At 54.2% G+C, this 57671-nt stretch carries 48 protein-coding genes, 1 tRNA gene and 1 pseudogene (2 of these 50 only partly in view); 33 read left to right on the top strand and 17 right to left on the bottom strand.

Annotated features, from left to right (window positions below):
* Positions 1-329 carry the start of a hypothetical protein gene (locus A3709_RS09895; protein WP_156507652.1) on the bottom strand. Its footprint begins 757 nt before the window's first position, so only the first 329 of its 1086 coding nucleotides appear in the window; its start codon is at positions 327-329; the stop codon falls past the left edge of the window.
* Positions 330-1212: 883 nt separating this feature from the next.
* Here A3709_RS09895 and A3709_RS09890 point away from each other — a divergent pair.
* The 3 genes from A3709_RS09890 to A3709_RS09880 are packed head-to-tail and all read left to right on the top strand — an operon-like array spanning position 1213 to position 4757.
* Positions 1213-2607, top strand: a complete 1395-nt coding sequence (locus A3709_RS09890) for an undecaprenyl-phosphate glucose phosphotransferase (protein ID WP_066053748.1) — start codon at positions 1213-1215, stop codon at positions 2605-2607.
* 19 nt (positions 2608-2626) lie between these two features.
* Positions 2627-3775, top strand: coding sequence for a UDP-galactopyranose mutase (glf, locus tag A3709_RS09885; RefSeq protein WP_066053745.1), 1149 nt, complete (start codon positions 2627-2629; stop codon positions 3773-3775).
* Position 3776: 1 nt separating this feature from the next.
* Positions 3777-4757 (top strand): glycosyltransferase, encoded by a 981-nt coding sequence (locus tag A3709_RS09880; RefSeq protein WP_066053741.1) that lies wholly within the window; start codon positions 3777-3779, stop codon positions 4755-4757.
* 5 nt (positions 4758-4762) lie between these two features.
* On the opposite strand, the gene A3709_RS09875 is transcribed toward A3709_RS09880, so the two are convergent.
* Complete coding sequence (locus A3709_RS09875; protein ID WP_066053738.1) at positions 4763-5473, bottom strand: ABC transporter ATP-binding protein; 711 nt, start codon at positions 5471-5473, stop codon at positions 4763-4765.
* Positions 5473-6252: an ABC transporter permease gene (locus A3709_RS09870; RefSeq protein WP_066053735.1), complete on the bottom strand. Its 780-nt coding sequence runs from the start codon at positions 6250-6252 to the stop codon at positions 5473-5475. Before A3709_RS09870 ends, A3709_RS09875 begins: the two co-directional genes overlap by 1 nt.
* A 115-nt stretch (positions 6253-6367) precedes the next feature.
* Here A3709_RS09870 and rsmA point away from each other — a divergent pair, with 115 nt between their 5' ends.
* From rsmA to A3709_RS09850, 4 genes are read left to right on the top strand one after another with little or no spacing between them, the layout of a single operon-like run.
* A complete protein-coding gene (gene rsmA, locus A3709_RS09865) occupies positions 6368-7162 on the top strand; it encodes a 16S rRNA (adenine(1518)-N(6)/adenine(1519)-N(6))-dimethyltransferase RsmA (RefSeq protein WP_066053733.1) in 795 nt (264 codons plus the stop codon).
* Positions 7155-7568 (top strand): Co2+/Mg2+ efflux protein ApaG, encoded by a 414-nt coding sequence (gene apaG, locus A3709_RS09860; protein ID WP_066053731.1) that lies wholly within the window; start codon positions 7155-7157, stop codon positions 7566-7568. Before rsmA ends, apaG begins: the two co-directional genes overlap by 8 nt.
* A 1-nt stretch (position 7569) precedes the next feature.
* Positions 7570-8394 carry a symmetrical bis(5'-nucleosyl)-tetraphosphatase gene (locus A3709_RS09855; RefSeq protein ID WP_066053728.1) on the top strand — a complete coding sequence of 275 codons (825 nt, stop codon included), beginning with the start codon at positions 7570-7572 and terminating at the stop codon, positions 8392-8394.
* Between the two features lies 1 nt (position 8395).
* The gene (locus A3709_RS09850) at positions 8396-9622 is read left to right on the top strand and encodes a multifunctional CCA addition/repair protein (protein WP_066053724.1); all 1227 of its coding nucleotides are present in this window, start codon (positions 8396-8398) and stop codon (positions 9620-9622) included.
* Positions 9623-9633: 11 nt separating this feature from the next.
* Here the strand turns inward: A3709_RS09850 and folK are convergent, their stop codons facing one another.
* The 3 genes from folK to tsaD are packed head-to-tail and all read right to left on the bottom strand — an operon-like array spanning position 9634 to position 11527.
* Entirely contained in the window at positions 9634-10137 is a 504-nt protein-coding gene (folK, locus tag A3709_RS09845) for a 2-amino-4-hydroxy-6-hydroxymethyldihydropteridine diphosphokinase (RefSeq protein WP_066053720.1), read from the bottom strand.
* Positions 10137-10493 carry a dihydroneopterin aldolase gene (folB, locus tag A3709_RS09840; protein ID WP_066053717.1) on the bottom strand — a complete coding sequence of 119 codons (357 nt, stop codon included), beginning with the start codon at positions 10491-10493 and terminating at the stop codon, positions 10137-10139. The genes folK and folB overlap by 1 nt, the downstream gene beginning before the upstream one ends.
* Positions 10493-11527 carry a tRNA (adenosine(37)-N6)-threonylcarbamoyltransferase complex transferase subunit TsaD gene (gene tsaD, locus A3709_RS09835; RefSeq protein ID WP_066053715.1) on the bottom strand — a complete coding sequence of 345 codons (1035 nt, stop codon included), beginning with the start codon at positions 11525-11527 and terminating at the stop codon, positions 10493-10495. The genes folB and tsaD overlap by 1 nt, the downstream gene beginning before the upstream one ends.
* Positions 11528-11665: 138 nt before the next feature.
* On the opposite strand from tsaD, the gene rpsU reads away from it, so the two are divergent.
* The 6 genes from rpsU (at position 11666) to A3709_RS09805 (ending at position 18422) form a co-directional block, all read left to right on the top strand.
* Positions 11666-11881 (top strand): 30S ribosomal protein S21, encoded by a 216-nt coding sequence (gene rpsU, locus A3709_RS09830; RefSeq protein ID WP_066053713.1) that lies wholly within the window; start codon positions 11666-11668, stop codon positions 11879-11881.
* A gap of 22 nt (positions 11882-11903) precedes the next feature.
* Entirely contained in the window at positions 11904-12359 is a 456-nt protein-coding gene (locus A3709_RS09825) for a GatB/YqeY domain-containing protein (protein ID WP_066053711.1), read from the top strand.
* A 62-nt stretch (positions 12360-12421) separates the two neighbouring features.
* Positions 12422-14383, top strand: a complete 1962-nt coding sequence (gene dnaG / locus A3709_RS09820) for a DNA primase (protein ID WP_066053708.1) — start codon at positions 12422-12424, stop codon at positions 14381-14383.
* A 277-nt stretch (positions 14384-14660) separates the two neighbouring features.
* Positions 14661-16469, top strand: a complete 1809-nt coding sequence (gene rpoD, locus A3709_RS09815; RefSeq protein WP_066053702.1) for an RNA polymerase sigma factor RpoD — start codon at positions 14661-14663, stop codon at positions 16467-16469.
* A gap of 238 nt (positions 16470-16707) precedes the next feature.
* Positions 16708-17232 (top strand): fasciclin domain-containing protein, encoded by a 525-nt coding sequence (locus A3709_RS09810; RefSeq protein ID WP_082850037.1) that lies wholly within the window; start codon positions 16708-16710, stop codon positions 17230-17232.
* Between the two features lie 155 nt (positions 17233-17387).
* Positions 17388-18422, top strand: a complete 1035-nt coding sequence (locus A3709_RS09805; RefSeq protein ID WP_066053696.1) for a CNNM domain-containing protein — start codon at positions 17388-17390, stop codon at positions 18420-18422.
* Here the strand turns inward: A3709_RS09805 and A3709_RS09800 are convergent.
* A complete protein-coding gene (locus tag A3709_RS09800; RefSeq protein WP_066053693.1) occupies positions 18419-19585 on the bottom strand; it encodes an MFS transporter in 1167 nt (388 codons plus the stop codon). The two genes, A3709_RS09805 and A3709_RS09800, sit on opposite strands and share 4 nt — an antisense overlap.
* A 167-nt stretch (positions 19586-19752) precedes the next feature.
* On the opposite strand from A3709_RS09800, the gene A3709_RS09795 reads away from it, so the two are divergent.
* The 4 genes from A3709_RS09795 to A3709_RS09780 all read left to right on the top strand — a co-directional run bounded on the left by A3709_RS09795 (position 19753) and on the right by A3709_RS09780 (position 23304).
* On the top strand, positions 19753-20190 hold the full coding sequence (locus A3709_RS09795; RefSeq protein ID WP_066053690.1) for a nuclear transport factor 2 family protein: 438 nt from the start codon (positions 19753-19755) through the stop codon (positions 20188-20190).
* Between the two features lie 240 nt (positions 20191-20430).
* A complete protein-coding gene (locus tag A3709_RS09790; RefSeq protein ID WP_066053687.1) occupies positions 20431-20691 on the top strand; it encodes an alpha/beta hydrolase domain-containing protein in 261 nt (86 codons plus the stop codon).
* Positions 20692-21116: 425 nt separating this feature from the next.
* A complete protein-coding gene (locus A3709_RS09785) occupies positions 21117-22178 on the top strand; it encodes a hypothetical protein (RefSeq protein ID WP_066053683.1) in 1062 nt (353 codons plus the stop codon).
* Positions 22179-22224: 46 nt separating this feature from the next.
* Positions 22225-23304 (top strand): dihydrodipicolinate reductase, encoded by a 1080-nt coding sequence (locus tag A3709_RS09780; RefSeq protein WP_066053680.1) that lies wholly within the window; start codon positions 22225-22227, stop codon positions 23302-23304.
* On the opposite strand, the gene A3709_RS09775 is transcribed toward A3709_RS09780, so the two are convergent.
* On the bottom strand, positions 23305-24588 hold the full coding sequence (locus A3709_RS09775) for a serine hydrolase (protein WP_082850036.1): 1284 nt from the start codon (positions 24586-24588) through the stop codon (positions 23305-23307).
* A 143-nt stretch (positions 24589-24731) separates the two neighbouring features.
* On the opposite strand from A3709_RS09775, the gene A3709_RS09770 reads away from it, so the two are divergent.
* From A3709_RS09770 to dbpA, 4 genes are all read left to right on the top strand, one after another.
* Positions 24732-24808 (top strand) — tRNA-Ile (locus A3709_RS09770).
* 126 nt (positions 24809-24934) lie between these two features.
* On the top strand, positions 24935-25477 hold the full coding sequence (locus tag A3709_RS09765) for a hypothetical protein (protein WP_066053674.1): 543 nt from the start codon (positions 24935-24937) through the stop codon (positions 25475-25477).
* Positions 25478-25562: 85 nt separating this feature from the next.
* Entirely contained in the window at positions 25563-26033 is a 471-nt protein-coding gene (locus A3709_RS09760) for a thioesterase family protein (protein ID WP_066053672.1), read from the top strand.
* 55 nt (positions 26034-26088) lie between these two features.
* A complete protein-coding gene (dbpA, locus tag A3709_RS09755) occupies positions 26089-27498 on the top strand; it encodes an ATP-dependent RNA helicase DbpA (protein WP_066053669.1) in 1410 nt (469 codons plus the stop codon).
* A gap of 671 nt (positions 27499-28169) precedes the next feature.
* On the opposite strand, the gene A3709_RS09750 is transcribed toward dbpA, so the two are convergent.
* Both A3709_RS09750 and A3709_RS09745 read right to left on the bottom strand, forming a co-directional pair.
* The gene (locus A3709_RS09750; protein WP_066053666.1) at positions 28170-29354 is read right to left on the bottom strand and encodes a pentapeptide repeat-containing protein; all 1185 of its coding nucleotides are present in this window, start codon (positions 29352-29354) and stop codon (positions 28170-28172) included.
* Positions 29355-29998: 644 nt separating this feature from the next.
* Positions 29999-30988, bottom strand: coding sequence for a phospholipase A (locus tag A3709_RS09745; protein ID WP_082850034.1), 990 nt, complete (start codon positions 30986-30988; stop codon positions 29999-30001).
* A gap of 512 nt (positions 30989-31500) precedes the next feature.
* Between A3709_RS09745 and A3709_RS25005 the strand changes: the two are divergent.
* Positions 31501-31875, top strand: a pseudogene (locus A3709_RS25005) (transposase); the annotation flags it as partial.
* A gap of 534 nt (positions 31876-32409) precedes the next feature.
* Positions 32410-34863 carry a TonB-dependent receptor gene (locus A3709_RS09735; RefSeq protein ID WP_066053658.1) on the top strand — a complete coding sequence of 818 codons (2454 nt, stop codon included), beginning with the start codon at positions 32410-32412 and terminating at the stop codon, positions 34861-34863.
* 145 nt (positions 34864-35008) lie between these two features.
* Here A3709_RS09735 and A3709_RS09730 read toward each other — a convergent pair whose 3' ends face one another.
* Entirely contained in the window at positions 35009-36607 is a 1599-nt protein-coding gene (locus tag A3709_RS09730; protein WP_156507651.1) for a sulfotransferase, read from the bottom strand.
* A gap of 670 nt (positions 36608-37277) precedes the next feature.
* Between A3709_RS09730 and A3709_RS09725 the strand changes: the two genes are divergently transcribed.
* The gene (locus A3709_RS09725; RefSeq protein ID WP_066053653.1) at positions 37278-38264 is read left to right on the top strand and encodes a DMT family transporter; all 987 of its coding nucleotides are present in this window, start codon (positions 37278-37280) and stop codon (positions 38262-38264) included.
* A gap of 361 nt (positions 38265-38625) precedes the next feature.
* A complete protein-coding gene (locus tag A3709_RS09720; protein ID WP_082850032.1) occupies positions 38626-39744 on the top strand; it encodes an aromatic ring-hydroxylating dioxygenase subunit alpha in 1119 nt (372 codons plus the stop codon).
* 72 nt (positions 39745-39816) lie between these two features.
* On the opposite strand, the gene A3709_RS09715 is transcribed toward A3709_RS09720, so the two are convergent.
* Positions 39817-40029, bottom strand: a complete 213-nt coding sequence (locus A3709_RS09715) for a hypothetical protein (protein WP_066053647.1) — start codon at positions 40027-40029, stop codon at positions 39817-39819.
* A 392-nt stretch (positions 40030-40421) separates the two neighbouring features.
* On the bottom strand, positions 40422-40997 hold the full coding sequence (locus A3709_RS09710) for a hypothetical protein (RefSeq protein WP_066053644.1): 576 nt from the start codon (positions 40995-40997) through the stop codon (positions 40422-40424).
* Positions 40998-41730: 733 nt separating this feature from the next.
* Between A3709_RS09710 and A3709_RS09705 the strand changes: the two genes are divergently transcribed.
* The 3 genes from A3709_RS09705 to A3709_RS09690 all read left to right on the top strand — a co-directional run bounded on the left by A3709_RS09705 (position 41731) and on the right by A3709_RS09690 (position 46758).
* The gene (locus A3709_RS09705) at positions 41731-43350 is read left to right on the top strand and encodes a VCBS repeat-containing protein (RefSeq protein WP_066053641.1); all 1620 of its coding nucleotides are present in this window, start codon (positions 41731-41733) and stop codon (positions 43348-43350) included.
* Positions 43351-44441: 1091 nt separating this feature from the next.
* Positions 44442-44912 (top strand): nitroreductase family deazaflavin-dependent oxidoreductase, encoded by a 471-nt coding sequence (locus tag A3709_RS09695; protein ID WP_066053636.1) that lies wholly within the window; start codon positions 44442-44444, stop codon positions 44910-44912.
* 736 nt (positions 44913-45648) lie between these two features.
* The gene (locus A3709_RS09690) at positions 45649-46758 is read left to right on the top strand and encodes a linear amide C-N hydrolase (protein WP_066053635.1); all 1110 of its coding nucleotides are present in this window, start codon (positions 45649-45651) and stop codon (positions 46756-46758) included.
* 249 nt (positions 46759-47007) lie between these two features.
* Here the strand turns inward: A3709_RS09690 and A3709_RS25000 are convergent, their stop codons facing one another.
* The 4 genes from A3709_RS25000 to ubiG all read right to left on the bottom strand — a co-directional run bounded on the left by A3709_RS25000 (position 47008) and on the right by ubiG (position 52213).
* Positions 47008-47544, bottom strand: a complete 537-nt coding sequence (locus A3709_RS25000; protein WP_369795145.1) for an isoprenylcysteine carboxylmethyltransferase family protein — start codon at positions 47542-47544, stop codon at positions 47008-47010.
* Positions 47545-48129: 585 nt separating this feature from the next.
* On the bottom strand, positions 48130-49152 hold the full coding sequence (gene hemH, locus A3709_RS09685) for a ferrochelatase (protein WP_066053631.1): 1023 nt from the start codon (positions 49150-49152) through the stop codon (positions 48130-48132).
* 448 nt (positions 49153-49600) lie between these two features.
* Positions 49601-51451 carry an acyl-CoA dehydrogenase C-terminal domain-containing protein gene (locus tag A3709_RS09680; RefSeq protein WP_197484144.1) on the bottom strand — a complete coding sequence of 617 codons (1851 nt, stop codon included), beginning with the start codon at positions 51449-51451 and terminating at the stop codon, positions 49601-49603.
* A gap of 30 nt (positions 51452-51481) precedes the next feature.
* Entirely contained in the window at positions 51482-52213 is a 732-nt protein-coding gene (gene ubiG, locus A3709_RS09675; RefSeq protein ID WP_197484143.1) for a bifunctional 2-polyprenyl-6-hydroxyphenol methylase/3-demethylubiquinol 3-O-methyltransferase UbiG, read from the bottom strand.
* 1367 nt (positions 52214-53580) lie between these two features.
* Between ubiG and A3709_RS09670 the strand changes: the two genes are divergently transcribed.
* The 5 genes in view from A3709_RS09670 to A3709_RS09650 are tightly spaced (at most 9 nt apart) and all read left to right on the top strand, a layout consistent with a single transcriptional unit that may run on beyond the window.
* Entirely contained in the window at positions 53581-54300 is a 720-nt protein-coding gene (locus tag A3709_RS09670; RefSeq protein ID WP_369795140.1) for a bacteriorhodopsin-like, read from the top strand.
* Positions 54301-54309: 9 nt separating this feature from the next.
* A complete protein-coding gene (locus A3709_RS09665; RefSeq protein WP_066053621.1) occupies positions 54310-55164 on the top strand; it encodes a polyprenyl synthetase family protein in 855 nt (284 codons plus the stop codon).
* The gene (crtI, locus tag A3709_RS09660; protein WP_197484142.1) at positions 55161-56675 is read left to right on the top strand and encodes a phytoene desaturase family protein; all 1515 of its coding nucleotides are present in this window, start codon (positions 55161-55163) and stop codon (positions 56673-56675) included. The genes A3709_RS09665 and crtI overlap by 4 nt, the downstream gene beginning before the upstream one ends.
* The gene (locus tag A3709_RS09655; protein ID WP_066053615.1) at positions 56672-57616 is read left to right on the top strand and encodes a phytoene/squalene synthase family protein; all 945 of its coding nucleotides are present in this window, start codon (positions 56672-56674) and stop codon (positions 57614-57616) included. The genes crtI and A3709_RS09655 overlap by 4 nt, the downstream gene beginning before the upstream one ends.
* Position 57617: 1 nt before the next feature.
* Positions 57618-57671, top strand: the 5' end (the start) of a protein-coding gene (locus tag A3709_RS09650) for a lycopene cyclase family protein (RefSeq protein WP_066053612.1). The gene runs 1113 nt beyond the window's last position; 54 of the gene's 1167 nt are visible here — the first part of the coding sequence; its start codon is at positions 57618-57620; the stop codon falls past the right edge of the window.

Below are 57671 nucleotides of genomic sequence, written 5' to 3'. Positions count from 1 at the left end.
CTGTGTTTGGCCGCTTGTTGGTAGTGGGACACCGCTTGCTCATCCTGCCTCCGAACGTAACTCACAAGCCGGACACTATCAAAATGTTGATATAAGTTTTCTGCCAGTTGATGAATTTCCTTCGGGTCGAAAATCCAAGAGAGAGTCTCTGCAGATGCAATCACATTACCCTCGCTTGCAGCCAATGCCTCTGCAAAACCGGGCCTAACAAGGCCGTGAACCCGCCTGTGCGGACAAAACCTAAAACGCACCCAGGTCAACGCATCGCCTGAGACTCGTTCAGTGCCATCAGGATTTTTGCAAAACAACGTAAAGCCCTGATCGCTCAAGAGAGCTCGCGACTTATACAACGCACCCTGAATAGCCGAGGTGCCAGTTTTGTGGCAGCCGAGGTGCAGTATGAGTTTTCGCTGATTTGACATCGCCTAAAGAATTAACGTGACCCTGAACATTTGACGCTGCTTAAGTTGTGCTACTCAGAGGTTGTACACTATCACCAACAGCGACTTTTATATATTGAAGCCCAGATGCTACCACCCGTAACGGTTTAACTACAGGCTGGCGACTTGAACGGCACCACCTACTTCCGATAAGCCACAACATATATAAAACTGCGGTCCCAGCGATCAATGATGACGCCCGTATAAAATAATAGAAAATACGGAGATAACAGTGCCCTGCAGATAATCACTTGCCGCTGTTTGAATTGATGACTGTCCGCAAGCGGCCTAACTATTCGGGTGTTGACATTGAACCGAATTAGTAACAAGAAAGACATAAACCCGATCACCGCGGTGCTAGAAGGAACAACCAACGCTCTACTCTAATAGTGGCTTCTTATAATGATACCGTGGTGATACTGAGCCAACTCGGGATTGACGACCAGCTCCGCTCGCTATATCAAGCTCGAAGGTAGCTTGGTGAGCTAAATAAACCGCCAGGAACTCTTTGCAGGGATACGGGCAGAATTCCTATCGAATAGCAATCGGATCCCATAAAGCCCCTTCGGTGGAATTGTCCACTTACACACGGGTTGCGCCTTTCAACTGATTCTCTAGTGATCGAAGCTATCTCAACGAGGAGCTATAAGAATTGTTCAATGATTCACAATTCAATGTTACCTTCGCAATGCGATTTTCAATTATATTGCCACTGAATACGCCTCACAGTAACCTAGGCAACACTTGACGACAATACAGGCTAATCCTGCATATGCAGCACAAAGGCTATCTACGCGAACATTCAGACCTGCTTCTGTGGCTAATGCGTACGTCAGACCTATTGCTGTCACTCTTTTGCTGTGCACTTGCCTATAGGATTGTTTTCGCGGATTCGACCCCCCCTAGCTTTCTCCTTTATCAGATCTCCGTCATTCTTGCACTGCTACTGCAGCTGGTGACTTTTAACGCAACCGAACTCTATCGTGCCTGGCGCGGCGAAGACCAGGTGCAAGAATTCACTCGGTTACTATTGGCTTGGACCATCGTGTTTGGCGTCCTGATTTTCATTGCGGTAATCACAAAGACAACTGCGAGCTTCTCACGGGCCTGGCTAATGATGTGGTACGTGGTTGGATACTCCACGCTAATGGCACAGCGTGTCCTGCTGCGCGCGGTCTTACGTCGAATGCGTGCAAAAGGTTTAAATTTGCGACATATCATCTTATTGGCTGAGGGTGAAACGGGCGAAAAAGTACTCCAAAAACTTCGCGAAAATCCCGAGACGGGGTTCAATATCGTCGGATACTACTCTTCCAAGATGCCCAGCGAAGCCATCGAAACAGCCCAAACCGGCAGCATAGAAGAAGGCATAAAGTATGTGACAACTCACCAAATTGACCAAGTCTGGTTGGCAATGCCATTGCGGGAAGAGGACCTGATTGAGGAAATTATGGGCAAATTACGCGATGTCACTGCAGACATCCGCCTAGTGCCAGACCTTTTCGGCTACCGACTTATCAATCACTCCATTAACTCCATAGCCGGTATGTCCGTAATAAATCTCTCTGTGACACCGATGGACGGCGTCAACCGCTGGATTAAGGAACTGGAAGACAAGGTTATTTCATTGGTGACTCTGCTGCTAATTAGTCCGTTGATGTTACTAATTGCACTCGCTGTCAAGATGAGTAGCCCCGGCCCGGTATTCTACAAACAGACTCGCCTAAGCTGGAACGGTCGCGAGTTCGAAATGTACAAATTTCGGACCATGCCGGTTGATGCAGAAAACCAGAGTGGTCCAGTCTGGGCAAAGGCCGGCGAGAAACGGGCTACCGCGGTAGGCGGATTGCTGCGTAGGACCTCCCTGGACGAGCTGCCCCAGTTCTGGAATGTCATCAAAGGTGACATGTCCGTCGTTGGCCCCCGGCCGGAACGAAAGGTCTTTGTTGAACGCTTCAAGGACGAAATACCCAGTTACATGCAAAAACACATGGTCAAAGCCGGCATCACCGGCTGGGCCCAAGTCAATGGCTGGCGCGGCGATACCGATTTGCAAAAAAGGGTTGAGCACGACCTTTACTACATAGACAATTGGTCGTTCTGGCTGGACATGAAAATCATCTTCCTCACCCTGTTCAGGGGCTTTATCCACAAAAACGCATATTGACTCGAGTACTACCACACCTATGAAGCATATTGCCGCAGTAGGCGCAGGTTTTTCCGGCGCAGTCATCGCTCGAAGTCTTGTAGAGGCCGGTTATCGAGTCAAGGTTTTCGACATCCGTGACCACGTTGCCGGCAACTGCCATACAGAGCGTGACCCTGATTCGGGCGTGATGGTACATCGCTATGGGCCACATATCTTCCACACCGATAGCGAACGAGTCTGGGAATATCTGCACCAGTTCACAGAACTCATGCCATATACCAATAGGGTAAAGACCACCAGCGGCAATAAAGTCTACTCTCTACCCATCAACTTGCTGACCATCAACCAGTTTTTTTGCAAGGCAATGTCACCAACTGAAGCAATGGCATTTATCGAAGGGCAGGCTGATCTCAACATCGCGGACCCACAGACTTTCGAAGAACAGGCGCTGCGCTTTGTCGGTCGAGACCTCTACGAGGCTTTCTTCAAGGGCTACACCCAGAAGCAGTGGGGCTGCTCGCCCAACCAGCTCCCCGCCAGCATCCTCAAACGGTTGCCAATACGCTTCAATTACGATGACAACTATTTCTTCCACAAGTATCAAGGGATGCCGCGGGATGGCTATACCGCCATTGTAGAGAAAATACTCGATCACCCCGGCATTTCGGTAGAACTCGGGACCAAATTCACCCGGGAGCATGTCCAAGAGTTCCACCATGTGTTTTACAGCGGTCCAATAGATGGTTTTTTCGACTACGAATTGGGGCGCCTCGGTTACCGGACACTTGATTTCAAGGAGATTCGTGCCGAGGGCGACTATCAGGGCTGTGCGGTAATGAACTACGGTGACGAGTCCGTTCCCTACACTAGGATCGCCGAACACAAGCATTTTTCCCCCTGGGAAAAACACGAGAAAACTATCTGCTTCGAAGAATACAGCCGCGCCTGTGGACCAAAAGATATCCCCTACTACCCTATCCGACTTACTCAGGAAGAGGCCATGCTCAGGGATTACGTGCAAAAAGCTCGGGATGAGGAAGGGGTTTCTTTTGTGGGCAGGCTTGGCACCTATCGCTATCTCGACATGGACGTAACGATCGCCGAGGCCCTCGAGGCTGCCAATGAGTTTTTGACATTGGTGGAACAGGGGAGGAAAATTCCTCCCTTCTTCGTAGAGCCAATCTAACGTGTCTCATCCTGTAAATCTCGTTGCTGTCATCGTCACATTCAATCGCCTCGAAAAGCTGAAAGAGACGATAGCCCGCACCCTGGATAATGCCTTTTACAAGATCGTCGTAGTCAACAACGCCTCTACCGACAACACCCGAGACTGGTTAGCCTCCCTCTCAGACACAAGGCTGAAAATCATTCACAGCCCAACCAATCTCGGAGGCGCCGGTGGATTCAACCAAGGTTTCGCCTACGTCGTCGAGAAGTTACCGAAAGCCGACTGGCTGGTCTGCTTTGATGACGACGCCTATCCGGAAGAGGGTGTAGTTGATATTTTCAACGCACTATCGATTCCCTCAGATGTGGGCAGTATGGCCGGAGCCGTTTACCTGCCGGATGGCAAACGAATCAGTGAAATGAACAGACCCAGCAACAACCCGTTCTGGCATTTTGGTCAATTTATAGGAACCGCGCGCAAAGGCCGGATGGGCTTTCACGTCAGCGATGAATCCTACGACAGCGAAATACCTCTGGATGTTGATACCTCTTCGTTCGTGGGTTGCTTCATCCGCGTCGCGAACATTCGTGATGGAAAAATTGGGCTACCTCGCAGCGAGCTGTTTATATATGCAGACGATATCATCTACTTGCTGGATTCACGCAAGGCAGGATTACGCCACTGGTTTGTGCCGACTATGAAATTTCGCCACGACTGCGAGACTTTGGTCAACCAACAGGACGTTTACCGCCCACTGTGGAAGGTCTATTACACCTACCGAAACCGGCTAGAACTATTCCGCATTGCTTCCGGAATATGGTATCCACTGGTATTACTAGTGAAGATACCAAGCTTTTTCATGACCTTCAGGTTCTATGAAAAATTCGAGTATAAAAAGTTCCTGTCGATCACAGCCAGCGCGGTGTGGGACGGGCTAAGGCGAGACTACAGCAAAAGCCACGAGGAAGTAGTCAAGAATTGCAGCGTTGACATTGAATAGAGAAATTACTTCTTGAGCGACGCTCGATATTTAGCGATAACTACTTTCGGCTCACCCTCACCACATATCTTCCCTTCATCGATCCAGATCACCCGATCACAAAGCGCCTTTACCTGAGCATCCGAGTGGGACACAAATACAACCGTCTGCTCGCCACTGATTCGCTCTTTCATCGCCTGTTCGGCCTTCTGGCGAAACGCAGCATCACCGACACTCAGCACTTCATCTACCAAAAGGATATCAACACGAGTAAGCAGTGCGGTGGTAAAACCCAACCTGGATTTCATGCCCGCAGAATAGGTCTTCACGGGTTCCTCGAAGGAGTCACCCAGCTCGGAAAACTCCTTGATCTGCTCCAGAAAGCCGAGCGCCTCGTCTCGCGTTGCGCCCTGTAGCATGGCAGACAACATAGCGTTGTCTCGACCACTCAAATCCACCTTATGGCCAAGCCCGATGGTTAATAGCGAAGCCGTCTTGCCCGGTCGTGTGTCAACCTCNCCCGCTGTCGGCGCCAGAATTCCCGCCATAATCCGCAACATCGTGGTTTTACCCACCCCATTGCGCCCAATAATGCCGAGCGTCTCGTTCTCGTAGAGCTTGAATGACACCTGGTCGAGCACGTGATGTACGCCGTGATCGAAGGTGCCTCGACTGGTGCGGAAATTCAGGGACACGTCCTTGAGTTCCAGCATGACCTTGCGGTTGTCGTCACTCATCAGGTCAACACCTTCAGCGCCAGGTACTGGCTGTAGCGACGCATATACAACACCGTCAGGCCAATCAGAGCACAGCAGATCGCCGCCAGCGATAGCAGATGCGCCATATCCGGTGTCTCGTTATAGAGCAGCACCTGACGATGACAGTGCAGCAGGAAGGCCAGCGGATTGACCGTCAGCAACATCTCGGCCTTATCCTGGTTGGGTATGTCACGGACATCCCAGAAAATACCGGAGGTAAACAGCAGGAAGGTCATACCCAGGGGGATGAACTTCTGGAAATCACGGGCAATACAGACAAGGCACGCGCCGATTAATCCGCAGGTTACGATTAACAGATACATCACCGCCGCAATCGGCAGCAGCAGCAACCAGCCCGCATTGGGCGATACGCCGCCTATTAACAGGATTACCAGTAGCAGCAGATATACAGACGACTGCCGATACAAACTCTCCTGAATCCCCGACATGGGCCACAGTGACTTGGGCATGTTCACCTTACCGATCAGGCCCTGGCTGGCCACGATGCTGCCCGAGGCCTGGATAACCGTCTTAGAAAACCAGATAAAGGCGAATTTGCCGCAGGCAAGAAAGAAAATAAAATCACCGGATTTACGCCCGGTATCCAGAATCAGGCTGAACACGATGTAGAACACGCCCACCCACATCAGAGGCTCAAGAAACCACCACATGAAACCGAGCTTGAACTTGGAGGCATCAGCCTTGAGCAGCATACGTGCCTGCACATTGATAAGACTGAAATACTGGTAAAGCGTCATGGTGTGAATTCGAGTGCCCGATCGGTCCAACTAATGGTGCCGGAGTGTAACAGAATTCGTCACCACAATGCCGCGGGTCGGTAGTATTTAACCAATCGACGGGTACAATGCGCCTATGTCAAAACAACCCTCAAGCCATCGCCCCCGCAAACGCTTCGGCCAGAATTTCCTGACCGACGAAGGCGTCATCGGCCGCATAGCCGCCGCTATCAACCCACAGGAGGCTGACCATATTGTGGAAATCGGCCCCGGCCAGGGCGCGCTCACCGAGACCCTGGCGCCGACGGGATGCCGGCTGGATGTGGTGGAACTGGATCGCGATCTGGTGGCTGGCCTGCTAGCCGCTTTCAGCGTCTACTCGGGGTTCAAGCTACACAGCGCCGATGCCCTGAAATTTGACTTTGCCGCGCTCACCGATGAGGGCGAGAGGCTGCGGGTGGTGGGCAATCTGCCCTACAACATCTCCACGCCACTAATTTTCAAACTGCTTGAGAACGCCAGCATCATTCAGGACATGCACTTCATGCTGCAGCTGGAAGTCGTGCAGCGGTTGGCAGCTACCCCGGGCAGCAAACACTGGGGGCGCCTGGGCATCATGGCGCAATACCACTGCCAGGTAGATCACCTGTTTGACGTGCCGCCAGAGTCCTTTTTCCCGCCGCCCAAGGTACAGTCGGCAATCGTGCGACTCACGCCTCGCAGCGAGTCGCCCTGGCCGGACTGCAGCGAAAGCGAGCTGCGCAAGGTAGTACAGGCCGCCTTCGCCCAGCGGCGCAAAACCCTGCGCAACAACCTGAAGGGCCTGGTCAGCGCCGGGCAGCTGGAATCCCTGGGCATCGATCCGGGCGCCCGGGCGGAAACGCTGGAACTCGATCAGTTTGTAGACATTACCAGGGGGCTCAATGCCTAACGCACCGTTCAAGACATCCCTGATCGGGATTAACGTGGTCACCACCTATCTGCCCAGCCATTCCAGCCCGGACGAAGATCACTACACGTTCGCCTATACCATTACAATCAGCAATGCGAGTGACAGCCCGGTGCAGTTGCTGTCGCGTCACTGGGTCATCACCGATGCCAACAACGAGGTTCAGGAGGTGAGAGGCGAAGGCGTGGTGGGCGAACAGCCGGTAATTCCACCGGGCGATTCCTTCCGCTACACCAGCGGGGCCAGTCTGGAGACGCCGGTCGGCTTTATGGAGGGGAGCTACTTTATGGTCGTACGCGACCCCATGGAAGTTCCCCCGGAAGATCTGCCGACCTTCGAAGTGCCCATTCCTGCGTTTACCCTGCACACGCCCACGGCGCTGAACTGACATGGCCACCTATGTCGTGGGCGATATACAGGGCTGCCTCGAGCCTCTGAAGTGCCTGCTGCAGACGGTGAAATTCGACCCCGAGGTAGATGTGCTTTGGTCCGCCGGCGACATCGTCAATCGCGGTCCCGATTGCCTGGGTACAATGCGCTTCCTTTACGACATGCGCGACAGCCTGGTGATGGTGCTGGGCAACCACGACCTCCATCTGCTGGCGGTGGCCAGTGGCGCCCGTCGACCCTCGCGCTCCGATACCCTGGACGCCATTCTCGAAGCACCCGATCGTGAGCCACTGCTGAACTGGCTCCTCCATCAGCGATTGATTCACCACGAACACGGCTACACCCTCGTGCACGCCGGCATCCCGCCCCAGTGGTCGATCAAAAAGGCCCTGAAACGCGCTCGCGAGGTAGAGTCCGTGCTGCGCGGGCCAGACTGCATCGCGTTCTTTAAAGCGATGTATGGTGATGAACCCGCGATCTGGTCAGGCGACCTGGAAGGCATGGAGCGGCTGCGCGTCATCACCAATTATCTGACGCGCATGCGTTTTTGCACCCGCAAAGGGAAACTGGACCTGGAGAGCAAGGGCGCAGAAGCCCCCAAGGGCAGCAAGAAGGTCGACGCATGGTTTGCCCACAAGCATCGCAAAGCTGCCGACGATCCCATTCTGTTTGGCCATTGGGCAGCACTCGAGGGACGCACCAGTACGCCCAATGCCATTGGGCTGGACACCGGCTGCATATGGGGGGGCTCGCTTTCCTTGTATTGCCTGGACACCGGGGCCTGGACCCACTGCCGCTGCAAAGACGGCCAGCCAGTACACTGACATGGATACCTATCTCGTCGGCGGCGCCGTGCGCGACCAACTCCTGAACTACCCGATAATAGAGCAGGACTGGGTCGTTGTCGGCGCCACCCCCCAACAAATGCTCGACCTCGGCTACCAGCAGGTAGGCAGAGACTTCCCCGTTTTCCTCCACCCCCAGACCAAAGACGAGCACGCCCTGGCACGCACCGAGCGCAAGGCCGGCCACGGCTACCATGGCTTCGATGTGTATTGCGCACCCGAAGTCACCCTGGAAGAAGACCTGCTGCGCCGGGATCTGACGGTGAATGCCATGGCGCAGGATGACCAGGGCCACATTATCGACCCCTATGGCGGCCAGCAGGACCTGGAAGCCAGGCTGCTCCGGCACGTTTCAGATGCCTTTGTGGAAGACCCGCTGCGGGTCTTGCGCACAGCACGCTTTGCGGCCCGCTTCCATCACCTGGGTTTTACAGTGGCACCGGAAACCATGGCGCTTATGGCAGACATTGTTGCCGCAGGCGAATTGGCCCACCTGAGCAAAGAGCGCATTTGGGTGGAGCTGGACAAGGCAATGGGAGAACGCAATCCCCAGGTGTTCATCGAGGTCTTACGTGAGTGCGGGGCACTACAACACCTCATCCCTGAACTCGAGGCCTTGTTCGGCGTACCCCAGACGCCGGAGCATCATCCGGAAATCGACTCCGGTATCCATACGCTGCTGTCGCTACAGCAGGCCGTTGTCCTGGGCGGCAGCAAAGTCGTGCGCTTTGCGGTACTGATGCACGATCTGGATAAGGGCACCACGCCGGAGGCCGAATGGCCGCGCCATCTCGCCCATGAGAAACGCGGCGTCAAACTCGTGCGCAAGGCGTGCAAACGGCTCAAGGCCCCCAATCAGTACCGGGATTTGGCCCTGGCTGTGTGCGAATACCACCTGCACAGCCATCGCGCGTTGGAATTGCGGGGCAAGACGTTGCTCAAGCTGCTCAAGGAAACCGGCGGGCTGCGTCAGCCCCAGCGGTGGGAAAACTTTCTGCTCGCCTGCGAGGCCGATGCCCGCGGGAGAACGGGACTGGAAGACCGCCCCTATCCCCAGGCGAGTTACTTGCGCGAGGCCCGGGACATCGCGCTAACAGTGAACGCCTCGCAATTCCCCGATCTTGAAGGGCCCGCCATTGGCCAGGCCATGGCAGAGGAGCAGATTCGTCGACTGGATGCACTGCGCGCTAGCCAGGGCGTCGACTAAGCGCACCTACGCTAGAGTGTTCGCCCTCGCCAGCTGAAAGCCACCGCAACAATCTCCTGAGAGGATTGATCGTAATCTGCCCAGAGTTCACGGTACGTGCGTTTCGCAACAGGGTGCACACCCGCCGGCGCCAGGTCAGCCAACGGCCGCAGTACAAACGCGTTTTCGAGAATTTCTCCCCGCGGCAGCTCCACGCCTTCAATCATCCCCACCTGGTCATCATAGGTAAGAATATCGATATCCAGCTGGCGCGGTGAAAACCGCGGCGCATTGGGCGGCCGCCCATGCTCGATCTCAATGTGGCGCAAGGTGCGGGCCAGCTCACCCACTGGCAAGTCCGTGTTCAGCGCCAGAACCAGATTAAGAAAGGGCTGACCTTCAAAACCTACTGCGGCACTGTCGTACACCGGCGACACCTGCAACTCACCGAAACGCTGGGCCAGGGCATCAAGGCCCGCCGTGATATAGCGCTCGCGCTCAATATTGCTCCCCAGGCCTAGGTACACCTGCGCCATCAGCGGCGCTCCCCGCGCTCAATGATCACGCCGACACTGGCAGCGGCCTTGACGGCCCCGGGCTTGGCCAGGCGCAGGCGCACCCAGCCAATACCAAATTCCCCGCGCACCAGCGTCGCCAACCGCTCTGCCAGGGTTTCAATCAGCTCAAATTCACTGGCCTGAACATAGGCTACCACCGCCTGGGAGATGGCGTCGTAATCCACCGCGTCTGCGATGGCATCGTTAGCCGCGGCCCGGCGATTGTCTGAGGCCAGCTCCAGATCGATCACCAGGGGCTGGCGAATATCGCGCTCCCAGTCATACACGCCGATTACGGCATCAGCCTGCAGGCCTTCTATATACACAATGTCCATTACGCGGCCTCGATCGGGGGCAATTGATCCATCGGCCAGCGCGGGCGCACGGCGACATCGGCAGCATCGCTCTGTCCGGCGCGCAGGCGCTGGGCCCCCGCATAGGCAATCATGGCGCCGTTATCGGTGCAAAATTGCGGCGAAGGGTAGAACACCGCCGCCTGCTCTTTCGCCAGAGCCCTTTTCAGCTCTGCCCTTAAGTTTAAGTTAGCGCTTACTCCGCCCGCCATTACCAGGGTCTTGAGCCCTTCCTGTTGCAGCGCCCTGCGGCACTTAATGGTGAGGGTAGATACCACGGCATCCTCGAAGGCACGGGCAATATCCACCCGGTCCTGCTCCCCCAGTACGCCATCAATCTTGCAGTCTTCCACCGTATTCAAGGTGTAGGTCTTGAGCCCGGAGAAGCTGAAATCCAGCCCGGGGCGATTGACCATCGGCCGGGGAAAATCAAACCGGTTTGAGTTACCCTGGGCCGCGAGTTTGGCCACATGTGGTCCACCGGGGTAGGGCAGAGCAAGCATTTTTGCCACTTTATCGAAAGCCTCGCCGGCGGCGTCATCCAGGGACTCGCCGAGCAGCTTGTACTTGCCAATACCATCGACACGCACCAACTGAGTATGGCCACCGGACACCAGCAGGGCCACAAACGGGAATTCGGGGTGTTCCTTTTCCAGCATGGGCGCCAGCAAATGGCCCTCCATATGATGTACACCCAGGGCAGGCACCCCCCAACCCCAGGCCAGCGCTCGCGCCAGGGTGGCACCTACCATCAGGGCGCCCACCAGCCCGGGGCCCGCCGTGTAGGCCACACCATCGATATCTGCCGCGGTCACACCGGCCTCGGCCATCACCTGCTCAAGCAGGGGCAAGGTCTTGCGTACATGGTCGCGCGAGGCCAGCTCCGGCACCACGCCGCCATACTCTACATGGATGTCTATCTGGCTGAACAGGGCATGCGCCAGCAGCCCCCGTTCTGTGTGGTATAGGGCCACGCCTGTCTCGTCGCAGGACGTCTCCAATCCGAGGATTAGCATAGGGAAAATTCACTCTGTTTCACGACGCGCATCATACTTGATTACGGGGGCCGGTGAGTATAGAATGCGCGCCCTTTTAGGCAATCTCGGACCGAAAGCCCGGGAAATGCACCCAACACAGAAATAGGTATAGAGTTAATGCCCCACATCAAGGTCAAGGAAAACGAGCCTTTCGACGTAGCACTGCGTCGCTTCAAGCGTTCCTGTGAAAAAGCTGGCGTTCTGGCTGAAGTTCGTAAGCGCGAGCACTACGAGAAGCCCACTACTGTACGCAAGCGCGCTGGCGCTGCTGCTGTTAAGCGTCACCTGAAGAAGGTTTCTCGCGAGAACCGCAAGCGCGTTCGTCTGTACTAACAGACGCTAGAGCTTCCCTCCTATGAGTGATCAGTCCCTCACGGACACCATCAGGGCCGCCATGAAAGCGGCCATGAAGGCCAAGGACAAAGAGCGACTGGGCACCATCCGGCTGATTCAGGCCGAATTCAAGCGAATCGAAGTGGACGAGCGCGTCGAAGTAGACGACGCTCGGGCGCTCGCTGTGCTGGACAAAATGGTCAAGCAACGCCGCGATTCTGCCCAGCAGTACATCGATGCGGGCCGCGCCGAACTGGCGGAAAAAGAAAACGCCGAGATCGAGGTGCTGCAGGTTTTCCTGCCCCAGCAACTTTCCGAAGACGAAATTTTTGCCCTGATTGACGAGGCCATCGCCGCCTCCGGCGCCGAGGGCATGGCGGCCATGGGCCCTGTCATGGGCCAGCTCAAGCCAAAACTGGCCGGCCGCGCCGATATGGGCGCCGTCAGCGGCCTGGTGAAGCAGCGCCTCACCGCCTGAATACATTCCCGGCGCAACATCGGTGGCGCCAACGGCACCGGCAAGGATAGACTACTCTCCCTATGGCCGGACGAATTCCACAAGCTTTTCTCGATGACCTGCTGGACCGTGTCGACATCGTCGACGTGGTTGACCGGCGCGTCAAGCTAAGAAAAACCGGCAAAAACTACTCCGCCTGCTGCCCTTTCCATGAGGAGAAAACACCCTCCTTCACCGTGAACCCTGACAAGCAGTTCTACTACTGCTTTGGCTGCGGCGCCGGTGGCAATGCCCTCGGCTTCGTCATGGACTACGAGAACGTAGAGTTCCCGCAGGCCGTGGAAACCCTGGCGACCAGCGTCGGCCTGGAAGTACCCCGGGAAGAGGGGCCTGCAGCCCGGGCGCGCGCCGAAAAGGAAGACGGCAAAAAATCGCTCTACAAACTCATGGAGCAGGTAGCGGATTTCTACAAGCAGCAGTTGCGCAGCCACCCCCAGGCCGCCCAGGCCGTCAATTACCTTAAGGATCGCGGCCTCACCGGCGTGATTGCCCGGGATTTCGGCATCGGTTTTGCGCCCCCCGGCTGGCAGAACCTGCGCGAGACCCTGGGCGACAGCCAGGCTCACAACCAGCAACTCATGCAGACCGGCATGCTGGTGGAAAACGACAAGGGCAACGTCTACGACCGATTCCGCAATCGCATCATGTTCCCGATCCGCGACCAGCGCGGCCGGGTAATCGCCTTTGGCGGGCGGGTACTGGGCGACGATAAACCCAAGTACCTCAACTCCCCGGAAACCGAGATTTTCCACAAGGGCCGCGAACTCTACGGCTTTTATGAGGCACTGCAGGCCAATCGCAAGCTCGACCGCCTATTGGTCGTCGAAGGCTATATGGATGTGATAGCGCTGGCTCAGTACGGCATTAACTACGCCACCGCCACCCTCGGCACCGCCACCAGCAAAGCCCACCTGGAGCGAGTTTATCGCCGCTGCCCTGAAGTCATCTTCTGCTTCGATGGCGACGAGGCCGGCCGCAAGGCAGCCTTTCGCGCTTTAGAGGCCGCCCTGCCGTGCATGGAAGACGGGCGCCAGGCCCGATTCCTGTTCCTGCCCGAAGGCGAAGACCCGGACACCGTGGTACGCGCCAACGGCAAGGAACAGTTTGAAATACTGCTGAGCCAGGCCATGCCCCTGGAAATCTTCCTGTTCGAAGCGGTTGCCGAGGGGCTGGATACCAGCACACTCGATGGACGGGCGCGCATGAGCAAGCTAGCCCTGCCCTACTTGCGCAAGCTCCCGGAAGGGGTGTATCGCCAGCTCATGTTCCAGGCCCTCGCCGAGCGCACCGGGCTGGAACTTGAAAGCCTCATGAAACTTGAGGTGAGCGCACCTGAACCTCCGCCAGTGGCAAGCCAGGGGCCCAGCCAGGGCACCGTTGGGCAAGCAACGAGACATGCCAATCAGACGCAGGGATGGCCTGCAAATAAGGCGGGCCCCGGGCCGGATGACGATGCGCCACCGCCCGAACTGGCCGACTACCCCGACTACGACTCGGAGGCCGGTGACGAGCACCAACCCCGCCAACGGCCGGCCATGCAACTGCCCGCGGGCTACTCCAACCTCGCCCAGGGCGCCATTGCCCTGGTACTCCACAAGCCCGAGATTGCACGCGGCGTTGACCCCGGCAGCCTGGCTGAGCTCGGCGACAGTGACGGCGCGCTGTTACGCCAACTATTGGAGCTGGTACACAGGCGGCCGGAATCCAATACCGGCATGTTGCTCGGCCACTGGTATGGCACTACCGAAGGCGAACTGCTGAATCGCCTGGCGGGGCTGGAGCGCCTGATCCCCACTGAGGGCATTGAGCAGCAATTCCTCGACACGGTCGACAAGCTGGCCCACCAGCTCCCGCATCATTCAAAACTGACCGCTCAGGTCGACAAACTCAGAAGCACCAACTACGCTGATCTCAGCGAGCTGGAAAAGCAGCGCCTGAGGGAGCTACTGCAAGAGAAGCAGCAGCGGGATGCGCAGCGCAAGTAAGTGCTAACATCGCCAAACATAGGCGTGCCAAAGGCATAAATTGCCGACGCTGAGGAGGCGGAAAACCCGCCCCGATGGACCTCCGCACCCGAAGAGCGTGACCCCCTTGTAATCGAGCTGGTCGCCCATACATAAGCAAAGCTGATTCTGGGGCGATTGTGAGGGTATTTGCGCCAAATAAACGGCTAATTCGCCCTACTTAGCTGTAGTTAAGCGTGCAGTTTCCGGATATAATTGCCGGCTGATTTTTTTTCGCGAATTTCAAAGGTTCAGTTACATGAACGATGTCGTCCAACAACAGTCCCGACTCAAGTCGCTAATCGCCAAAGGCAAGGAACAGGGATACCTGACTTACGCCGAGGTTAACGACCACCTGCCGGAGGATATTTCCGATCCGGATCAGGTCGAAGACATCATCCAGATGATCAACGACATGGGCATCCAGGTATTCGAGACCGCCCCCGATGCCGATGAGCTGCTGATGACCGAAGGCGATTCCTCCGCCGACGACATCGCCGCAGCCGAAGCCGCTGCCGCCCTAGCCGCGGTAGAAACCGAAGCCGGCCGCACCACCGACCCGGTGCGCATGTATATGCGCGAAATGGGTACCGTGGAGCTGCTGACCCGCGAAGGCGAGATTGTCATCGCCAAGCGTATCGAAGAGGGTATCCGTGAGCTGATGGCCGCCCTGGCCCTGTATCCCGGTGCCGTGAAAAGCATTCTCGACGAATACGACCTGGTGGCCAAGGAAGAGCGCCGCCTGGCTGACATTATGGTGGGCTACCTCGATCCGGCGGAGCATGTGCCCTCTGCAGCAGAGATGGCCGAGGCCGCTGCGAACAAGAGCGACGATGATGACGACGAAGAGTCGGACAATGGTCCCGACCCGGTAGAAGCGAAAAAGCGCTTCTCAGCGCTCAAGCGCCAGTACAACAAAACCGAGAAGGCCATTGCCGCCAAAGGCCGCGATGACGCCACTAGCCAGAAAGAAATGGAAAAGCTGGGCGAGCTGTTCAAGTTCTTCAAGCTCACCCCGCGTGTCTTCGATCCCCTGACGGATTCGCCGCGCAACATCCTGGTTGGCGTGCGTGACCAGGAGCGCGAGATCATGCGTCTGGCCACCCGCATTTGCGGCATGCCACGCAAGGAGTTCATCAGCTCCTTCCAGGGCAGCGAATCCGACCTCAAGTGGGTCTCTCGTCACGCCCGTAAGAAAGATTACGGCACCAAGCTGAGCGCCGAGAAAGAAGCCATTCAGCGCTGCCAGCGCCGCATCCAGCAGCTGGAAGAACAGTGCGGCCTGACGGTCACGGAGATCAAGGAAATCAACCGCCGCATGAGCATGGGTGAAGCCCGTGCCCGCCGTGCCAAGAAAGAAATGGTTGAGGCCAACCTGCGCCTGGTAATCTCGATCGCTAAGAAGTACACCAACCGCGGCCTGCAGTTCCTCGACCTGATCCAGGAGGGCAATATCGGCCTGATGAAGGCCGTGGACAAGTTTGAATACCGCCGCGGTTACAAGTTCTCGACCTACGCTACCTGGTGGATTCGCCAGGCCATTACCCGCTCTATTGCGGACCAGGCCCGTACTATCCGTATTCCGGTGCACATGATCGAGACAATCAACAAGCTCAACCGTATCTCCCGCCAGATGCTGCAGGAAATGGGCCGCGAGCCCACACCTGAAGAGCTGGGCGAGCGCATGGACATGCCGGAAGACAAGGTCCGCAAGGTACTGAAGATCGCCAAAGAGCCGATCTCCATGGAAACGCCCATCGGCGACGACGAAGATTCGCACCTGGGCGACTTTATTGAGGACAACACCATTTCCTCACCGGTGGACGCCGCCACAGGCCAGGGCCTGCAGGAAGCCACCAAGGAAGTACTGGCCGGCCTCACCGCCCGCGAAGCCAAGGTACTGCGCATGCGTTTCGGTATCGACATGAACACCGACCACACCCTCGAGGAAGTGGGCAAGCAGTTCGACGTAACCCGCGAGCGGATTCGCCAGATCGAAGCCAAGGCGCTGCGCAAGCTGCGTCACCCCACGCGCTCCGACTACCTGCGCAGCTTCCTCGACGAGTAAGCTGATCAAGCCCCGGGGCGCTCGTGTAGCACGTTCGTCCCGGGCAGTTTTTATACAAAAATCAATTTTCCCGGCCCCTCTTCTGGACAAATACCGGACAAAGTCCGCTTTTTGCGCCCACCCTCTGATCTGGACAAATCATGGCCCCGTAGTTTTGTTCAAGTAAGCGCTGCAAGGACAGCAACAGCTGCCAAACACTGGGCTTACTCGTTGAACCCTGAACTTTTTGGAGCTGATTATGAAAAAACTAATGACGCTGGCCGCCTCCGCTGCCATGGCAATGTCCCTGTCCACTGGCGCGAACGCAGATAGCTTCGGCGACTGTGCCTCTGCCAACAAAGTAACCTTTGATGGCACCATTGTTGACGCCGCTATCGCAACCCCGGAACTGAGCACCCTGGTTGATCTGGTAGTAGCAGCAGGCCTGGCAGATACCCTGGCCACTACTGAAGGCATCACTGTATTTGCACCCACCAACGACGCGTTCGGCGCACTGCCTGCACCGCTGGTTGATGCTGTGGTCGCAGACACCGATCTGCTGACTGCGGTACTGACCTACCACGTCACCGAAGGTGCTCCCGACCCCCGTCGCGCTTTCAACAATATCGCGCAGCGTAAAGCCACACTCCAGGGCCAGTCAGTGTACTTTGGCCGTGCAGACGCCAAGCCCCGGGTGAACATGGCAGAAGTTAGCTGCACCGCAGTGAAGACCGACAACGGCACTGTGTGGATCATCGACAGCGTACTGCTGCCGGCCCTGTAAGATTTCTCAGCACTATCCCGCTTCGGTCGGCACACCCCTGTGCCGGCCGCTTTCTCCCCTAAATACCTCCCACACTACATTGCCAAGCACGCCTTGGGACAAACCCACTATTGACCTATAATCGTGTTTCCCAAACACGCGGTCTTGAACCCTGAATGACACTACTGCTCACCTACCTGCTGATCGCAATCGGTGTATCTTTTCTCTGTTCTATTCTTGAAGCGGTCCTGCTTTCGGTCACCCCGGGTTTTGTCGCCAGCCAACAAACTGACAAACCACGACGTGCCAAAGCACTCCAAAACGTCAAAGAGAATCTGGATGAATCCATCTCCAGCATTCTGATTCTGAACACCTTTGCCCACACTATGGGCGCAGCCGGCGTCGGCGCTCAGGCCCTGAAAGTGTTCGGCACCCAATACGAAACACTGGTGGCCTTTCTGCTCACACTGGCGATTCTGTATCTCTCAGAGATCATTCCCAAAACGCTCGGCGCTCGCTATTGGAAGCAGCTAGCCCTGCCTGCAGCGCAGGTGATCCAGGTGCTGGTAAAACTCCTGTACCCCCTAGTGTGGTTCTCGGCCAAGCTCACCGCCCTGTTTGGCCGCGGCGGCCACTCCAGCGCCATTAGCCGCGACGAATTGGCCGCCATGGCACGTCTTGGCGCCAGCCACGGTTCGCTGGGATCCCAGGAAAGTGAACTGCTGGAGAACATGCTCAAGCTGCGCCAGACCCGCACCGAGGATATTCTCACCCCCCGTACCGTGGTCAGCGCCATCGATGCCTCGCTCACCGTCGGTGAGGCCCTCGCGAAGCTGGCGCAAGTGCCGTTTACCCGGCTGCCGGTTTACGAGGAGAGCCTCGACACCATCGTCGGCATGGCCCTGCGCCCAACACTGCATGAGGTCGAACGGGAGGATGGCGAGAACCGTCCGCTGCGCGATTTCATAATTCCGATCAACCGCGTGTCCGGCGAGCTGCCCGTATTAAGGCTGCTGGATTTATTCATTAAGCGCCGCGAGCACATGTTCCTGGTGGAGGACGAATATGGCCAGACCGAAGGTATAGTCACGCTCGAGGATGCCGTAGAAACCCTGTTGGGCCGGGAGATCATGGACGAAAGCGACACGGTTGAAGACATGCAGGAACTGGCCCGCAACAAATACCGGGGCCGGCTGCGAGATTCGAACTAGGCAGCGCGTCCCCAGCGCAGCTCATGCCCGTCCTCAGGGGTATTGGGAATCAGGTTACACAGTACCAGCGAAACCACCGCAATCCCCGCCCCAATGAGAAACACCGCGGGCGGGGAACTCAGCCAGAGAATACCCAGCAGCGCGGGGATAAACACCGCCGCAATGTGGTTAATGGTAAAGCTGACACTGGCGGTAGCGGCAATATCACGACTGTCTGCGATTTTCTGGAAATAGGTGTTGATGGCAATCGACAGGGCGAAGAACAGGTGATCGACAATGTAGAGCCCCGCCGCCACGGTAGCGCTCTCCACAAACGCATAACCAGTGAACACCACGATCAGGCCCACGTATTCCACTTGTAGCGCGCGACGCTCGCCCACTCGCCCTACCCAGGCGCCTATTTTGGGCGCAAAGAAAAGGTTAAACAGGTAATTCACCAGGTACAGCAAGCTGATATCTGCGGCGGAGTAGCCGAACTTCTCCACCATCATAAATCCGGCAAACACCATAAAGATCTGACGGCGGGCCCCGCCCAGAAACGTCAGTGCGTAGTACAACCAATAGCGCTTACGTACCAGAAGCTTCTTGTGCTGCTGCGCCTGCTCGGGAAACTGCGGGAAGCGCGCCCACAGCGCCAAAGTGATGACAATGCCCAACCCGCCCGCCAACAGGTACATGCCGCTAAACCCCACGCCCGCCAGCTCCATCAGCACCCAGATGCCGCCGTAAGCCAGCAGCGCACCGGCTGCCTTAACCGCCATGGCGCGGCCCATAAAGTGAGGGGTTTCGGCTTTGGGCACCCACTGCAGCGTGAGGGACTTATTAATGGTTTCGAAATAGTGAAAGCCCAGCGACATCACCACGGTTGTGGCATACAGCCCATAGGTTGTAGGAAAGAAAGGCGTTAGCGCCACGCCCACGGACATCACCAACAATGACACCAATGCAAAGCGCTGCTCGCGTATCACCAGCAGCACGTACACCGCGGTGAACGCGAGGAAGCCTGGCACCTCACGCAGGCTTTGCAGCATGCCGATCTCAGCCCCGGTAAAGGCCGCCTGCTCGACGACAAAGTTGTTGAGCAGCGCCTGCCACACCGAAAACGTCAGCGGCATGATGAACGCCGCAGCGAGCAGGAAGTTCTGCTGGCTGCGCGCTGTCATAGTAGTTAGGCCCGGGGCATTGCCGCTCACGAGAAAATACCGTTTGGAGAAGGGCGCGCCAGTCTAGTGCATCCACTATTGCGGTTAAAGCACATTGACACATTGACGCGCTGCGGTGAACCTGCGCTAATAAGCCCCGCGACCCGCCATCCCACAGGATAGAAATAATGTCGGAAAATAATAAAGCGCTGGCACTGAAGATGTGGCGCGCCCTGGCCGAGCACGACTGGGACACTCTCAAGAGCTGCCTGCATCCAGACATTCACTACCGCGATATGCCCAGTGACGACCCAGGTGCTCACGGGCCGGACAATGTTGTTCGCCGACTCTCCATCGCCTGGGATCATATCGAGCGACAGGAACAGATCACCCATCATATTGCTGCCGATGGCGATGTAGTTTTTCTCGACCACACCGAGAAGTGGATCTTCAAGACCGGCGAAACGGCAGAGCATACCTTCGCCACGATGCACGAGATACGCAACGGCTTGATTTATCGCTGGAGCGATTACTGGGACATGAACAAATTTATCAGCCAGTTTCCGGGTTGGTTCCTGGAGGTCATGGCCAGCCACACTGCGGCCGATTTTGGTGGCGAGTCCTAGACCACGCCATAACGTATCAGTGCAGTGTGGGTATCAGGTCTACTATTCGCTCGACGCAGTCATTGAGATTCATAGGAAAAGACCATCATGGACGCACGCAGATTTCGCTCCATCGAGGCCGGCATCACCGCCAGGGCAGTCGCCTCTGCAACACTGAACAAGGCGCGGGGCTGGTTAAAGGATGACTATCTCTGACGCAAGACTCTGATACTCGGCGGCACCGGCTACATCGGCCCCCACATGGTGCGCGAGGCACTGCGTAATCTGGAACGGTGGATATGCGACGGTACACAAGCGCCGGAGGCCAAGCGAATTGCGTCGCTAAATGACAACACGGCTTTCCAGTTTGATGATGTAGTCACTTTGCTGGGCGGGGGGCGCTCGCCCTATGTCGACACGCCACCGGCGCGCATGTCGGGTAAAGCCAATATTAGCGCCCCTGGTTGTGGCCACTCCGGCACCACCACCCTGTTCGACACGGCCATCATGGCCATGCTCTAAACCGACCGACAAGGCTACATCGATGCGGTCGATGTCGCTACCGACGAAGCTGTGGCGTCCCGTTCTCTGCTCGGGGAGGATTGGGTGCGTATTCGCGCTGCAGCTGGACTAGAGTGGGATGCTCTTAGCAACTGGTTCGGTTGGCTGGCCAGCACGAGGCTTATCCCAGCCGCCCGTGCTCCACCCAGCACAGCACGCGACACAGAGATCGCGCTGTAAGCCTGTGCGATTTGCAAGGCTGCAGACGGACGCATAGTCGCGCTAGACGAATATCAGGATTCCGCCCAGATCGGCGCTGCGCTCAGCGCGGTAGTCCAGCATGTCATCCCACCGCTAAGAATCGCGCACTCCATCGCACTCTAACAGTCCAGCGATATACCAACGCCGTATAAGCTCTGTGCGTTGCATAAAAATAAGGAGCTACCATGCCGTTAAGCGTCGTTACCTGGGGAACCGGCAACGTGGGCAAATACGCCCTGCGCGCCGTTATCAATCACCCTGAACTCGAACTCGTGGGCCACATCGTCAGCAGCGATGCCAAGGCCGGCAAGGATGCCGCCGAACTCGCCGGGCTGGACACGCCAACCGGCATCCTCGCCTCAAACGATATTGACGCCATGCTCGCGCTCAAACCCGACTGCGTGTGCTACACCGCCCACTCGGAAACCCGCATGCTGGAGGCCGCCCAGGACCAGGCCCGCTGCCTGCAACAGGGCATTAACGTGGTGGCCAGCTCTCTGTTCATGCTGCAACAGCCCGACAGTCCCGATGTGGGCTTCCTGGCCGAACCCATCAAGGCCGCCTGCGAAGCAGGCCAGAGCACCTGTTTTAACAACGGCATCGACCCCGGCTTTGCCAACGACACGATGCCGCTGGTATTCACCGGCCTGTCCGAATACTGGACTCACGTGCGCATGCAGGAAATCATCAACTATTCGACCTACGAGCAGGAAGAAACGATTCGTGAGGTGATGGGCTTCGGCTACCCCGTGGATCACAAGTGCATGCTATTCGAACCCGGCGCCCTGTCCCTGGGCTGGGGCGGCGCGGTGCGTTCGGTGGCAGCCGGGCTGGGGGTCGAACTGGAACGGGTGTACGAGGTACACGAGCGCCTGCCGCTGGAATCTGACACTGAAAATGCTATGGGTATTTTCAAGGCCGGCACCACCGGGGCCATGCGCTTTGAAGTGCGCGGCGTGATCGATGGCAAAGACGCCATCGTCTTGGAACACATTACCCGCATCACCGATAACATCGCGCCTGAATGGCCCACGGGAAAGGGCTATCGCGTCATTATCGAGGGCGAACCGCGCATGGAAATCAGCATGGATATGGAAGATCAACACGGTGATCATGCCGTGGCCGGTGTTATCCAGACTGCCACCGCCATCGTCAATGCCATTCCGGCCGTGGTGAACCACGCCCCCGGCATGGTCGCGGCCTTTGATCTGCCCAAAATTTCCGGCAAGGGTTTATACCGCGGCTAAGCCGCAGCCAGTAACACCAACAATAATCACAACAGGAGTTCGGAGCATGACGTATAAAGTGGTGCAGTGGGCAACCGGCAATCTCGGCAGGCCCGCCATTGAGGGCATTGTGTCCCACCCGGAACTGGAACTGGTCGGGGTGTGGGTGCACAGCGACAGCAAGGTTGGCCAGGATGCTGGCGCGCTGGCTGATCGCCCCGACCTGGTGACCGGCGTTAAAGCCACCAACGATATCGATGCCCTGATCGGGCTTGCGCCAGACTGTATTCTCTACAGCCCGCTGGTCCCCATCGAAAGCGAGATCCTCGCCTTTCTCCAGGCGGGTATTAACGTGGTGACGCCACTGGGCTGGTTTTATCCCCGCGACCTGAAAACAACCGCCATCGACGCCGCCTGTGAGCAGGGCCAGAGCACACTACATGGCACTGGCATTCACCCCGGCGGCGTGACTGAAAAATGGCCGCTGGTGATGTCCTCGTTCTCACGCGATGTGACCTATGTCAGCTGCGAAGAGTATTCAGACTGTCGCACCTACGGCGCACCCGATGTGCTACACGACATTATGCTGTTCGGCAGAACACCCGAAGACGCCGCCAACAGCCCCATGTTGCAATTGCTGGGCTCAGGCTTCGGCCAGTCAGTGCACATGATCGCAGACGCCATGGGCTTTACTCTGGATGGCCCACTGCGCGCCAGTCACGATTTCGCCCTCGCCACCGCCCCCATCGACACTCCCATGGGTGCGATACAGCCTGGCCACGTGGCCGCCCAGCGCTTTCGCTGGGAGGGCCTGAGCAACGGCGAGCCGGTGGTGAAGGCTGAGGTGAACTGGTACATGGGCACCGACAATATCGAAACCGATTGGTTTGAGGCGGACAAAATCGCCGCCAGCGGTGAGTGCTTTGCGATGCGGGTAGAGGGTGATCCGCCAGTGTACATACAGACGCACGGCGTACACCCCACCCGGGACATGGACTGGAGCGAAGTCCACCGGCGCAACCCCGGCATGGTGGCCACGGCCATGCACTGTGTGAACAGCATCCCCTTCGTATGCCGCGCCGAACCCGGGATCAAGACCTACCTGGACCTCCCCCTCATCCACGGTAAAGCCAAAGTGGTGGACTGATCAGAGCCCGGCAAAGGCAATAGCCTGAGCCACGTACAGGGCAAAGGGAACTTCGTTGCCGGGGGAGGGCTCTGTCTGGGACAGCAATACCCCCACCAGCCCGGTTTCCGGGCTGACGAAGAAATGGGTACCGAAGTACCCCGCCCACCAGAAGTCACCCGTGCGATCGGGGGTCACGCTCGCTTCGTCATCAGCCACCACCGCAAACCCCAGGCCCCAGCCAATGCCTTCAATTCCCTCATGAGCCATCACCCCACCCGGGACATGCAGGGCCTGTATCTGTGCCAGCGTGTCGGGCTGCAGCACCTGCACGCCCTGGTAAGTGCCATCATTCCATAGCATCAGGGCGAACCGCAGATAGTCCCCTGCAGTAGACACCAGCCCGCTGCCGCCCTCGGGGAAATCAGCATCAATGGTAGAACCAAAATCGATCAGTTCTCCCGAGGCATCGTGACGATACACCGTGGCCAGGCCACTGCGATCCGCCATATTGACCAGGTAGCGCGTGTGCCCCATGCCCAGTGGTTCAAACACATTTGCCTGTAAATAGGCATCGATACGCTGCCCGGATACAACCTCCACGACCGCGGCCAGGGCATCCGCCGACCAGCCATAGCGCCAACGGGTGCCAGGCTCTTCAAACAAGGGCAGTGAGGCCATGGCCGAAATACGTTCCTGCAATGTGCCAGCGCCCTCTTCGCGGGGGCTGTTGGCCTGCCAGTGTTGCCAGAGTTCGGTTTCTTCATCCCGCCCGGGGCCGATACCCGAAGCAAACATCAACAGGTGGCGGACCAGCACCGGCTGAGCAGGCCGGGTATCAAAATCACCCTGTGCATTGCGGGCCTGACTTACCGCGACCTGACTGTCAGCAAAAGCAGGTATATATTTTGCGACAGGGTCATCCAGATCCATGCGCCCCTGCTCGACCAGCTGCATAGCGGCCACGGCGATCACGGGCTTGGTCATCGAGGCGAAGCGCATAGGGGTGGTGAGCATCATCGGCCGTTCGCTGGCGATATCGGCCCAGCCGTAGGCATTGGCGTGAATTGGCACACCGTCGCGGGCAAACATCAGCACATAGCCGGCGCGGTTGCCGCGCCAGACATCCTGGCGCAGATAGGCATCCATGGCGGCCCGGCTCCACCAGCTGAGGTTCTCGACCTCACCTGGATTCTCCTGCGCCGCTGGCACCCCGGGATCCAGGGTTTTGCCACTGCACCCCATAAGAGAAAACAGAACCACCCAACCCGCCACTAAGGACAGAACACCTGAACGTCGTTGCATTGGAACCGACCCACGTTTGTTATTATCAGTGTGGTCAATTCTGCCCGGATTGGCGGGAAGTGCAAGCTACACATCGGGACAGCGCGTGACTCGGGGGTGGGCGAGCGACCGATTCTTCCTTATAATCCCCGCTCCCTCGCAAAGGGCCTATAGCTCAGTTGGTTAGAGCATCCGACTCATAATCGGCAGGTCGAAGGTTCAAGTCCTTCTAGGCCCACCATTTCTTATCGATTATCAAAGACTTATAGAGTCTTTCACCCACCGACTGCCTGCGAGGGGAAGGGTGGCAACGAGTAGCCCATGGTCGGAGGCCTCCCCGATATCAAAGAGGCCCGCTGTACCGCTTATGCTAACCGCAAGTAAACTCGAAAAAATCATCGAACTCGAACAAAACCTTCGCGCTGAATACCAGGACAAACTGGATGCGCTCACCGCCGAGGCCGAACGCTATAAAGCGGCATTGACTGATCAGCAGGAGCAGCTGCAGACGACCATCGACCAGCAACTGGAAAGCATTAAGCAGCTTACCGCCAGCGCGGTAGCCAATGAGAAGTTGGAGCAGCAGAACCGCGAACTGAGTAACCGCAGCCAGAATTTGCAGGACGAGGTGACTACAATGAAGCAGCGAATCAAAAATCTGCAGAAAGACCTGGCTGAAGAACGCCAGCAGGTGAAGACCCTGGCCCAGTTTGATCCCGCTCGAATGAAGAAGAACCTGGACGCGAACAAGAAAAAACTGGCTGAGAAGACCAAAGCCAATGAACTGCTCGAAAAGTCGCTCAAGGAAGCTCGCGGAGCGAGCGCCGAGCAAAACCAAAAGTTGAAGGAAGTCAGGAATGAGCTGGCGCAGTTGAAGGCGAGCCTGGGGACGGAGGATGAGGCGGCGTAAAGCGGGCTCTGGCCCACCCCGCTGGTTGCGTATTGCAGGGGCGGCAACTGCGAACGCAATCAACGCACGGAATGATGAGGTTCCGATGAAGCAAAAGGACGAAAACACACAGCGGAAGCACATCGATCTTCCCGAAAGCTTTTTTTTCTCGACCGAGTACGAGGTTCTCTACTCGGATGTGAACTCCGCCAATCACCTCGGTGCAGATCGAGTGCTCCCCATCGCCATGGAGGCCCAACTGCGCTTTATCAAGCGCCTGGGCTACACAGACGCCATGGCGTTCGAAGATGCAGGGCTGATCATGGCGCACTCTGAAGTACAGTATTTGTCGGAAGCCAAGTACGGAGAGAAATTGCTGATTGAACTCACACCCAGCAACCTGGGCCGAAAGAGTTTTAATCTGGTGTATCGTATCCAGAATCTGACTCAGGACCGCGAGCTGGCCCGGGTAGTCACAACACTACTTTTCTTTGATTATCAGGCCAGCTGCGTCATCGAGGTACCCGAAACCTTCAGAGATCGGATAGCGAAGGTTCAGGCCTCGAATCGCTGTTAACGCACCACATTTCCGGCAACAGACTTGGCCATAGGCTCCAGGACACTTTAATCAGATGAACAGCTCCTTCTCACAGCTACCGCTACCACCTGCCCAGTTGGAGAATCTCGAGCAAATCGGCTATCGCGAGATGACGCCGATCCAGGCTGCTTCACTTCCGCTCACCCTGGCGGGCCAGGATTTGATCGCCCAGGCCAAAACCGGCAGCGGTAAAACCGCCTCTTTTGCCCTGCCACTGCTCTGCAAGCTGAACCCCCGGGATTTTGGCGCACAAGCCCTGGTGCTGTGCCCAACCCGTGAACTGGCTACCCAAGTTGCAACAGAGATCAGGCGACTGGCGCGCTATCAGGCCAATATTAAGGTGGTCACCCTGTGTGGCGGCCAGTCCATCGGCCCACAAATTGGCTCACTTGAACACGGTGGACACATAATCGTGGGCACTCCGGGGCGAATTAAAGATCATCTGCGTAAACAGACATTGGACCTCTCCCGCGTCAACACATTGGTACTGGATGAGGCGGACAGGATGCTCGAGATGGGCTTTGCAGAGGACATCGGCGACATCATCAGCACCACACCAACATCGCGGCAAACCCTGCTATTCTCTGCCACCTACCCGGACGATATCAAGCGATTGAGCCACCGCTACCAGTCAGACGACGTCCAGATGATAAAGGTGGCGCCTCAGGCCGAGGACCAGCAGATCGAGCAACTGTTCTACATCTGCCAGCCTGCCGCCAGGCGAGAGGCCTTACTGCAGCTTATTGCCCAACACCAGCCCGACAGGGCAGTGGTGTTCTGCAACACCAAAGCGAGCGTGCGGGAAGTAACCCAAGCTCTCAGCGACGCCCACGATGACGCCCTGGCCCTGCACGGCGACCTCGATCAACGCGAACGCGACCAGGTGCTTGTGCAATTCAAGCACAACAGCGTGCGCCTGCTGGTGGCGACGGACGTAGCTGCCCGCGGCCTGGACATCGACGACCTCCCCGCAGTGATCAACTACGACCTCCCCAGGGAAACCGAGCAATACGTGCACCGCATCGGTCGTACCGGCAGAGCGGGTAAGTCAGGCCTGGCCCTCAGCCTGTTCACAGACAAAGAGCGCTATCGCCTGGATGCGATCGGCCAATACCTTGATCGCGAAGTGGAATTCGAAGCCGTCGAGGCGCTGCGCCCCACGGCGGCCAGTCTGCCACCGCCCACCTTCGTGACCCTGGCCATTGCCGGCGGTCGTAAGAATAAGGTACGTCCGGGAGACATACTCGGTGCGTTGACCCGAGAAGGCGGTATCGAAGGGAATGCAGTGGGCAAAATAGACGTGCTGGAGTACGTGGCTTACGTCGCCATCAAGCGGTCGCAGTCCAAGCTCGCCCTGAAGCAGTTGTCCAACGGCAAGATCAAGGGCCGCAAATTCAAAGTGCGGAAACTATCGCTCAACCACAGCCGCGATCGAAGGAGCTGACCAGCTTCAGCCCGTCACTAGATCGGTTAGCGGCTCCGACCCATAATCGGCAGGCCGAAGGTTCAATTCCTTCTGGGTCCACCATCTCTCATCGATTTTCAAAGACTTATAGAGTCTTTCACCCACCGACTGCCGCAAGGGGAAGGGTGGCAACGAGTAGCAGAAAACTAAACTAAGTCGTGCTCATGCCCAACCAAGCATACAGGGCCGCCTTCCCATCCGGAGTGCACAACCAGACCAGCGGCGCACAAAGCGAGTATTCAGTATCGATATTGCAGTTTGTGGTCGCTGCAGTAGATCTGACAGAGTTATCACCTGAAGCGAAGGTCAGGACATCATCGATAGAATTCTTGCTCATCTTGAGAGAAAGGAGCAGAACGCCCCTGCCCTGCCACACGTGGCACCACCGGCCAAAAACGTCGACTTAGGCATAACTACTTTTCGCAGGAAGCAAATCCACGAACCCAAGTCAGCAAGGACGCTAATGAAAATCTCGTGGCACAAGTTGTTGCGTATTCTCGTTTGGGAATGAACGGATATGAATAGCATGCCCAAGGCAGTGAACAGGATTTTTGGATCAACAAGGGGACACTTCCCCAGATCAGTTGGCTCAGTCGACGAAATCAACGAGGGGGTCTAATCTCAAAATAACATGCCCACTCGATGGAGCCCTACCCCCCGGTCACAACGCTGCCGTCGGGTCTGATCGCTCCAATGGCGTATGCTTGATTCAAGGTGTTGTCATCGATAACAGCACCTCGGAGATCAGCCCCTGATAAATAGGTGTTGTTATCCATCAGTGCGCCGGTTAAGTTTGCGCCCTGCAAATTGGCGCCCGACAAATTGGCACCTTTCATATTGCAGAAAAGGAACGAGCCCTTTTCCAAATCAGATGAAGATAGATTAGCCTTCGCCAAAGTGGCAAATGACATGTCTACTTTCGGCGCATAGACACCCACCAATAATGCTTTATCTAATCTGGCTTTCGTAAAGTTCGCGCCAACTAGCGATGATTCCGTTAGGTCTGCCTTACTGAGATTTGAATCACTCAGGTCAGCGCCATCTAATGACATATCCATCAGGCCTGCTTCTAACAGCTCCATTCTGTTCATGGCGCATTTCTTTTGATTCAGACGCTCCATCGCAATCTGTCTCGCCCGTGATATCTTCACGCCGTGGGAACTGTCAATCGTTTTCCAGCATTCAAGCAGTCCGGCCTTTACTGCGTCGTTATTGCCGCGAAGCATCGTCAGCACTAACAGCACCAAGGAGCAGGCGCTAAGTAACCTGGTCCAATCCGGAACCCCATAAATCGCGGCAATCTGTAACACCACCGCCGAAAACGCCAACCAATATACTAATAACTTTGGCACCTCCAGAGCATATAGCCAGCCTAAAGCACTGGTTTTTAGTGGTTTCTTTGCGGAACCTCTCGTGCTTGGGTTTTGCGCGTGCGCTCTCGCCGCACCCGCCTGCATGATTCTAGCAGCGTTGCTATAAACCTCTGACCAGGCTGCAGCATAGTCATCCGTCCATAGCTCGCCTAGCTGCTCCTCAAGGGTCTGAAGCAGAGTTTGGCCCACTATAGAATAATGTGACTCCAGCACACCATAAGACAAGTGTCGCTGCTCCAGTGGCCCCAGCATATTCTGCAATTTATCGGGGTCATGCAAAGCCGCAACCATGGCGGTTAAAGCAGCAAGCAGTTTATTGGCCATTTTTGTCATCGAGGTGTTCGCAAAGAGTGGCATCAGATGCGGCGATTGCTCTGAAATTCTTTGATAGAAGAGCTCTGCAAACCTCTGTCCATCGGGCAGTTTCGCGAAGCTCTCCTCAACCAACTTAATCGTGTTCATTCTTAAGAGTAACCTTTATTAAACCGACTAAATAATGTGTCAGTATAAGTGAATAAATACCCGATTCATTCTGAGCACCATAGTCTGTCTACCAATCGGTGGAAGTAACCAGAACGGCTCGAATTTACTCAAGCGACTGACACTTCTTATATTTTCCGCCAAGGCTCACAGTCACACTGTGTTTGACTTCAACGGTTCTGTGCGACCTGGAAGATAGCAAACGAGCTAGCTTTCGCCGATATGGGCAGCGGGACAGGCGCTACCACTCAGCCCCTGGCGCAGGCCTTGAAGGCATCGATCACCGCAGAGAATGTACTGCCTTTCCAGTCCGGGAGGCCGCACCTAATCTGGCTCGAGGGCACTGTATATAATATGGTTTTCGCGAACGACACCACGGCGGAGCGCCCGTTCCTGAGCCCGGGACCGTGCCCGCTGTGTCGGGGGTACCCAGAGCCACGCCAACCCCGCAGCAGAATGGCGCACGTTCTGGGAGCAAGCGTATCCCGAGGTAGACACAGCCAGCAAGGAGCTTCGAGGCTGGAGGCGCAGGCAATTATCGAACCGGATCGCGCCGAGATCGTCTTCCGCGGCCGGAAAAATCGGGACTTAAGCCACAGGTATATATCGCCCGCAATGTATTGTGGTTACAGCAAATCCGTCATGGTCACACCGATGCCGATGCGATTGGTCGATTCGTCATAGTCGATCAGGCTTTCGCCATAACCATTAAAATACTGCACATATCCTCGAAAACGATCGCTGTTCCCGAGCGGGAACGTCCAGTCAAGCTGGATGGCGCCCTTGTTTTCGCTATTCAGGTTGTTGCGCAGGGTAAAGCCGAGCTCTTGCCGACCTAGCTGCCACACACCGTTCAGGTCACCGTAGCCCATATAGCGATAAATACGGGGGTTGTCGTCGTCTTCCTCACTCTCTGGAAGTCGATACCAGGCGCGGGCGATCAGGGCAAAGTTTTCGCGTTCAAAGGTCGCACTGCCTATCACCCGGTTCCAACTGCGTGAGAGCAGGTCGCCGCGTCCATTAGACTGGTGGGTCAGGCTGAGTCCGAGCATGGTATTGCGGAAACCCAGCACTTCAAAGTCGTTCGAGCGGGTGAGCATCACCTCGGGCTGATAATTGGTTTCCCTGAACGGCGCAGATTCATCGGAGTTGTATACCTGCCACCAGTTTTCCTGTGTATAGGCAGCCCACAGATCGGTGCCCTCGCCGAAAATATCCCGCCATAACATCGCCTTGAAGCTGATCTGAAACTTCGCCTCAATCTTATCCATCTCGGCGCCCGGGAAGATATCGGCCCAGGCCTCCTCGTTTGGTGTGCTGTTGTAGGTGACGGGCAACAGATAATTGCGCTTGTGAGGAATAATGGCCCAGATCTGGTCGACGAGTTCCTCCTCTTTTTCCAGGCGCGCGGTGAGTGGTCCTGTGTGTTCCTCGCGCTCTTCAGCGGCGACCGGCTCGACCGAGAACTGCGCCGCATTCCGGGCCAGCTTGTCGTAACAGGCGAGTCGCTGCGTGTCGGCAGTGATCGTGGCACAGTCTGACAGGCTGGCCGCTTGCGAATGGGCAGCGAAGAAAAAGGCACCTAGCGATAGTACAACGCGAATTAAACGCATCATCGGGGACGATCTCTTTCAGTCAAGGGTATGTGGGCATGATAGCGCTAGCGAACGCACGTATACAGCCGCAAAAGTTACGTTGTTTGCCCCCCACCAGTGTTCGTGTGCGGCACCAGGACTTGCCCTGTGGACTGACGAGCAACGTTAGGGGAATCGAAAACGGTCCTAGCAATAGGCTGAATAGCGCCCATAGACCGCTGCTCCCGCCTCGACCTGATGCGGTGTTCCAGGCGATACCACCGCAGACCACCCACATAGCGACACACGCATAGGCTGTCATAACTTCATGCCGGCAAGCGGCGATCTGAGTTCCAGATTTACCAAGTAGCCACCTACCATGATTGTGCAGGCAGTCAAATTGACATCACCATTTTGTAGCATGCCATTGTCGAATCGATATATGAGATCAACGTTGCCCGCGATCATACCCTCGTCACAGGTCCGCTGGGCATCGCAAAACTGTTGATTGACCTCCTCGTACGCCTGCCACTCGGCCGCTCGGATTCGCTCTCAACTTGAATATTCACTGTCACATCCAGGTCCTGGAGGGCATCTATGTGTATCGCTACAACAGGCCGTCCCGATTTCAACGCGTCAAGCCACCGGACAAAGGCGAGCTGGGAGAGTTGGCTCAACGGATCAGCCAGCGCGTTGGCCGCTGCCTCGAACGCCAAGACTTGCTAGAACAGGAACCCGTGAGCGCTTCGCTGGACCAGCCTGAGTCTGGACTGGAGCGAGTGGCCAAGGCCCAAGGCGTCTCTGTGCACGCCGAGGTCCGCTGTAAGGGATATCAGAAAGACGGGCCTGAGCGCCTGTGTCGATACATTTCCCGACTCGCCGTGGCAGCTCACCGGCTTTCATTGAGTTCCACGGGCAAAGTGATCTAGACCCTGAAGAGACCGCACCGGGATGGAGCGAGAGAGGTGGCCTTCGAACCAATGGATTTCTTTGCCCGTCTGACTACCCTGGAACACAAAGCATGCGTCAACCTCACTCGTTACCAAGGCGTCCTGGCGCCAAGAAAGCGATATTGTGTACTAGTCACAGCAGCTAGGCGCGGAAAAGGTATCAAGTACATCGCCAACGAAGAAATTTGCACGACCGGCAAGAGTCATGCACCAATATGGCGCAGCGCGAGTTCAATATCGGGTTCATCTAAAGCGCCTATCCACAGCGCAGCGCTATTTTTTGATGTCATTCTGTGGCTTTCGCATAACTTTTCGTCACTGGCGCAAACATTGCATACCTTAATCTAATTCATAAGAGGGGGTACTCTTAAGGTATTGCCTTACCGCCTCCCCATGATCTCGAGGAAAACCTCACCCAAAAGCGATGGATACCATTTATCGGCCGTCTTTGACGGCGATTAACCGCAGAGAATGCGAGATCACCCGTACTCTAACGAGAGGAGAGCCAACAAAATGCCTGCTGGAACCAGGAAACGTAGAAATCCCCTTGCACACGCTGTAGCGATGGCATCTGCACCAGCTATTGCGATGTCCACACCTCATACCTTCGCGCAAGACTCTAGCGGAGCCATGCTCGAAGAAGTAGTTGTTACCGCATCTCGCCGTAGTGAATCAGTCCAAGATATCCCGATCAATATTTCGGCGGTCACCGGCGAAAAAATCAACGAGCTGCGTTTGTTTGGGATCAACGAGATCTCTAGATATGTACCTGGTTTGCAAGTGATAGACCGTGGCCCAAGAGACGAAGTGCCAGATATTCTCGTGCGAGGATTGAACACCACAGGACTGGGACCAGGATTTTCTTCAAATACTGTGGCTACATACTTCGGAGACATACCCGTAGCCTTCGATGTAAAGCCTGTCGACCTTGAGCGCGTGGAGGTGCTCATCGGGCCGCAGGGAACCCTCTATGGTCAAGGCACCATGGGCGGCGCCATCCGATACCTACCACAGCGCGCTGATTCAGAGGAGTTCAGTCTCGACGTTCGTGGGGTCATTAGTCAAAGTGGCGAGGCCGATGATTTCCTTAATGACGCCGGTTTCACAGTCAACCTCCCGATCATCAAGGGTCAATTGGCGCTCCGAGCAAATGTTGACCGCCTGGACGACCCAGGCTTCATCGACTATTCATTCGTAGTTAGGGAGTCTGGGGCTTCCGATCCAGAACCAGACTTTGATAATCCTGATGAAGTAGAGGCGAACCTTCGAAACGCTGAAGACGTCAATTTCGAAGAAACCTTATCCATCCGGGTCAATCTTCGCTGGACTCCAAACGATTGGCTGGATGCTAGCCTGTGGTATCTCAACCAGGATACCGAAAGCGGTGGCAGACAAATCTCCCACGAGTTGGCCTTTGGGACGAGTTTCTACGAGTCAGGACTTCGCTACTTAGAGCCAAACGATTATGAAAACGAGCTCATCAGCCTTGATGTGAAGGCCGATCTTGGTTTCGCAGAGGCAGTTTTCGTGTATGGCGAAACTGACTTTGACGAACTGGGACAGCGTGATCAAACGGACCTGCTGCTCAATTTCGAGTATGGATATGAGGCTTTCCCACAGTTTTCATCTTTCACCAGAGAAGTTGTGGAACAGGAAACCGACACGCTTGAAATTCGCTTCGTTTCGCAGCATGACGGACCAATATCCTGGGTAGCTGGCTATTTCCAGAACGAACTGGAAGCGTTTAATGAGTCTCGCGAGTTCACGCCAGGCTTTGACCAGTTTGCCGTTGAAAACTTTGGCGGTGTTCAACTCCGCCCCGATAGCCTCGAATATATCTCCCGTGGTTTTAACAGCGAAAAAGAAACCGCATTCTACGGTGAGATCTCTTACAGAATGTTGGACGAACGCCTTGAATTTACGGTTGGTTATCGGGCGTACGAGTTCGAGGTGGACAACACCAGTGGTTTTGGTCTGCCACTGTTCGAAACAGTATTCCTGGGCGAACCGCAGGATTCTATAAATATCGATTTAGGTACCAACGTGGGGGACGACGATGGAGATCTGATAAAGCTCAACGCCTCGTTTGACATCGACGAAGACAACATGATCTATGCGACTTATTCTGAGGGATATCGGAATGGCGGCGTCAATGCGGTGCCTGCCTGCACCGATGAGCAGATCAATAGTGGTACACAGCAACTCTGCGCTCTCCCCGACGAAGTTTTTGTAGACCCTGATCAGATCGACAACTATGAGCTCGGTTACAAGGGCTATTTACTTGAAGGAGCCATGTCTATTCAGGCCGCCCTGTTTTATATCGACTGGACTGACCTACAGGTCGGCACGGTCACCGATTTCGGTAGCCTGCCAATCACAGGCAATGGCTCTGCCGCCGAGAGTAAGGGCTTGGAGTTCCAGGGATCCTGGGCGCTGACCTCAAAGCTGCAAGCAACGTTGACGTATGCATATACGAACGCGGAGTTAGTCGAAGACGCGCCGGGCCTGGTAGGCAATTTTACAGCACTTAGTGGGGCACGCCTGCCAGGACACGCAGAGCATCAAGGCACTTTCAATATTTTCTACAGCACGAGTCTCGGGGAAATGGATCTGGACATTAACTACGGCTTTGTATACTCCAGCGATGTATTGAATGTCACAGGCGGTGGCGACGATCCCCTAGTTGATAGCGATGGAAACCCCGGGGATTTTGGTGGCGAAGCTATACCCTCTTACGACGTGCATCACCTCTCGGCGACGCTCAGCAAAGACAGTTGGACGTTGCAGGCTTTTGTGGACAATCTTCTTGATGAGGAGTACGTAACTGGTACCCGCACAACGAGAAGGTTCTTACAGGACGAGCGGACGGGGCCGGGAAACAATATCGGTGGATTTACGCTACGATCATATGGAAACTTCGTGGGAGCTCCGCGTACTATCGGTTTGCGCGCCACCTACAGCTTTTGACGTCTCCTGCGACGTCGTCAGCAATGACGGCGTCGTTGTCTAAGCCGTGGAAAGTACTCCTATCTCAAACAGCCTCATGAGTTGAGGTATCGGACGTAGCAGAGCTACCTTAACGCCGCTAGTGCCGCTCATCTTGAATCACGTTTTAACTCGCGGTGCGAGTAATACCTAGCTCCGCTAGCTTGTGTTTAGCAGGCTCGATAATAGAGCCGTACTTCCTCCAGCGCCCGACAGCTGAAGAGTAAACAGGCGTCCGAACTTGAGGCGCGCTGGGTGTGGCTACAGCTCGTTTATTTTCGAAGAAGCGAAGGCAACCAGGCTCCCAATCTAGGCCCAGATAGTCAAACATGGCCCGTGAGTAGGATTCGGAATCTCCAACCAAAAGCTCGTAGTCGATGACAAGCATTCTTTTTCCTAACACTGTCTTCCAGTGATCTACTAATGCCTCGAATGCTGCGACGTAACACGCCGTATCCTCTAGATCGTAGCTGTAGTTGTAATACGAGTAGTCAGTTGAAAAAAGTTGGCGGTAGTTGGATAGCACCGTATCCATTGGATCTCGGCGCAAAAGTATTACTTTTGCCCTTGGCATGAATCGCATGACATATCCAAGCATAAAAACATTCAACGGTGTTTTATCAATGAAGTAGCTAGTACCGGGGGGTATATTTTTGAGCCGGGGGGCGATCGAATGTATGTAAGCGCGCTCTAAGGGAATTTCGCCGCGTGCTGTTGATTCAATGACCTCGGGGGATATGATCTTGCAACCAGTATCACCAGACAGACGTTTTACGGCGGATGGTAAGTCTTGAAGTTCACCTAAGCTGGCAACTTTACTGTGAGCCGTCAGTATCTGTTCGACTAGCGTTGTGCCGGTCCGCGGAAGCCCCACGACAAACAGAGGGGTTTGCAACGGCACCGACGAGGCATCCGCATTCTTTGTCGGCTGTACCGTCGTGAAGCTTTCGATCACGGCATTGAAAAGCGCAGCGTCTTGATCAAACTCGTATTCGAGAGACTCCCTGCGCCGAGTTTTAGCGGCACGAAGTCTTCGCAGCGCCGAAGAATATTCTCCACGAGACTCCTCTATGCGAGACAAAGCATGGGCTAAGTAAAGTTCGTCCCGATCACTAAGCCCCGGCCTTTGGGCCAGCGTTCTCATCGCGCTCTCATAACGATCGCTGACGTCCACTTTTTCCAGTTCAGAAAGCGCCCAATAACTTCTCGCATTGTCAGGCTGCAACTGAGTCACACGCTCGTAATTCTTACGAGCATCATCATGCCTGCCCATAAACTGCATTGAGGCTGCCAGATTGAAAATTACGTCCGGGTCCGCAGGCTTAAGGCCAGCAGCTTGAGTCAACAATTTCAGCGCATTCTCGTGTCTACCCAATCGGGTATAGACCACACCTAGGGTATTCATTGATTGAGGCGATCGGACACCTACGCTGACTGCCATATCGGCGGCATTGCCGGCTTCGGCGTCTTGGTTGGCCGATGAGTGATACCTTGCCTTTTGGGTCAGGTATTCAGGATTCGCATGATCGATCTCAAGAGCCCTATCAACCAACTTCAACGCCGCACCCAGATTTCCTCCCACCTCGGCAGCGACCGACTCGAGAAACCATGCGTCGGCGTAAAGGGGGTTCTCAGCTCGCATCGCTCTGCACAGCGCCACTAGCCGGCGAAAATCTCCTGCGCGCAACAATCTACCAACAGCTCTATCGAAGTCTGTACTATTCATGCTGTCTTGTACCACACCTGCTTTGGCCTGTAACCAGCAACTGAGTCAATTCTAATGAAGAAGCAGTTTATCTTAACGACATAGAATCCTTTGGCTCAGAGTAAAGTGCGTTGCAATAACCTAGAAGAGCCAAAGGGAGGGCTTTTTCGATCGGCGATCAGTCTCGGATGAGTCATGCGGCAACCCAGAACCTCATCAGGCTCGGCAGGATGTAAACGTTTGACCTGCCGATGCGGACTCACACATTTCACAGAAGGAAGTTCAGAATCCAGAACTCACTCCGACAGAACTGCGAATATGATTCCTGTCGATAAGGTGACGGGGCTAACTGAGTAAAAAGCGTTTGTTAGATACCAGTTTCCCGACACGTTTTTCTTGATATTCTCGCCTGAGCTGGACTGCTACGATCTAGGTGAGTAAGACGATAGCAACGTCGAATTTGATGGTTCTTCAGTGAACCTCTTCGGCGTCGCGTATTTACCCCGTGTCCCGATATCTGACATATGAAAAGGCGGGCTAGCTTCCGCAGACATTGTCTCGATGAGTTCCGTTGAACTGGACGGAGACATGGCATTTCTTGGCAAATGCTTTACTTTCTATATTTTCTATAAAATATACATCAGCGCGGGCCACCTGAAGTGGGATACGGAAGCTCACTCCGGAATGTCGAGTGCCGGTATTCTTCTTGATTTTTGACGCGTCGCAGACAGTGCAGATGCACTGTCGTATCAAACCGCACCTAGTTAAAGCAGTGACAAAAAACATGCAATCACCAACAGTACAACACTGGTTTTTTCTCTTACTGCTCAGCCTTGCCTGGGGCTTTGCATTCTACCTCATCGCAGTTGCGCTGCACGCGTTTGCTCCTCTGACTATCGTGAATATCCGTCTCGTCGTGGGCGCGGCCACACTGTACGTCATCATGCGATGGCAAGGGCAACGGCTGCCGCACGAACCGGTTTGGTGGGGGCGGTTCGCGCTACTTTCTCTGCTAGGTAACCTTATCCCCTTTTCGCTCATAACCTGGGCCGAAACTGAGATCAGTAGTTCCCAGGCGGGGTTGCTCATGGCCTTGATGCCTATCAGCACCATGGTTCTCGCCCATTTTTTCGTACACGAAGAAACGCTGACTAGTCGCCGTTTACTCGGCGTAGCGCTAGGATTTTCTGGCGTTGTGATTCTGATAGGCGGCGCACCGCTGCGGGAGGGAAGCGACGGGACCCTGCTGGCACAGATTGCAGTATTACTCGCAACACTCGCCTACGCCAGTAACGCGGTGCAGACCAAACGGTTACCGCCTATTGATTCGCTCGCGGTTGCAACCGGGTCGCTATCGGTCGGCGCTGTCCTCCTCCTGCCTGTTACGCTGTATCTCGAGGCTGAGACCTGGACAGCACCGACGCTGCCTGCGCTCAGTGCAACTTTAGCGCTGGGCGTCGCCTCCACTGGCCTGGCCACCTGGATATACTTCCGCGTCGTGGCAGACTGCGGTCCATCTTTTTTGTCGATCATCAACTACATCATCCCAGCGATCGCTTTCGCGGCCGGGGTGCTATTCCTCGGGGAAAGTGCGCGTCCAAGCCAGTTTCTGGGCCTGCTGTTCGTGTTGGCCGGCATAGCGCTCACCCAAGCGAAGGCTTCGGCAAATAACCGCTGACACAGCATCGCGGGCCACTCTGTGTTCTGTCATTGCGCTAGTCTGGTGCCCGCACCGTGGGATACGCTAGCAACAGCCTACTCAACTGAAAAGAAAAGTGAGATTGTTATCGACACTAGGATGGCAGTGTGAAAATCGACAGCGCCACGGTTGTATGGGCTGCCAATATGACTTCCAAGGCATCATTAACGCGATAGTCCTGCCATAGGTTAGCGAAGCGATGAGACAGCCAAACCCGGACATCCAACCATATGCAATCACATGCAACCACTGTGACAGTATCCCACCCGCGGGCTGGCCATCTGGGGAAATATAGAACAGTATTGCCCCTGCCTGCCATCCAACCAACTGAGGCGCTATCGTGAACCGAGAAACAGCTACCGCTCTCAACCGACGCCTGCTCGCGCATGTAACGAACGGGACCACAGAGCTTGCTGACAGCGAGGCCCGTCTGTCTTGCGATATCTTACTAGACGCCGCTGTCCACGCACTTGAGCGTGACAGACTATTCACCCATACACCACAGCCTGTGGCATTCTCAGGTGAGCTGCCCGAGCCTCTAACATCGCTGGCTATTACTGTACTAGATACGCCGGTGCTGCTTACGCGCAACACAGCAGGACAATTACGAGCCTTCATCAACGCCTGCCGGCACCGCGGCGCGCAGATCAGTCATGGTAGCGGCGCTAACCGCTCACTGGTATGCCCATTTCACGGCTGGGCCTATGATCACGATGGCGCTCTGAAGGGCAGGCCTGGTGATAGTTACTTCTGCACCGACGCAGACCAGCTCAAACTTCAACCACTGCCCGTTTCTGAACAGTGCGGCGTAGTATTTGTGACGCTTCAAACCGGTATGCCTCAGGCCGATCTTGACAACGCGCCGGCCGGGTTGCAGCAAGAGCTGAAATCATACGGTTTCCATGAGTACCGCGCGATCGAAAGACGCGAATTTGAAGTCGCAGCAAACTGGAAACTGGTGACAGATCTGAGCCTCGAGAGCTATCACTTCGCGGCGCTGCATCGCAACAGTGTTGCCAAGCTACTGGAAAGCAACGCGGTGTTTGACGTGATAGGTCGTCATAGTCGCTGGGCCTTCCCCTTGCAAACCATCTCCGAACTGAGTAACACAGAAGAAAGTGCGTGGCCGGGTATACTTCAGGGCTCTTGTACTTACACCCTCTATCCTGGGGTGATGTTTGTGGTCAACGCGCTAGGCGCACAAATGATAAGGGCGGAGCCCGGGAAAGACCCCGGTCACTGTCGTGTAACTTACGCAGGTGTTAGCAAACCCGGGAGCGATCTGGATCAGGCACGGTTAGCTTATGAGTTCGGTGGCGACGTGTTCGAGAATGAGGACTTGGCAATAGCACCCCAATGTCAGCAGGGTATTGCAGCGTCAAGAGCCGATCTTATTATCGGGCGTAACGAACCATTACTGCAATTTTGGCACGAGCAGTGGCAGGCAGCGATCGAATAGCGCGGNATGAACAAGTGCGGTAATCACGAAAAAAACCCGCCAGCAAAAGCGATATCGCAGTTGTTAAAGGCACTACCATTCGGTCAAATACCAATAAACACCTAATGAAATCCCAAGAGCCATTATGCCGCCAACTAGAGAAAGGCTCATAGGCGCGTCATACACCCAGCATGCAATAGCCGCGGCCCCGGTGCCGATCGAAAATATGGATAGCATTTGAGCAAATTTAGTTAAGAATATTTTCGCTGCTTCTTTTAAAAAATCAATAATTTGCTCAATAATCACGAAAACACTCCATCGGCTGTTCCGACTGGTAGTCGTCAAGCCCTAAGTATAAGCTAGACCTCTTCCTTCGCCCAGGTAACACTGGTCCATCTGGATCTCATCCAGCCGCCGATCACCCTCGGCGATTTCTATAACGGGCCCTTCAATGCTTACATAGGCGATCAGATTTGTGTTTTCTGTAAACAGAAGCCAACGCGCGTATCGACCGCCAGTACTCGACTTCTACGCGATTCAGGTTTTGTCTCAAACTAAAGATCACTATCCGGTTCATCTCAACACCAAACAGGCACGGCCCGTGGCTCGCTGTTTTGCTCATTCAGCGCCAGTACGGCGATGCGGTGCTCTGCTAAGTATGCTTCTCGCCTCTCGCGCGTCATACTGCCCATTGGACATTACTCCCGGTCGGTGGTGGCGATCAGCGATTTCCATCGTGCCTGCAGGCCTTCAGCGGCTGCCTTCGTCCACCCCTGTTGCCATGCATATTGTGCTGTTCTGATCCCTAGCCAATACCCACCGTAAGCCACGAACAGAAACTCCCAGGGTCCGCGGTTGTCTTGCAGCCAATAAGCGGGCCAGGCGATCGCCAGCCCGAAATTGATCAGCGAGTCGATGAACAGTTGCAGAACAACATGAAAAACCGCACCGGCTTCAAAGCTGAATAACAGTTCGCTCATGCTGCTGATGAAAGTTTGAACGTCAGGCCACTCGAGCAACAGCCAGGTGTAAAAGGCCACTAGGCCGTAAAATCCTCCCCCGAACTGAAACCACTTATCCATGACAGGATTCATTCGACGTCGACGCTTTCTATCCTTTTGGTGTTCGCCCAGAGCCGCAATACTTTCTTGCATCTCACTAACACTGTCGCCCGATAGCCACCCGCGGTATATTGCCCATGACACCATACCGAAAGAAAGCACGAGCATTGGTATGCCGCCTTTTAAAACTGCATATGAAGCATCACCTAACATTAGATGTTCCAATTCTTAAAACGACACCGAGATTAGCATAAATCGTGGGCAGAACTGTCGCCGGATTCCGCAGATATTTTCCAGCTGAGGTATACGCGGTTCAGCCGGGTGTTTGATCGCATTGCTCTATCAGTTACGCCGCAATAGATCTACATATGGATTCTGACCGTTAGTAACCGGGCAATGTGGCTGCGCTCGCTTTTACACTGCCAGAACTTAGCTGATGGGGTATACACCCTACCTTATGCCAGTCATCCTGATTATCGCTGATGTCTGTCAGTTTTGCCTTGGCTACGATCATTGTGCTGTAAAGAGAAACGTCCGTAAATTGACAAAAATCTTTATCTGAAGGCTCAACCCGCCAGATTTACTTGAATAGCAAGCACGGGTTCGGATCTTCTTTTTAAATAGCGCCGGCTTGATCTCTCGTTTCTGGTTCCTGAGATTCTCTCAAACACTGAGTAGCCAATTCGGGAACTTCAAGGTCCATACAAGAGCCGTGTTTTCACTTCTCTGAACGCTACAGGATAGCTTGATCTAAAATTTATATCAGATCTGACAGTAAAATCTAATGCGTATAGCCAAGACACCTCCGTACTCATATGCCGGCATTAAGTATGAACGAGCAGCGATCTGTGGAGACACGTGGAATCGCGGTTGTAAGGTCTGGCGTACGCATATAACCTGTTCGTAGATTCTTAGAAAATGAAGCTATCTTGGGGTTGCAAGAACTATGTTTCGCAGTGTTTTCATTTTCAGCGTATTGCTGCTCTTTCTGAGTGGTTGCAGAGTTGTCGTTAGCGTGCCCGAGGGAGGGGCGGTGATTTCACAATCGGGTAGTTATGACTGTGGAGAATTGAACAGTTGTATTGTAGAGGTGAACGACGTTTTCTTCGATGAAACCTTCGCAGCGCAACCCCGGGATGGCTTTACATTCACGGGTTGGAAGAAACGTGATCGGGGTTTTTTTGGAGGTAGTGACGCAGTCGATGTAAGGCTTTTTACATCAGGTTTCGGTGAGAATGAGACTTTAATGCGTATTTTAGGGAGTGATGAGACCTTCTACTTGGAGCCAACCTTTGAGAGAGACTTCAATCCGGCAAGTTTCGCCCTGGTGGACACTGGGGTAAGGTTGATCTCGTCGAAGTCCTGGCGTGATAGTCCGCTGTTCTCAAACGTTGATCCAGCAGTGATGGACGTAGACCAAGATGGCTTTCCAGATATTGTTGACAACGGTCCATTATACTACCTCGGATCAGAAAATGACGGTTTCGTGAACAGACAGGTTCCTTTTTACTGGTTACGCAATAACGGTGGAGACGGCACCTTCTCCGAGGGTGATCCAGACTTGATCCCTCAATCGGCTGTCCTTGTTCACACTCGTCATATTGAGATTGCTGACTTCAATCAGGACGGTTTGGATGACATGGTGGCCGTAGGTCATGGTTTCGATGTGCCACCGTATGAAATGGAGCGCAACTTGATACTGCAAAGCACTCCCGGTCAGCCTTTGAGTGAGACGGAGAGTGATAATCCAGACTTCACATACGCTGGGTTCAGTCATGCTCTAGATGTCGGTGATATAAGCGGAGATGGTGCACCTGACATCGTCTGGGTGGATTTGTTCAATGAACTAGGAGGACTTGAGGAGGAATTCCGTATCCTTATTAACGACGGTCTTGGCAACTTCGCTCGAGATACATCTGCTATCCAGCTTAACCAAGCCACGGGGAAGCTAGATGTTGCGTTGGCAGATCTCGATGGCGATGAGGCTGAAGAACTTATATTCGGCAGTTGGAATGAGGATGGTCAGAATCAAGTATTTTGGAATAATGGTTCTGGGAAGTTTGATGCCGACGTTACGGTCTTACCAAAGTTGGTCGTTGACGGCGCCGAGCAGTACGATACGCTTGCCATAGCCACAACCGATTTAAACTTTGACGGACTGGCCGATCTAATACTTTCAGTATCACGAACATATGATGGCGGGCACCTACAATTTCTGATCAATAATGGTGACAGAACTTTCACGGATAGAACCGACACTTATGGAGTAGACGAGTCGTATACAGGCCCACCAGTCTGGCTATACGTGGCTGATTTCAACGGCGATGGTCGTGACGATATACTGACCGACGCCCAATTTATGTGGCTACGAACAAGCGGCGATGCCTTTGAAAAGTACGTTATCCCAGGATTGAAATCTGGTGACGTCGGTGGGGGCACGTGGCCGGTTGACTACGATTTGGATGGAGACCTTGACATTGTCTCACGTGAGTTCCTTACCTACGATGAATATGGAGCATCATCCTCACCTACTTGGCGGATAATAGAGAATAAATTGGTCGATTAAGCGGCGGCGTAAGTGTCGCGTAGGTCATGGAGCGATCACGTTTGCGTCGTAAAAAGAGTTTCGGTGTGGAAAAATTGGATTACCGATCGAGTTGCAGCCCAAAGCTTGTTTCTGTATGGCGTCTATGCGTATCGCGACAATAGGCCACCCCGAGTTCAACGCGTCAAGGTACCCAACCAAGGCGAATTGGAGAAGTTGGTTCAGCTGATCAACGAGCGAATCGACCACCGCCTCGAACGTCAGGGCTTGCTAGAGCACAGTACCAGCGCTTGACTGTAGCTCGTCCCCAACGAGCACACCGATGCCATGACCTGGGCCCAGCGACTCAAATGAGTATTCAACATAGATATCGAAGTCTGGATCCGCTGTGGCGGATCTGCCGGAATCATCGCGCGTATCGAAGACCAAGACGTCATCGATAGAATTCTGGATTATCTTATTAGGAGGGAACACAACACCACAGCCCGCCACACGAGGCACACCCATCAGCGCAATACCTAGGAGATCGGCACTTTTCGTTGGGAGTTATTCCAGCTCTCAGTCAGCAGTGACGGCTAGCTCTACAAGAACCGTCGTCCACCATTTCAGACTCGACGGCCATTTCCTGGACGATCAGTTACTATCGATATCCCACTCAAGCTTTCTATACTTATAGAATCGCCAGCAACCATCCAAAGGCTTAGTAGCCCAGTGTAAACGGCGCCAAAGATAACGTTTCTGCACATCCTATTTCCCCGGTTACTCATCGTGTGAAAAAGTATACGATTCAAATGACATCGAAATGTGCACAGACCTCCCGGTCCTCAAAAAGGTTCACCGCCTCCCCGGGGGCTCCGCAAGCATTGCACAGCGCATGAGACAAGACCGTTTACCTCTGTGATTGGGCTAACCTTCATAATTATCTGTGGTTTGATGACTGCGATGTCGACGCTAAACAGTATGCTGGAGACGCCGAATGAGCACCCTCGCGCCTTCGTCCGCTTTTTGCCTGCCCCCAAGCAAATCGTAGAGAATCACAGGGGATTTCATGATGCCTAATCCGGCTATGCAGCCGATCCGTAGATTAAATTACATTCACCAGGATACTTATCATGGAACTAATCCGCTCCGACCTGTTGAAAAACGCCCTGGCTTCAGACATCGTCGTTTCGGTTTTGAAGAGGACGGTTCCCCCAACTGACAAGGCGTTGCTGCGACTTACCAGGGGATGGTTAAACACGGGCCTGCAATCAGTAGTCCTACTCGACACCACCGGCGCTCGTTCCGGTCAGTTGCGCACCATTGCAACACTGTGCATGCCAATGGGTCGCGACCTTGTATTGGTGGGATCGAACTGGGGTCAGGAGCGCGACCCGGCCTGGGTCCACAATCTGCGCGCCAACCACAAGTGCTACGCGACTTTTCGGGGTTATGTTGGTCCGATGAACGCCCGTGAGTTAAAAGGTGCGGAACGGGCGGCTATCTGGAAACACCTCGTACGCTTTAACCCGCAGTACGCTCGCTACCAGAAGGCGACAACCCGCCGTCTTCCAGTGCTTGTCCTGGAAAGGGACGAAGATTAACCACCGCACTCGTTACCATTGCCTAGTTCCGGACAAATCTCATGCTACACAGCCGCAAGAATCGCAAACCCTGTCTCGCCAGTTTCCAGGTTACACGCAACGCGTAGCCCCAAAATCCAACTAGACCTACGCCAAATCCCGCGCGAGAGGAATATTTATCGGGTATGCGGCCTAAAACAGCGTCTGCCCTATTTTGGAGCGAAACTGTGTGCTCTAGCGGTGCTTGTAGTTTCGGGGCTTTTGTTTGCATAATTGAACAGAGAGAGCAGTAAAATTTAAGACAGCGGTATGAGCGACAACAGCCCTGGCTTCAGTAATAGGATCAAAGAGGGCCGCTCTCAGAATTGCCGGGTGAAACCCCACAAGGGCATCATGAAGCCCAAGAATGCCTATTTGCTCTCCACATAGCCAGGCACCGATCAGTTCGCCGTACCGCCATTTTCAGACCTCCTCGAGCCTAAACTAGTAAAAATAGGTCTCTCATGAGCAACTGCCGATTAAGCACTGGATCAACAGTCGATAGGCACGCAGGGGCTACCTAAGCATAGTCGCCGTAGTAGCTAGAAGGCGATTAGATTTGATTCAAAAGATCGATCTTCTCGATTTATTTGATCTAATCTCAGGCCAAAGCCTGAGAATTGAGCTAATGTTTTAACAAAACTTATAGAGATCCTTTCTAGACCGGTGCTTTGCGCAGAACCAAGGCTGGACGGATTGAATCAAAGAGAGAACAACGATGCTTTTTATTTCGAAACGTAACTACGGGAAAACTTTGGCTCTTGTCATTATCGCATTGATTCTTGGCAGCCAAGCAGCGCTGGCATGTACGGGCATCATCTTACGCTCAAACGATGGTGCAACTGTTCCAGCACGGACCATGGAATTTGCCTTCGATATAGAATCTAACCTACTCGCTATTCCGGCTGGCACAGAAATCGACACCTTAGTCCTGGACAGAGACAAAACCGGCTTCACATTCAAGGCGAAATACGGCTTCCTTGGTGCAAACGGCCTCGACAAGCCGATCGTATTCGACGGAATGAATACACAGGGACTTTACTATGGTGCTTTCTATTTCGCTGGCGAGGCTGAATTTGGAACCGTTAGCGAAGAGAATCGCGACCGTGCCGTTTCTTCTGAGGAAATGGGCAATTGGATTCTCGGCCAATTTGCCACGGTCGACGAGGTAGTTGCCGCGTTGCCTTCCATCGAAGTGGTTGGTACTTACGTTGAAGAGATAGGTGGCCGAGTTCCGTTTCACTATGCAGTTACAGATCGGACAGGCGCAGCAGTTGTGATCGAATATACTAAAGATGGACTAAAAGTACACCAGAACACTGTAAACGCTGTGACCAACAACCCGACCTATGATTGGCATCTTACGAACCTAAGTAATTATGTAGGGCTCCAACCACGCAACGTGAAAGCGATAGAGGTAGGCTCAGAGATCATTTCGCCTTTTGGGCAGGGCAGCGGTATGCTCGGACTGCCAGGTGACATGACGTCGCCGACGCGGTTTGTGCGGGCGGTGGCTTTTGCAAACAGTTCACTTCCATCTGAAACAGTAGATGAGGCCATTTTCAAGGCGTTTCATATCCTCAATGTTTTCGACATTCCCAAAGGTGCCATCCGTGAAGCAGATGAAGATGTGCCATTCACTGATTACACACTGTGGACGTCGGCAGCTGATACATTGAATGCCATTTATTATTACAAAACATACGTAACTCAAGCAGTTGAATCGGTAAATGTAACGGCCGTGATCGACGCAATTACCGAACCCACAGTTGTCGAAATGGAGAGCGGATTTCAAGTACGTGACCGAACCCGCGACTTCAGCAATTAGTCGCTGGAACATGAAGGATGCGAGCTCACTAGCGAATCTCCTGTGAACTCTCTATATAGTGGCTCGGTGCCTGTAAGAGGACTTTATAGGCAATAGGATATGGGCTGATGCGAAAAGGCGCTAGATTGCAGGATAGTGTGGTAGCTACACCGAGAAGTGGAAATTTTATAGAACTATTGCAGTATTCTTGAGGCGTCGAATACGCGAGCCACTAAGAGTCATCCTATCGTTGTGAGTAATTTCAGCATCCTATAGCCATCGTGGCACATGGGTGGCATAGATATAATACTCATTTGGAAAAATGCGCTTTAGATGTTTTTCCTCTGCATGGGCCTGACGAAAAAGGGTCCACACTCCAAAGCATAAACATATTAGACTGAAGGCTGAGGGGAGAGCGAAGAAGAATCCTGTTTGCGCAAGCCCAATAGACAAGAACATTGGGTTTCTGGAGATTCCGTACCAGCCATGTGTAATTATTTTATCTGGACCGTTTGGATCTATGCCTGAGCGCCATTGATCTCCGTAGTTACAATGAATTCGAACCGTTATGACAAACCCAATTGTAAGCATTATACAGCCACTGATAAGCAATATTGGCTGGTAGAGAAACTCAAACACAATCAGGTGCTCATCAACGGAAAAGTACACAGCACGAGATACACAAATCAGCCAAATGATGACTCTGAATACTCTGAAGAAGAAATGATTCCACCATGTACGACAGAAACGATCTCCAGGAAAAATGATGTCTCTTGATGTTCTTCGTTTAAGTCTTAGCACCCTCATTATATAAAAAAGTGCAACAGCACTAAAAAAAAACGCCAGATAGTAGCGAGTAATCAGAGAAGCCAGATCTGAAGAGTCCATGGTCATTCAATTTTTGCTGTTGTTTGTGTCAGCTTACCTAAATCTGTTTCAAGGTGCATGGTGGATTTTGGCGGCGCACAACGCAACTATAGTAGCAATGCAGCTGGACCATAACGACACTATGGTTATTCGTAACAGCTCTCTCACCTTGCCGCACTAAACCAGTATCTCCTATGTAAAGTAGACTAAGGAGCTTTCGCCAACATGTGGATTCGCCCTTATCCTTAAGAAGACTCAAAAACTGCTAGTTTTCAGAGAACCACCCTCAAAACTGCGGCGCTGTTGTACTGCCCAACCTCTCATAGTTACCATCTGACTAACTTAACGCTCGCCATAAGCCACTGAAGGAGCTCGAACGGTAGCAAACCAACACGAGCTTTACCTGCCGTCTGTCGGACAAGCGCATAGATCTGGAGGCACAAAACAAGAATGTGTATCTATAAGTGACTAAAGAGTTATGGATAAAACAGCCCCTTAACAGGAGCAGAAGCAAACAGACGACGCTTACATCTTCTGACGCACTATTTCTTCGAGACCATCCAGAAAACGGGGGTGGTCGTTACAACTCGGAACAAGTTGCACCGTTTTACCGCCGTGTTCAGTGAGTATTTCCTGATATTCATCTCCAATTTCAATCACGGTCTCTAGACAGTCCGCCACGAATGCTGGACTGAACACCAGTATCTTTTGTGAGCCTTTTTGGGCTAGCTCTCTTACGACTTCATCAGAGAAAGGTGTAAGCCATTCCTTATCGAGGCGTGATTGAAAACAAACTGTATATTGCTCGGGAGTAAGCCTAAGTTTTCTAGCGAGCTCCCTCGTAGTGGCGTAACTGGTTGCTTTGTAGCAAAGTGCGTTTGTGCCATTGATCTCATCTTCACAGAATTGATCCCTACAAAGCTGATCCCCCGGATAGACCTTGTCAACATGACGCTCCGGCAAGCCATGATATGAGAATAAAATGTGGTCATAGTCTGCCAGATTGAAATCACTCGCTCTTGCAACAATAGAATCGATGTAGCCTTCGTTGTCCCAAAATTGATTGATGATTGACATCTGAGGAATAGCCCACCACTCACTTATCAAGTTTGTAGCTAACGCTATCGCTGAACCACTTGATGCACTGGCATATTGAGGAAACAGCGGTAAAATAATGATGTGTTCGTAGTTTTTTTCCTTCATCGCCTCGGTAACAGTGCGCAGGGAGGGATTCTGATAGCGCATTGCCATGTAGACATCTACCTCGCCTTGAAGCCGCTTCTGAAGCTGGTCCTGTACGTTGGTAGTATGGGACAGGAGAGGAGATGAGCCTCCACTCTTTTGCCAAAGCTCCTGATATATCTCGGCGGATTTGGGCGCTCTAAACGGCACGATAACGCCGTTGACCAAAATTTTTCTTGCTAGCCATGGCAAGTCTATAACACGCGGGTCGTTAAGAAACTCTCGTAAATAGCGCCTGACATCTTTCGTTGATGGACTGTCAGGCGTCCCAAGTTGAATTAAAAGTAAGGCTGTTTTCTGGGTCATGTGTACTCTGGAATATTGGATCGTGTTGCAAGTTTTGTATTGATTTTAGTAGTGCGAGACTATCATTTTTAGATATTTTGATAGCCTGGGTCTGAAACTGTCTTATAGCCGCACCGTGCTGCAGAGTGTTTTATAGACGAAACTACTCTCTGTATTCTAGTTTAAATGATGTGGCCGCCCTGACGTAGGCATACCGCTTTTGGCATGCGTAAGCATCCCGATGCAGTCTATTCGCAGGGCAAACAACCGGGAAGCTCTCACTCGATCGTTACGGCCCGGAAGAATAGGGTTTGGGATGCCAGTGATTTGCCGCTCGAACACTCGACCCGGATCTCACTCACGCCAGCGCAAGTCCTATTTTGCCCGGTGCTACCCCACATCGGATTTACTATGCAGTTTGATAAAGCCTTCTAGCGCTTTTAAGGGAGCCTGCAGATCCATCAATGGCTCACGCCGCCCAGTAGTCTTCCTTAAGACCCATCATGCCCCCTTCGCCGCTGAGGATATCCGTAAGCAATCCCTCTGTCTCTGGCAACACCTTGTCGTAGTAGAACTGTGCGCTGAGCACCTTACCATTCATGAGCGCCTGGGTGCCCTCCCCCATAGCGGATTTTCTACTCGCGACCGCGGACATACGTGACCACAAATAAGCGATCACGGTGAGAGCCATCAGCCTTAGGTACGGTGTCGCTACTGCGCCTGCCTGGTCAGGATCTACCGCGCCATTTGTAGCGATCCAAGAAGTCGCTTCCTGCAACCTGTTAAGCGCTGCACGTAACTCTTTGGCATGAGGTACTTCTTCATCCTCGGTGATAAAATTCTCAATAAGTGCAAACAGAGCGCTGATCGCCCGACCACCGGCCAAGCCAAGCTTTCGGCCCACGAGGTCCATGGCTTGTATGCCATTGGTACCCTCGTAAATTTTAGTGATTCTTGCATCGCGGACCAACTGCTCCAGCGGCCAGTCGCTGGTGTATCCGGCCCCGCCTAAAACCTGCAATCCCAGATTAGCATTAGTAAATCCCTCGTCAGTCAGGAACGCCTTAACGACTGGAGTCAGCAGCTGGACCATATCGTCTGCGACCTGCCGACTTTCTTGGTTAGGGTGTGAAACAGAGATATCCAATTGATGTCCAGTGAACAGGGCAAGTGCGCGCATGCCTTCATTCACAACTTTCTGCCGGACTAACATGCGTCGCACGTCAGGGTGAACGATGATAGGGTCGGCGGGGCTTTCAGGGTTCTCAGCCCCTCTCAGCGCTCGCCCCTGCAAGCGATCTAGCGCAAATCCCAAACTTTCCTGGAAAGCCATTTCGGAGATCCCAAGGCCCTGCATTCCCACCATCAACCGCGCCTCGTTCATCATCGTAAACATGGCTCGCAACCCATCATTTGGCGCTCCGACCAGCCACCCTGTCGCACCCTCAAAATTCATTACACATGTGGCGGACCCCTTGATCCCCATCTTGTGCTCAAGACCACCACAATAGACGCCATTGCGCTCTCCGTTTTCTAGAAACTTCGGGACAACGAACAGTGAAATACCCTTACTCGTGTCGGGCGCGCCGGGAAGCTTAGCCAAGACAAGATGTACGATATTACTGGTAAGGTCGTGTTCGCCGCCAGTGATCCATATCTTACTGCCTTCTAAACTGTAGCTCCCATTATCTCTGGGGGTCGCCCGCGTGCGAATCATGCCAAGATCTGAACCGCATTGCGGCTCAGTCAGACACATCGTGCCTGTCCACTCTCCACTCACTAACTTCTCCAGATAGATGCTTTTCAGTTCATCGGAACCATGCGCGAACAGCGCGCTGATCGCCCCATGGGTAAGTCCTGCGTACATGCCAAATGCCATATTCGATGAACACACCATCTCATCTACAATAAATTTCAACACGTGCGGCAACCCTTGCCCACCATACTCAACGGGTGCATCCAGCGATGTCCATCCCGCTTCGACAAAGCTCGTATATGCATTCTTGAAGGTTTCTGGCGTGGTGACATCGTGAGTCTCTGGATCAAGGGTACATCCTTGGATATCGCCGGCCTGGTTTGTAGGCTGTATGACGTCGGCAGAAAATTTGCCCATCTCTGACAGGATGGCGCCTATTAAATCGGGTGTAGCTTCAGCATATTTGTCGTGATGTTGTAGTTGTTCTACGCCGAGAACGTCGAACAATAAAAACAAGAAGTCGTTGAGGGGGGCTTCATAGCGCATGCTGCGGATACCTCTGCTGTAGGTATCATTGCTACGCGCCAATCGTTGGCGCAGTTCAGGAAAACCAGCGAATGTCACGCTCTTGTCCAATACCTAGGGAAGGCTGAATTACCCGCTATGACGCATTGCCGCGACCATATAATTAACGCCAGTGAAGCTGCCTATCTTGACCTCTCGAGTAACCGGATTAACAAATACGCCGCACCTTTCAACAATCGACATATCTCCCCCAGCTAACATCGCTGCGGTTTCCTCTGGCGTAACGAATTTGCGCCACTGATGGGTACCCTTAGGTAACCAGCCTAAAATATACTCAGCCCCGACGATAGCAACCAACCACGACAATAGATTCCGGTTTATCGTTGCGACGAAGTGCAAACCCCCGCGCGCCGTGAGCGAACAGCACTTAGCCATAAAATCGGGCAACGCTTCCACGTGCTCAACTACCTCCATGTTGAGCACAACATCGAACGGTTCCGCATCGATGTCTTCTATCGCAGCACACCGATAATCGATGTCTAATCCGCTCAATCGAGCGTGAGATCGAGCTATGTCGATATTGCGCTCGGCCGGGTCGACCGCCGTGACACTTGCACCGAGCTTAGCCATGGATTCAGACAGAAGTCCTGCCCCGCAGCCGATGTCCAGCAGCTTGAGACCTGCCAGCGGTCTGTCTATGTTTGCTCCCGGGCGTAATTTCGTCCGTATAGTATGCTCGACAAATGGAGTGCGTGCGTCGTTCAGTCGGTGCAGGGGCCACATCGGACCCGTTGGATCCCACCACGTGTGCGCTAGCTGATTGTAGCGTTTAATCTCTTCACTATTGACGGTTCTGCTCAACTTGATCCCTCCCGTTAGCACGGCGCTTTAAGACACATGACACTGCGTTTGAATACGCATCTACCGGAGCGACAGATGATCTTGGCGGGACAATGCGACTTTACGTTACAAACATCTAGTCATCATTTGGGGTTTGTTTTGAGCTTTCCGGCTGGCTACTACTAAGGATGGCATCCACCGGTTGGTGGGTGGCCAGCTTTTTGGATACGGTATTTCTATTTCGCACCCTGGCTACGACGGGCCGTTATTTGTTCCTTACTGCGTTGGCGGTATTTTGTCAGTGCTCAACGATATCAAGTAATACATCTCGGAGCTTGGTACTTAGTTCACCTGGGAGCTATTGAGGAGTGCTTGCAGAATCTCGCCGATACTGCGTTGGTTACCATGGGTTAAAGAGAGCTAACACTAACAATTGCACGTCGTCACAACCCCCTGGACAGATCGCGGTCTGATTTGAGATGCACTTCAGAACTTCCGTGTCTGTCGTTTGGGCTGATCAGCACAATGCATCTTTCAGCGCATCACCAAGGTCTACAGTTTAATCTCCTCACGGCGATTCAGGACCTGCCGTCAGCGACCATACTGTCTGTCAGCTGGCGTCAGATTTTTGAGTATTTCAGGGTAACGCCTGCGTTAGCACTAATTTATACACTCGCCGATATGTTGCAGGCAATTTCCCAAGGCGAAAGTGCCGCTTTCTCCAGCGCCAGGTCTACAATGGCGCCCTGTTCCTCCTCAAGCAGTTTATTCTAGGCTGACCGTGGACTAAATTTACGAGCCTCAGGCACATCAATACCCACGGCCCCGCAGTGTTTCAACTAGGCCTAGAATGCAGCTCAGTGCGGATACACGCGAAGCAGTGTGTGTTTGACCGACAGGCTGGACTGATCCGACAGACGGATAATTCCATATTTCTCTGTGGCCAATTCTCACGCATACCGCCCCCGTCCCCGGTCACGCTTTTCTAGCAAACGGTTTTCCACGAGTGCCTAGGTCACGAGCTCTTCGACGACAGCAGATTCTGCGCAAAGATCCTTGACGTCGTTGGGCGCGGCTTCCCCTGCAAATCCGCGGCTAGACGCTTCTCACCTACGTCTAGAGTCAAAGATAGAGACGGGAATAAGACAAACAAACCATCCAGACATACGCGAAATGATTGGAATAACTCGACAAGACATAAACACGGGATCGATAAGCTTGAGGTCATCTGTCAACTCAGCCCCGTCGACATGAGGAAAATTAGGCTTTTTTCGCCGCAGAAAAAGCTTCGGCCTGGATTTATGGTCAAAATTTGTACAATTCTGATCTCCAGCATCGTCGCAAAGCGTACCGACAACACAAGTGTCAAACACCTAAAGGGGTGCGATATGGAAAAGATGTTAATGTTAAACCCGTCCGATTACGTGGGCGTCAGCTTTTGGATTATCTCGGCAGCGATGGTCGCAGCTACTTTCTTCTTCTGGGTCGAACGCGATAGAGCTTCCGGCAAGTGGAAAACATCACTCACAGTCGCAGCGATGGTCACAGGGATCGCCGCAATTCACTATTTCTACATGCGGGAAGTGTGGGTCATGACCGGCGAGAGTCCAACCGTGTTCAGATATGTGGACTGGTTGCTCACTGTTCCTCTTCAGATCGTCGAGTTTTATCTCATCCTTGCTGCAATTGCGGTCGTAAGGAGTGCGCTTTTCTGGAAGCTTCTGATCGCATCCGTCATCATGCTGGTAGCGGGGTACCTAGGTGAGGTGAACTCCAACAACATCAATATGCTGTGGGGCCTATTTGTCCTTGGAACTGCTGCCTGGCTGTACATCATTTACGAGATTTTCGCAGGCGAAGCCAGCAAGATTAGCGCTGCGGAAGGCACTATCGCATCCCAAAAAGCATTCAACGCCCTCAGACTGATCGTGACCTTTGGCTGGGCGATTTACCCGCTCGGTTATGTCTGGGGGTATGGCGCCGGTGGTAATGCAGACACACTGAACCTGATTTACAACTTGGCGGACTTTGTCAACAAGATTGCCTTCGGTGTCGTGATTTGGGCTGCTGCAACAGCAGCAGATGCCGACGAAGAAGCCAGTGCCTGAGTTGGCGTCATGAGCAAGGGCACTCGCAGGAAGTTGCTCTCGAAGGTCGAAGCTAAGATGGTATCGGCCTTCGGCTCATCTTCCGAGACTTTGGGGCGCGCTGCGCTCCATCATTTAGAGGGCGGAGGCTCGAGAGTTCGGGCCAGGCTGGCGGTTGACGCCGGAGTCGCCTTAAACCTAGATGAAGCCACCATTACAGCGATCGCAGCCAGCAGCGAATTGGTTCACAATGCGTCTTTGATACACGACGATATACAGGACGGAGAGCAGCTGCGGCGGGATAGGCCCGCCGTGTGGAATAAGTTTGGGATGGACGTTGCCATTTGTGTTGGCGACGCTATGTTGAGCAACGCAGCGACAATGCTTGCGCTTACCAGGACACCAGTGCTGCCGGAACTTTTACTAACTTTTAATCGCTGTGTCCTCGAAACTATTCATGGGCAGTGTCAGGACCTCGAGGTCGTTTCGAATGCCGGTCTGTCATTTAGCGGCTACTCACGAATCGCAACCGCCAAGTCGGCCCCGCTCCTTGCATTGCCGCTAGAACTTAGCTTAATTACAGCCGCTCGGGATGACTGGTTGATGTTAGCGAGAGAGGCAGCCACCAATTTTGCGCTTGCATATCAAATCAGCGACGACATTGAGGATCAGTTACGGGACGCCGCACAGGGCTCCCCTAACGCGGTGGCCGTATTGCAGAATGTTGATGGCGTTGTGGACCCAGTCGCAATGGCTACCAGAGTTGCCGACGAGGCATGGGCAGCTGCCGCATGTCAGGCATCTGCCTTGCCGGATGGAGCTGGTGAAACAATGGCAGAGATGGCCCGGCGTCGTTTGTCATCGGCACTGGAGCGAGTAGCGTGACCAGTACAACTGCCGTTGTCATCGGTGCAGGGTTCGGCGGCATCGCTGCTGCGCTGCGGCTCCGCGCGAAGGGCTACAATGTTACGGTCGTAGATCGTTGCTCAAAAGTTGGTGGCCGCGCGCAGGTTTTTGAGCGCGATGGCTACCGCCACGATGCGGGCCCTACTGTTATCACGGCTCCTTTTTTGTTCGAAGAACTGTTCGAGTTGTTTGGTAAACGTATCCAAGACTACGTCACCATCAAACCATTGGACACCTGGTACCGATTTTACTTCCCAGACGGGATACAGTTTGACTACGGCGGCTCTATAGAGGACACGCTCGCACAGATTGAGCAGATAGAGCCGGCTGATAAGCAGGGTTACCTCGATCTGCTGGATGCCTCAAGGGCCATATATCAACTGGGATTTGAGCAACTCGCGCACCAGCCCTTTCACCGTCTGAGCGAGCTATGCGTTCAGGCGCCTGCGATGTTGAAGCTCGGTAGCTATCGCTCCGTCTGGGACTTGGTCAGTCGGCACTTAAAATCAGAGCGGTTACGCCAGGCTTTTTCGATACAGCCGCTTCTGGTTGGGGGTAATCCGTTCCAGACCACCAGCATATACAATCTCATTCATTTTCTTGAGCGGGCTCACGGCATCCATTTTGCCATGGGCGGGACGGGAGCTTTGACGGATGCGCTGGGCAGACTGATGGCAGAAGAGGACATCACCATTCGCCTGGGAGAGACCGTGGAATCTGTCTGCGTCGAAAATGGCCGTGCGAAAGGCGTGCACACAGAGCATGGTTTTACCGCTGCAGATGTAGTCATATCCAACGTAGATCCCGCTCACCTGTATGACAATATGCTGGAGCGCAAGGATAGCTGCTTAAGTGCACGGATCAAAACCCGATATGCCCGCAAGAGCATGGGTCTATTCGTACTTTACTTTGGAACGAACAGGCTATACCCCGACGTGGCTCACCATACCATCTGGCTCGGAAGCCGCTATAAGGAGTTGTTGACCGATATTTTTACTCACAAGATTTTAGCTGACGACTTTTCTATTTACCTTCACCGTCCGACCGCGACTGATCCATCTTTTGCACCAGAGGGGCACGAAAGCTTCTACGCGCTAGTCCCGGTTCCTAATCTGGAGGGCAGCGTGGCCTGGGATATTGAGGGACCTCGTTTGCGAGACCGTATCGTCGAAGCACTGGGATCGACACTACTGCCTGGTCTCAAGGAGAGCATACGCAGCGATTTCTTTATGACTCCGGAGAACTTCCAGCAGGATTATCTTAGCCCCGACGGGGCCGGCTTCTCAATTGCCCCTACTTTTTATCAATCTGCTTGGTTCCGATACCACAACAAAGCAGAAGGCCCCAATGGCCTCTATCTCGTAGGCGCTGGTACTCACCCCGGAGCCGGCCTTCCCGGTGTATTGTGTTCTGCCAAAGTACTCGAAGTGTTAGTGCCCCGAGCAGCTGGCGTCGACGCGCGGTCCAAGTCTAACTTGGCATTGGCATGAGCGCTCCGGTCTCCGCCGCGGCTGGTGAAAGTCCAGAAGCGGTGCTCAGAAGGCACGGGAAAACGTTTCATTTCGCCCAACATTTCCTAGGTAAGCGACATGCTAACCGAGCCGCTCGACTCTACAGATTCTGTCGCTACGTCGACGACCTCGCCGATGAGCCGCCGAACCGATCACGCGCAGATAAGGAGCTATCTGTCCTTAGTGTCGTCCTCGATAGGGGCGGAATCACGGGGGACCCAATTGCAGACGACTTTATAGGATTGTGCCAGGAAACCAGAATGGACCGGCAGCTGGGCGTATTGCTGATTGCTGGTGTACGAAGCGACCTGGGGGATGTTGCGATTGCCGATGAGCACGGTCTGCTGCGTTACGCATATCACGTGGCAGGCGTGGTAGGGCTGATGATGTGCAAGGTCCTAGACGTAGAAACTGATCAAGCTCACCCGTTCGCCATAGATCTTGGCATAGCGATGCAGCTTACAAACATTGCTCGCGATATATCCGAGGATGCGAAGATGGGTCGGCGCTACTTGCCTGCAAGCTGGATTGATGCGTCGAGCCTGGACTACCTGGTGGAGCCAGAGCCGTCCACCCAAGATGATCTGCGGGCCGCCAATAAGCGACTGCTTTCTGTAGCAGAAACCTACTACGATAGCGCCGCTAGTGGCATGGCCTACTTGCCACTTCGCGCGCGATTTACCATCTACCTAGCATCTACTCTCTATCGGCGCATCGGATCTGCTCTGGCTGCCCGCGACTACGCATATTGGCTCGAGCGCGCCTCTCTGTCCACTCCGGAAAAGGTGCAGCACGGCTTTGGTGCTGCCCTGCGTTTTTTGTCAACACCACAGCTACACCGAGCAGGAGCTTCACATCGAGCAGCATTGCACGAAGCGCTTATCGGCCTGCCCGGCGTCAACGCACTATCCGGCGGTTAGGATGAACCATAGAAGCTATGATCTCGTGATCGTCGGAGGCGGATGTGCAGGCCTG

It is taken from the genome of Halioglobus sp. HI00S01 (assembly GCF_001635445.1).
Classification (GTDB): Bacteria; Pseudomonadota; Gammaproteobacteria; order Pseudomonadales; family Halieaceae; genus Halioglobus; species Halioglobus japonicus.
This window is presented reverse-complemented; position numbering and strand designations above follow the sequence as displayed.

Bases quoted from the DNA above. Each gene is read 5' to 3' on its own strand.
- A3709_RS09745 (WP_082850034.1), bottom strand. From the start codon at position 30,988: ATGATGCGTTTAATTCGCGTTGTACTATCGCTAGGTGCCTTTTTCTTC.
- A3709_RS09870 (WP_066053735.1), bottom strand. From the start codon at position 6,252: ATGACGCTTTACCAGTATTTCAGTCTTATCAATGTGCAGGCACGTATG.
- A3709_RS09710 (WP_066053644.1), bottom strand. From the start codon at position 40,997: ATGTTAGGTGATGCTTCATATGCAGTTTTAAAAGGCGGCATACCAATG.
- hemH (WP_066053631.1), bottom strand. From the start codon at position 49,152: ATGACCCAGAAAACAGCCTTACTTTTAATTCAACTTGGGACGCCTGAC.
- A3709_RS09790 (WP_066053687.1), top strand. From the start codon at position 20,431: ATGGTGCGCGAGGCACTGCGTAATCTGGAACGGTGGATATGCGACGGT.
- A3709_RS09670 (WP_369795140.1), top strand. From the start codon at position 53,581: ATGGAAAAGATGTTAATGTTAAACCCGTCCGATTACGTGGGCGTCAGC.
- A3709_RS09655 (WP_066053615.1), top strand. From the start codon at position 56,672: ATGAGCGCTCCGGTCTCCGCCGCGGCTGGTGAAAGTCCAGAAGCGGTG.
- A3709_RS09735 (WP_066053658.1), top strand. From the start codon at position 32,410: ATGCCTGCTGGAACCAGGAAACGTAGAAATCCCCTTGCACACGCTGTA.
- folB (WP_066053717.1), bottom strand. From the start codon at position 10,493: ATGGACATTGTGTATATAGAAGGCCTGCAGGCTGATGCCGTAATCGGC.
- dnaG (WP_066053708.1), top strand. From the start codon at position 12,422: ATGGCCGGACGAATTCCACAAGCTTTTCTCGATGACCTGCTGGACCGT.
- A3709_RS09730 (WP_156507651.1), bottom strand. From the start codon at position 36,607: ATGAATAGTACAGACTTCGATAGAGCTGTTGGTAGATTGTTGCGCGCA.
- tsaD (WP_066053715.1), bottom strand. From the start codon at position 11,527: ATGCTAATCCTCGGATTGGAGACGTCCTGCGACGAGACAGGCGTGGCC.
- folK (WP_066053720.1), bottom strand. From the start codon at position 10,137: ATGGCGCAGGTGTACCTAGGCCTGGGGAGCAATATTGAGCGCGAGCGC.
- A3709_RS09690 (WP_066053635.1), top strand. From the start codon at position 45,649: ATGCTTTTTATTTCGAAACGTAACTACGGGAAAACTTTGGCTCTTGTC.
- A3709_RS09780 (WP_066053680.1), top strand. From the start codon at position 22,225: ATGACGTATAAAGTGGTGCAGTGGGCAACCGGCAATCTCGGCAGGCCC.
- A3709_RS09810 (WP_082850037.1), top strand. From the start codon at position 16,708: ATGAAAAAACTAATGACGCTGGCCGCCTCCGCTGCCATGGCAATGTCC.
- A3709_RS25000 (WP_369795145.1), bottom strand. From the start codon at position 47,544: ATGAGGGTGCTAAGACTTAAACGAAGAACATCAAGAGACATCATTTTT.
- A3709_RS09825 (WP_066053711.1), top strand. From the start codon at position 11,904: ATGAGTGATCAGTCCCTCACGGACACCATCAGGGCCGCCATGAAAGCG.
- A3709_RS09705 (WP_066053641.1), top strand. From the start codon at position 41,731: ATGTTTCGCAGTGTTTTCATTTTCAGCGTATTGCTGCTCTTTCTGAGT.
- rpoD (WP_066053702.1), top strand. From the start codon at position 14,661: ATGAACGATGTCGTCCAACAACAGTCCCGACTCAAGTCGCTAATCGCC.
- A3709_RS09855 (WP_066053728.1), top strand. From the start codon at position 7,570: ATGGCCACCTATGTCGTGGGCGATATACAGGGCTGCCTCGAGCCTCTG.
- A3709_RS09805 (WP_066053696.1), top strand. From the start codon at position 17,388: ATGACACTACTGCTCACCTACCTGCTGATCGCAATCGGTGTATCTTTT.
- apaG (WP_066053731.1), top strand. From the start codon at position 7,155: ATGCCTAACGCACCGTTCAAGACATCCCTGATCGGGATTAACGTGGTC.
- A3709_RS09765 (WP_066053674.1), top strand. From the start codon at position 24,935: ATGCTAACCGCAAGTAAACTCGAAAAAATCATCGAACTCGAACAAAAC.
- rsmA (WP_066053733.1), top strand. From the start codon at position 6,368: ATGTCAAAACAACCCTCAAGCCATCGCCCCCGCAAACGCTTCGGCCAG.
- glf (WP_066053745.1), top strand. From the start codon at position 2,627: ATGAAGCATATTGCCGCAGTAGGCGCAGGTTTTTCCGGCGCAGTCATC.
- A3709_RS09785 (WP_066053683.1), top strand. From the start codon at position 21,117: ATGCCGTTAAGCGTCGTTACCTGGGGAACCGGCAACGTGGGCAAATAC.
- A3709_RS09795 (WP_066053690.1), top strand. From the start codon at position 19,753: ATGTCGGAAAATAATAAAGCGCTGGCACTGAAGATGTGGCGCGCCCTG.
- A3709_RS09890 (WP_066053748.1), top strand. From the start codon at position 1,213: ATGCAGCACAAAGGCTATCTACGCGAACATTCAGACCTGCTTCTGTGG.
- A3709_RS09695 (WP_066053636.1), top strand. From the start codon at position 44,442: ATGGAACTAATCCGCTCCGACCTGTTGAAAAACGCCCTGGCTTCAGAC.
- A3709_RS09750 (WP_066053666.1), bottom strand. From the start codon at position 29,354: ATGAACACGATTAAGTTGGTTGAGGAGAGCTTCGCGAAACTGCCCGAT.
- A3709_RS09800 (WP_066053693.1), bottom strand. From the start codon at position 19,585: ATGACAGCGCGCAGCCAGCAGAACTTCCTGCTCGCTGCGGCGTTCATC.
- A3709_RS09665 (WP_066053621.1), top strand. From the start codon at position 54,310: ATGAGCAAGGGCACTCGCAGGAAGTTGCTCTCGAAGGTCGAAGCTAAG.
- dbpA (WP_066053669.1), top strand. From the start codon at position 26,089: ATGAACAGCTCCTTCTCACAGCTACCGCTACCACCTGCCCAGTTGGAG.
- A3709_RS09760 (WP_066053672.1), top strand. From the start codon at position 25,563: ATGAAGCAAAAGGACGAAAACACACAGCGGAAGCACATCGATCTTCCC.
- A3709_RS09850 (WP_066053724.1), top strand. From the start codon at position 8,396: ATGGATACCTATCTCGTCGGCGGCGCCGTGCGCGACCAACTCCTGAAC.
- A3709_RS09775 (WP_082850036.1), bottom strand. From the start codon at position 24,588: ATGCAACGACGTTCAGGTGTTCTGTCCTTAGTGGCGGGTTGGGTGGTT.
- rpsU (WP_066053713.1), top strand. From the start codon at position 11,666: ATGCCCCACATCAAGGTCAAGGAAAACGAGCCTTTCGACGTAGCACTG.